This window comes from Lacimonas salitolerans (genome assembly GCF_042677865.1).
Classification (GTDB): domain Bacteria; phylum Pseudomonadota; class Alphaproteobacteria; order Rhodobacterales; family Rhodobacteraceae; genus Lutimaribacter; species Lutimaribacter salitolerans.
The window spans coordinates 1-55,135 of the sequence record NZ_JBHUDD010000008.1 but is presented as its reverse complement, the minus strand read 5'-3'; the positions used below and the strand labels follow the sequence as shown (position 1 = coordinate 55,135).

54 protein-coding genes and 1 tRNA gene (1 of these 55 cut by a window edge) are annotated in these 55,135 nt (G+C 65.9%); 33 read left to right on the top strand and 22 right to left on the bottom strand.

What is annotated here, in order from left to right; genetic code table 11:
* From ACFTOW_RS01675 to ACFTOW_RS01665, 3 genes are all read right to left on the bottom strand, one after another.
* Positions 1-1,208, bottom strand: the 5' portion of a protein-coding gene (locus tag ACFTOW_RS01675) for an alkaline phosphatase (RefSeq protein WP_379912433.1). The gene continues 265 nt to the left of window position 1, outside the view; the window shows 1,208 of its 1,473 coding nt (coding positions 1-1,208); the start codon lies at positions 1,206-1,208; its stop codon lies off the left edge, out of view.
* Positions 1,209-1,337: 129 nt separating this feature from the next.
* On the bottom strand, positions 1,338-1,721 hold the full coding sequence (locus ACFTOW_RS01670) for a major capsid protein (RefSeq protein WP_379912431.1): 384 nt from the start codon (positions 1,719-1,721) through the stop codon (positions 1,338-1,340).
* Positions 1,722-2,042: 321 nt separating this feature from the next.
* Positions 2,043-2,132, bottom strand: a tRNA-Ser gene (locus tag ACFTOW_RS01665).
* A gap of 204 nt (positions 2,133-2,336) precedes the next feature.
* On the opposite strand from ACFTOW_RS01665, the gene ACFTOW_RS01660 reads away from it, so the two are divergent.
* The 9 genes from ACFTOW_RS01660 (at position 2,337) to ACFTOW_RS01620 (ending at position 15,108) form a co-directional block, all read left to right on the top strand.
* Positions 2,337-3,269, top strand: a complete 933-nt coding sequence (locus ACFTOW_RS01660; RefSeq protein ID WP_379912429.1) for an SPOR domain-containing protein — start codon at positions 2,337-2,339, stop codon at positions 3,267-3,269.
* Between the two features lie 37 nt (positions 3,270-3,306).
* Positions 3,307-4,476: a D-alanyl-D-alanine carboxypeptidase family protein gene (locus ACFTOW_RS01655; protein ID WP_379912427.1), complete on the top strand. Its 1,170-nt coding sequence runs from the start codon at positions 3,307-3,309 to the stop codon at positions 4,474-4,476.
* Between the two features lie 71 nt (positions 4,477-4,547).
* On the top strand, positions 4,548-5,105 hold the full coding sequence (tmk, locus tag ACFTOW_RS01650) for a dTMP kinase (RefSeq protein ID WP_379912475.1): 558 nt from the start codon (positions 4,548-4,550) through the stop codon (positions 5,103-5,105).
* On the top strand, positions 5,102-6,250 hold the full coding sequence (locus tag ACFTOW_RS01645; protein ID WP_379912425.1) for a DNA polymerase III subunit delta': 1,149 nt from the start codon (positions 5,102-5,104) through the stop codon (positions 6,248-6,250). The genes tmk and ACFTOW_RS01645 overlap by 4 nt, the downstream gene beginning before the upstream one ends.
* 15 nt (positions 6,251-6,265) lie before the next feature.
* Positions 6,266-7,072 carry a TatD family hydrolase gene (locus tag ACFTOW_RS01640; protein WP_379912423.1) on the top strand — a complete coding sequence of 269 codons (807 nt, stop codon included), beginning with the start codon at positions 6,266-6,268 and terminating at the stop codon, positions 7,070-7,072.
* The gene (locus ACFTOW_RS01635; RefSeq protein ID WP_379912421.1) at positions 7,072-7,869 is read left to right on the top strand and encodes an MBL fold metallo-hydrolase; all 798 of its coding nucleotides are present in this window, start codon (positions 7,072-7,074) and stop codon (positions 7,867-7,869) included. The genes ACFTOW_RS01640 and ACFTOW_RS01635 overlap by 1 nt, the downstream gene beginning before the upstream one ends.
* Positions 7,870-7,956: 87 nt before the next feature.
* Positions 7,957-8,886 (top strand): AEC family transporter, encoded by a 930-nt coding sequence (locus tag ACFTOW_RS01630; RefSeq protein WP_379912419.1) that lies wholly within the window; start codon positions 7,957-7,959, stop codon positions 8,884-8,886.
* Positions 8,887-9,043: 157 nt separating this feature from the next.
* Entirely contained in the window at positions 9,044-10,813 is a 1,770-nt protein-coding gene (locus ACFTOW_RS01625; protein WP_379912417.1) for an autotransporter assembly complex protein TamA, read from the top strand.
* Positions 10,814-10,830: 17 nt separating this feature from the next.
* Positions 10,831-15,108 (top strand): translocation/assembly module TamB domain-containing protein, encoded by a 4,278-nt coding sequence (locus tag ACFTOW_RS01620; RefSeq protein ID WP_379912415.1) that lies wholly within the window; start codon positions 10,831-10,833, stop codon positions 15,106-15,108.
* Positions 15,109-15,135: 27 nt separating this feature from the next.
* On the opposite strand, the gene ACFTOW_RS01615 is transcribed toward ACFTOW_RS01620, so the two are convergent.
* Both ACFTOW_RS01615 and ACFTOW_RS01610 read right to left on the bottom strand, forming a co-directional pair.
* A complete protein-coding gene (locus ACFTOW_RS01615) occupies positions 15,136-16,308 on the bottom strand; it encodes an acetate/propionate family kinase (RefSeq protein ID WP_379912413.1) in 1,173 nt (390 codons plus the stop codon).
* Complete coding sequence (locus ACFTOW_RS01610) at positions 16,308-17,696, bottom strand: bifunctional enoyl-CoA hydratase/phosphate acetyltransferase (protein WP_379912411.1); 1,389 nt, start codon at positions 17,694-17,696, stop codon at positions 16,308-16,310. Before ACFTOW_RS01610 ends, ACFTOW_RS01615 begins: the two co-directional genes overlap by 1 nt.
* Before the next feature lie 124 nt (positions 17,697-17,820).
* On the opposite strand from ACFTOW_RS01610, the gene ACFTOW_RS01605 reads away from it, so the two are divergent.
* Together ACFTOW_RS01605 and dacB are read left to right on the top strand one after the other, a co-directional pair.
* The gene (locus ACFTOW_RS01605) at positions 17,821-18,474 is read left to right on the top strand and encodes a nicotinate-nucleotide adenylyltransferase (RefSeq protein WP_379912409.1); all 654 of its coding nucleotides are present in this window, start codon (positions 17,821-17,823) and stop codon (positions 18,472-18,474) included.
* A gap of 68 nt (positions 18,475-18,542) precedes the next feature.
* Entirely contained in the window at positions 18,543-20,033 is a 1,491-nt protein-coding gene (gene dacB / locus ACFTOW_RS01600) for a D-alanyl-D-alanine carboxypeptidase/D-alanyl-D-alanine endopeptidase (protein ID WP_379912407.1), read from the top strand.
* A 229-nt stretch (positions 20,034-20,262) separates the two neighbouring features.
* On the opposite strand, the gene ACFTOW_RS01595 is transcribed toward dacB, so the two are convergent.
* On the bottom strand, positions 20,263-21,177 hold the full coding sequence (locus tag ACFTOW_RS01595; protein ID WP_379912405.1) for a manganese-dependent inorganic pyrophosphatase: 915 nt from the start codon (positions 21,175-21,177) through the stop codon (positions 20,263-20,265).
* Positions 21,178-21,300: 123 nt separating this feature from the next.
* On the opposite strand from ACFTOW_RS01595, the gene ACFTOW_RS01590 reads away from it, so the two are divergent.
* Entirely contained in the window at positions 21,301-21,972 is a 672-nt protein-coding gene (locus tag ACFTOW_RS01590; protein WP_379912403.1) for a DUF2161 domain-containing phosphodiesterase, read from the top strand.
* A gap of 76 nt (positions 21,973-22,048) precedes the next feature.
* Positions 22,049-22,468 (top strand): PACE efflux transporter, encoded by a 420-nt coding sequence (locus ACFTOW_RS01585; RefSeq protein ID WP_379912401.1) that lies wholly within the window; start codon positions 22,049-22,051, stop codon positions 22,466-22,468.
* Positions 22,469-22,486: 18 nt separating this feature from the next.
* On the opposite strand, the gene ACFTOW_RS01580 is transcribed toward ACFTOW_RS01585, so the two are convergent.
* Positions 22,487-23,467: a TraB/GumN family protein gene (locus tag ACFTOW_RS01580; protein WP_379912399.1), complete on the bottom strand. Its 981-nt coding sequence runs from the start codon at positions 23,465-23,467 to the stop codon at positions 22,487-22,489.
* Positions 23,468-23,680: 213 nt separating this feature from the next.
* On the opposite strand from ACFTOW_RS01580, the gene ACFTOW_RS01575 reads away from it, so the two are divergent.
* From ACFTOW_RS01575 to ACFTOW_RS01565, 3 genes are all read left to right on the top strand, one after another.
* On the top strand, positions 23,681-23,968 hold the full coding sequence (locus ACFTOW_RS01575) for a co-chaperone GroES (protein ID WP_379912397.1): 288 nt from the start codon (positions 23,681-23,683) through the stop codon (positions 23,966-23,968).
* A 68-nt stretch (positions 23,969-24,036) separates the two neighbouring features.
* Positions 24,037-25,683, top strand: a complete 1,647-nt coding sequence (gene groL / locus ACFTOW_RS01570) for a chaperonin GroEL (RefSeq protein ID WP_379912395.1) — start codon at positions 24,037-24,039, stop codon at positions 25,681-25,683.
* 103 nt (positions 25,684-25,786) lie between these two features.
* Complete coding sequence (locus ACFTOW_RS01565; protein WP_379912393.1) at positions 25,787-26,641, top strand: DMT family transporter; 855 nt, start codon at positions 25,787-25,789, stop codon at positions 26,639-26,641.
* Here ACFTOW_RS01565 and ACFTOW_RS01560 read toward each other — a convergent pair.
* Entirely contained in the window at positions 26,611-27,051 is a 441-nt protein-coding gene (locus ACFTOW_RS01560) for an NUDIX domain-containing protein (RefSeq protein WP_379912391.1), read from the bottom strand. The two genes, ACFTOW_RS01565 and ACFTOW_RS01560, sit on opposite strands and share 31 nt — an antisense overlap.
* Before the next feature lie 58 nt (positions 27,052-27,109).
* Between ACFTOW_RS01560 and ACFTOW_RS01555 the strand changes: the two genes are divergently transcribed.
* Positions 27,110-27,850, top strand: coding sequence for an alpha/beta hydrolase (locus tag ACFTOW_RS01555; protein WP_379912389.1), 741 nt, complete (start codon positions 27,110-27,112; stop codon positions 27,848-27,850).
* Positions 27,847-28,989 carry an alpha-D-ribose 1-methylphosphonate 5-triphosphate diphosphatase gene (locus tag ACFTOW_RS01550; RefSeq protein WP_379912387.1) on the top strand — a complete coding sequence of 381 codons (1,143 nt, stop codon included), beginning with the start codon at positions 27,847-27,849 and terminating at the stop codon, positions 28,987-28,989. Before ACFTOW_RS01555 ends, ACFTOW_RS01550 begins: the two co-directional genes overlap by 4 nt.
* A gap of 112 nt (positions 28,990-29,101) precedes the next feature.
* Here ACFTOW_RS01550 and ACFTOW_RS01545 read toward each other — a convergent pair whose 3' ends face one another.
* From ACFTOW_RS01545 to ACFTOW_RS01510, 8 genes are all read right to left on the bottom strand, one after another.
* Positions 29,102-29,779, bottom strand: a complete 678-nt coding sequence (locus ACFTOW_RS01545) for a nitroreductase (protein WP_379912385.1) — start codon at positions 29,777-29,779, stop codon at positions 29,102-29,104.
* Between the two features lie 10 nt (positions 29,780-29,789).
* Positions 29,790-30,911 (bottom strand): TFIIB-type zinc finger domain-containing protein, encoded by a 1,122-nt coding sequence (locus ACFTOW_RS01540; protein WP_379912383.1) that lies wholly within the window; start codon positions 30,909-30,911, stop codon positions 29,790-29,792.
* Between the two features lie 4 nt (positions 30,912-30,915).
* The gene (locus tag ACFTOW_RS01535; RefSeq protein ID WP_379912381.1) at positions 30,916-31,350 is read right to left on the bottom strand and encodes a hypothetical protein; all 435 of its coding nucleotides are present in this window, start codon (positions 31,348-31,350) and stop codon (positions 30,916-30,918) included.
* Positions 31,347-32,465, bottom strand: coding sequence for an SPFH domain-containing protein (locus ACFTOW_RS01530; protein ID WP_379912379.1), 1,119 nt, complete (start codon positions 32,463-32,465; stop codon positions 31,347-31,349). The genes ACFTOW_RS01535 and ACFTOW_RS01530 overlap by 4 nt, the downstream gene beginning before the upstream one ends.
* A 42-nt stretch (positions 32,466-32,507) precedes the next feature.
* Complete coding sequence (locus ACFTOW_RS01525; protein ID WP_379912377.1) at positions 32,508-33,467, bottom strand: DUF2927 domain-containing protein; 960 nt, start codon at positions 33,465-33,467, stop codon at positions 32,508-32,510.
* 6 nt (positions 33,468-33,473) lie between these two features.
* Positions 33,474-34,673 carry a toxic anion resistance protein gene (locus tag ACFTOW_RS01520; protein ID WP_379912375.1) on the bottom strand — a complete coding sequence of 400 codons (1,200 nt, stop codon included), beginning with the start codon at positions 34,671-34,673 and terminating at the stop codon, positions 33,474-33,476.
* A gap of 32 nt (positions 34,674-34,705) precedes the next feature.
* Positions 34,706-35,587 (bottom strand): 5-bromo-4-chloroindolyl phosphate hydrolysis family protein, encoded by an 882-nt coding sequence (locus tag ACFTOW_RS01515; RefSeq protein ID WP_379912373.1) that lies wholly within the window; start codon positions 35,585-35,587, stop codon positions 34,706-34,708.
* A 166-nt stretch (positions 35,588-35,753) separates the two neighbouring features.
* A complete protein-coding gene (locus ACFTOW_RS01510; protein ID WP_379912371.1) occupies positions 35,754-36,794 on the bottom strand; it encodes a pseudouridine synthase in 1,041 nt (346 codons plus the stop codon).
* Between the two features lie 62 nt (positions 36,795-36,856).
* On the opposite strand from ACFTOW_RS01510, the gene ACFTOW_RS01505 reads away from it, so the two are divergent.
* Both ACFTOW_RS01505 and ACFTOW_RS01500 read left to right on the top strand, forming a co-directional pair.
* Positions 36,857-37,306 carry a nucleoside deaminase gene (locus ACFTOW_RS01505; RefSeq protein WP_379912369.1) on the top strand — a complete coding sequence of 150 codons (450 nt, stop codon included), beginning with the start codon at positions 36,857-36,859 and terminating at the stop codon, positions 37,304-37,306.
* A 60-nt stretch (positions 37,307-37,366) separates the two neighbouring features.
* Positions 37,367-37,807, top strand: a complete 441-nt coding sequence (locus tag ACFTOW_RS01500; protein WP_379912367.1) for a DsrE family protein — start codon at positions 37,367-37,369, stop codon at positions 37,805-37,807.
* 60 nt (positions 37,808-37,867) lie between these two features.
* On the opposite strand, the gene ACFTOW_RS01495 is transcribed toward ACFTOW_RS01500, so the two are convergent.
* Positions 37,868-39,037: a MalY/PatB family protein gene (locus ACFTOW_RS01495; RefSeq protein WP_379912365.1), complete on the bottom strand. Its 1,170-nt coding sequence runs from the start codon at positions 39,035-39,037 to the stop codon at positions 37,868-37,870.
* 259 nt (positions 39,038-39,296) lie between these two features.
* On the opposite strand from ACFTOW_RS01495, the gene def (ACFTOW_RS01490) reads away from it, so the two are divergent.
* From def (ACFTOW_RS01490) to ACFTOW_RS01465, 6 genes are all read left to right on the top strand, one after another.
* Complete coding sequence (gene def / locus ACFTOW_RS01490; protein ID WP_379912363.1) at positions 39,297-39,815, top strand: peptide deformylase; 519 nt, start codon at positions 39,297-39,299, stop codon at positions 39,813-39,815.
* Positions 39,812-40,303, top strand: a complete 492-nt coding sequence (gene def / locus ACFTOW_RS01485) for a peptide deformylase (protein WP_379912361.1) — start codon at positions 39,812-39,814, stop codon at positions 40,301-40,303. Before def (ACFTOW_RS01490) ends, def (ACFTOW_RS01485) begins: the two co-directional genes overlap by 4 nt.
* A complete protein-coding gene (def, locus tag ACFTOW_RS01480; protein ID WP_379912359.1) occupies positions 40,300-40,797 on the top strand; it encodes a peptide deformylase in 498 nt (165 codons plus the stop codon). The genes def (ACFTOW_RS01485) and def (ACFTOW_RS01480) overlap by 4 nt, the downstream gene beginning before the upstream one ends.
* Before the next feature lie 88 nt (positions 40,798-40,885).
* Positions 40,886-41,797 carry a methionyl-tRNA formyltransferase gene (gene fmt / locus ACFTOW_RS01475; protein ID WP_379912357.1) on the top strand — a complete coding sequence of 304 codons (912 nt, stop codon included), beginning with the start codon at positions 40,886-40,888 and terminating at the stop codon, positions 41,795-41,797.
* Positions 41,798-41,801: 4 nt separating this feature from the next.
* The gene (locus ACFTOW_RS01470) at positions 41,802-42,038 is read left to right on the top strand and encodes a hypothetical protein (RefSeq protein ID WP_379912355.1); all 237 of its coding nucleotides are present in this window, start codon (positions 41,802-41,804) and stop codon (positions 42,036-42,038) included.
* An 11-nt stretch (positions 42,039-42,049) separates the two neighbouring features.
* Positions 42,050-42,298: a GlsB/YeaQ/YmgE family stress response membrane protein gene (locus ACFTOW_RS01465; RefSeq protein WP_379912353.1), complete on the top strand. Its 249-nt coding sequence runs from the start codon at positions 42,050-42,052 to the stop codon at positions 42,296-42,298.
* Here ACFTOW_RS01465 and ACFTOW_RS01460 read toward each other — a convergent pair whose 3' ends face one another.
* On the bottom strand, positions 42,299-42,664 hold the full coding sequence (locus tag ACFTOW_RS01460; protein ID WP_379912351.1) for a hypothetical protein: 366 nt from the start codon (positions 42,662-42,664) through the stop codon (positions 42,299-42,301).
* Between the two features lie 51 nt (positions 42,665-42,715).
* Positions 42,716-43,435, bottom strand: a complete 720-nt coding sequence (locus tag ACFTOW_RS01455; RefSeq protein ID WP_379912349.1) for a DUF599 domain-containing protein — start codon at positions 43,433-43,435, stop codon at positions 42,716-42,718.
* Positions 43,436-43,579: 144 nt separating this feature from the next.
* Between ACFTOW_RS01455 and ACFTOW_RS01450 the strand changes: the two genes are divergently transcribed.
* The 6 genes from ACFTOW_RS01450 (at position 43,580) to ACFTOW_RS01425 (ending at position 49,868) form a co-directional block, all read left to right on the top strand.
* Entirely contained in the window at positions 43,580-45,013 is a 1,434-nt protein-coding gene (locus ACFTOW_RS01450) for an FAD-linked oxidase C-terminal domain-containing protein (protein ID WP_379912347.1), read from the top strand.
* A gap of 89 nt (positions 45,014-45,102) precedes the next feature.
* On the top strand, positions 45,103-46,227 hold the full coding sequence (locus ACFTOW_RS01445) for an FAD-binding protein (protein ID WP_379912345.1): 1,125 nt from the start codon (positions 45,103-45,105) through the stop codon (positions 46,225-46,227).
* Positions 46,227-47,549: a glycolate oxidase subunit GlcF gene (gene glcF / locus ACFTOW_RS01440; RefSeq protein WP_379912343.1), complete on the top strand. Its 1,323-nt coding sequence runs from the start codon at positions 46,227-46,229 to the stop codon at positions 47,547-47,549. Before ACFTOW_RS01445 ends, glcF begins: the two co-directional genes overlap by 1 nt.
* A gap of 87 nt (positions 47,550-47,636) precedes the next feature.
* Complete coding sequence (locus ACFTOW_RS01435; RefSeq protein WP_379912341.1) at positions 47,637-48,413, top strand: trypsin-like serine peptidase; 777 nt, start codon at positions 47,637-47,639, stop codon at positions 48,411-48,413.
* Positions 48,410-49,246, top strand: a complete 837-nt coding sequence (locus ACFTOW_RS01430; protein WP_379912339.1) for a trypsin-like serine peptidase — start codon at positions 48,410-48,412, stop codon at positions 49,244-49,246. The genes ACFTOW_RS01435 and ACFTOW_RS01430 overlap by 4 nt, the downstream gene beginning before the upstream one ends.
* A 148-nt stretch (positions 49,247-49,394) precedes the next feature.
* Positions 49,395-49,868, top strand: coding sequence for an Hsp20 family protein (locus tag ACFTOW_RS01425; RefSeq protein ID WP_379912337.1), 474 nt, complete (start codon positions 49,395-49,397; stop codon positions 49,866-49,868).
* Positions 49,869-49,932: 64 nt separating this feature from the next.
* On the opposite strand, the gene ACFTOW_RS01420 is transcribed toward ACFTOW_RS01425, so the two are convergent.
* On the bottom strand, positions 49,933-51,162 hold the full coding sequence (locus ACFTOW_RS01420; protein ID WP_379912335.1) for an META domain-containing protein: 1,230 nt from the start codon (positions 51,160-51,162) through the stop codon (positions 49,933-49,935).
* 409 nt (positions 51,163-51,571) lie between these two features.
* Positions 51,572-53,053 carry an NAD-dependent succinate-semialdehyde dehydrogenase gene (locus tag ACFTOW_RS01415; RefSeq protein WP_379912333.1) on the bottom strand — a complete coding sequence of 494 codons (1,482 nt, stop codon included), beginning with the start codon at positions 53,051-53,053 and terminating at the stop codon, positions 51,572-51,574.
* 101 nt (positions 53,054-53,154) lie between these two features.
* Here ACFTOW_RS01415 and ACFTOW_RS01410 point away from each other — a divergent pair, with 101 nt between their 5' ends.
* Complete coding sequence (locus ACFTOW_RS01410; protein ID WP_379912331.1) at positions 53,155-53,946, top strand: alpha/beta hydrolase; 792 nt, start codon at positions 53,155-53,157, stop codon at positions 53,944-53,946.
* Positions 53,947-53,950: 4 nt separating this feature from the next.
* Here ACFTOW_RS01410 and ACFTOW_RS01405 read toward each other — a convergent pair whose 3' ends face one another.
* Entirely contained in the window at positions 53,951-54,946 is a 996-nt protein-coding gene (locus ACFTOW_RS01405) for a P1 family peptidase (RefSeq protein WP_379912329.1), read from the bottom strand.
* Positions 54,947-55,135: the final 189 nt, after the last annotated feature.

Genomic DNA, 55,135 nt, shown 5'->3' with positions numbered 1-55,135 from the left:
GTGTAGGGCTTGCCATCCGAGGCAAGCTCGGGCTCGCCATTGTGGCCAACGCCGGCCCCGTCGATGCCCATGCAGAGGCCCAGGATGTTCGAACCGCGCCCGCAATAGCCGTTGAACGAGATCGCGTGCTCGTGGTCGGCGGTGACGATGATCAGCGTGTCCGCGTCATCGGTCATTTCGTCGGCCATGGCCACGGCGTCGGCGAACGCCTTCTGGTCGCGCACCACGCGGGCCAGGTTGCCGGCATGGTTGGCGTGGTCCACGCGGCCCGCCTCGACCTGCAGGAAGAAGCCGTTGTCGCCCGCCTTGGCCGACAGCGCGGTGATCGCGGCGGCCGTCATCTCGGCGAGGCTCGGCTCGTCCGAACGGTCGGCTTCGTACATCATGTGGCTGTTCTCGAACAGGCCCAGGATCGGCGTGCCGTCCAGCGTCAGCCCGTCGAAGGATGCCTGGCTGTCGGCGAACTGCACGCCTTCGGCTTCGGCCATCTCGATCAGGTTCATGCCGTCCAGACGGCGACCGCCCTCATCGGCATGGAAGTTGCGCTTGCCGCCACCCATCGCCACGTCGATCGTGCCGGCCATCATCGCGTCGAACAGCTGCGTCGCGATGTCCTTCTGCGTGTCGCAGCCCTCGGGCACCGAGGCTTCGAAGTTGCGGTCCGCAGATTTGGCATAGGCCGAGGCCGGCGTTGCATGCGTGATGCGCGCGGTGGACACGATGCCCGTTTCCTTGCCCATCGCGGTCATGATCTCGTTCATCGAGGCCACGGTGTTGCCCGGCAGGGTCGAGCAGTCGCCACGGACCACGTTCTCGTTCACGCCGACGATCCCGGCCTTGGTCTTGACGCCCGACATCATCGCGGTGCCGGTGCCGGCGCTGTCCGGGGTCTGGGCGTTGACATTGTAGGTCTTGACCAGCGCGAGGTTCGGGAACGCCTCGAAGGGCTGGACGTATTCGTCGCCGAAGCCGCCTTCCTGCTGGCCGGCGAACAGGCGCGAGGCGTAGTTGGTGCCGACGCCGTTGCCATCCGAGATCAGCAGGATGATGTTCAGCGCGCGGTTGGTGTTGACCTGCTTGGCCAGTTCGGCCTGCAGGCGTGCCTGACCGGCGACGAACCAGTCGTTGTCGGCCTGCGGGATATCCTGCGCGTGCACGGCGCCTGCTGCGGTCAGGGCCAGCACGGATGCTGCGATTGTCTTTCTCATAGCGTTCCTTCCTCAGCGACGCCCTCATTAGGCGTGCTGATGCGCTACAGCTCGAAGATGACGGTTTAGCTTCAGGTGCGTAACAATCTCACAAAAGTCGTCGCCCGAGACAGGAAAATTTATGTTATATCATCCTGTTATCTGGTTGCCTGGCTTTCGGGAGGAGACTGATCTTGCCGTCCTTCGCCGTTGATTTCCTTTGAGAACCAACCCGGGCTTTCCATCGAGAAAGGTGATGCCGCCGAAGCTCACCTCGTCGGCCACGCGGCCCCGCAGATCGGCCGCGGCGGCGGTGTTGAGATAGGTCTCGCGCACCTCCTTGTGGGCCGCGAGATTGGCGAAGAAGGCCGAGCCGCATTCGGCCCGGATCTGCACCGCGCCGGCCGAGAGCCCGCCCATCGAGTCCTCGACGTTCTCGATCAGCGCCTGCCCGCGGCGAGAAGCGCCGTGTGGACCAAGGCCGACGCCGCGCTCAACCGCATCTGGCGCTGCCTTTTTCGAGCTCCTCGACAACGTGATGCCCGATTGGGAGCGTCGGAAGCAAAGGCTCGAAAGGGCGATGGCCTGAGAACTTCCGAACCCGGTCGCGGCAGACGCAAACGCGACTCCAATCCAAGCAATTTCGGACGCTGGATTTTCTTCATCTATTACAAGGTTTTATAAGAAATTCACCAAACGGGCGCAGTCATCAGGTCCAGAGAATATCGGCCATGAGAGACCGCTTCCGTGCCTCTTGGCCCAAGCGTCGGTGCTCAGCCCTACCCCCATAACCCTCGAAAACAACGAGAAAATCCGGCCGGAGCCGGATCGGGAGAACGCTTTCGCGGGGGCAAGTGGCGGAGGAGGTGGGATTCGAACCCACGGTACGCTTTCACGCACGCCGGTTTTCAAGACCGGTGCAATCGACCACTCTGCCACTCCTCCGCGGGGCCGTGCCCGGGTATGAGTCAGAAAGGCACCAATGTTCAAGGGGATTTTCGCCGATTGGCGGCTGGACTCTTTTCTTGAACGCTGACTGGCGCTATCTTCTGCGAAAGACCCCGGTGTTTCCGGGGGATGTGAGGCATCATAGGACCGGGTAAACCGGCACAGCGCGCGGGACGCCGCGCAAAGGGCAAGGGGCAAGACATGAACATCAGGGCGATGGGCAGACGACCGGCGGCGCGCGCAAGCCGTCTGGCCTTGGGCAGCGTGGTCGTGCTGGCGCTGGCCGGCTGCGACGAGGCGGGTCAGTTCAACCTGTTCGAACAACGGCCCGACACCGGCGCCGAGGTGACGGCGAATGCGCAATCGGTCAGGCTGGTGGAGCGCGATATCGAGGCACCCGAAGTGTTTCAGGTAACCGAGGCCGGTCTCTGGGATGGTCGTCCGTCGCTGGGTGGAGTCTGGGTGGCGCATCCGGATGTGAAAGAGCCCGAGCGCGTGATCATCCGCAGCACCAAGGACGACAAGTTCGTGATCGGGGCGCTGTTTCGCCGCGAGCGCGAAAACCCGGGCCCGGCGGTTCAGGTCTCGTCGGATGCCGCGTCGGCGCTGGGGATGCTGGCAGGCGCGCCGATGGAGCTCAACATCACCGCCCTGCGGCGCGAGGAAGTGCCCGCCGATGGCGACCAGCCGCAGGCCGAGGGCGAAGAGACGCTGGATGCCCCTGCGCAGGTGGCCCAGACCGAACTTGGCCCGGCAGAGGCCGATCCCGATGCCCTGACCGTGGCCAGCGCCGCCATCACTGCCGCAGAAACGGGGCCGCAGGCCCGGCCGGAGGCCTCTGCGCCTGCCGCGCAACCTGCCTCCACGCCTGCGCCTTCCGCGCCGCCCCGCGCGTCGGGCCTTGACAAGCCGTTCATCCAGATCGGCATCTTCAGCGTCGAAACCAATGCCCAGAACACCGCGCAATCCATGCGTACCGCAGGCATGGTGCCGACCGTCAAGGAGCAGACCACGGCTGGCAAGACCTTCTGGCGCGTGATGGTCGGACCAGCCACCAGCGCATCCGAGCGCGCGACACTGCTGAAAAAGATCAAGGACAAGGGCTTTGCGGATGCCTACGCTGTGACCAACTGACGGCCTGATCTGGTCAAGAATAAAGGAAACCGCCGCCATGCTTCGTTTCGCCAAACGCGCCTTTGCCCCGCTTCTGGCGTGCCTGATGCTTGCCCTGCCGGCACAGGCCTTTGACACCCGTGCCAGCGCCGCCTTTGTGGTGGATATCAAGACCGGCACTATTTTGCTGTCCAAGAATGCCGATCAGCCGCTGCCGCCGGCCTCGATGTCCAAGCTGATGACGCTGTATATGGCGTTCGAGGCGGTGCGCGACGGTCGGTTGCGGCTGGACGAGACGCTGCCCGTTTCAAGCCACGCGATGAGCTTTGGCGGATCGACCATGTTCCTGGACACCACCGACCGGGTCAGCGTCGAGGATCTGCTGCGCGGCATCATCGTACTGTCCGGCAATGATGCCTGCGTGGTGATTGCCGAAACCCTCAGCCCCGATGGCACCGAGGCCGGGTTTGCCCGCCTGATGACCCAGCGCGGACAATTGATGGGCCTGACGAACTCGACCTTCAAGAATGCCAGCGGCTGGCCCGCGGACGGCCACGTCATGAGCATGCGTGATCTGGCCCTGCTGTCGCGCAAGATCATCGAGGATTTCCCCGAATTCTACCAGATGTTCGCGGAAACCGAGTTCCTGTTCGATGGGCGCGCGCCCCAGAACGTGCGCAACCGCAACCCGCTGCTGGGTCTGGGTATCGGTGCGGACGGGCTGAAAACCGGCCATACGCAAGAGGCTGGGTATGGCCTTGCCGGTTCGGCGCAACAGGGGGACCGGCGCGTGGTGTTCGTGGTCAACGGGCTTCCCAGCGCGCAGGCCCGCGCCGAGGAAAGCCAGGCGATCGTCAACTGGGCCTTTCGCCAGTTTGCCGAACGCCGCCTTGCCACGCAGGGTCAGGTGATCGCGCAGGCCGATGTCTGGATGGGGGCCGAACCCACCGTCGGGCTGGTGCCGGCCGAGGATCTGACCGTGTTGCTGCCGGTGCTGAGCGGCGATGACGTGCCTGCCGAGGTCGTCCATACCGGTCCGGTGCGCGCGCCCATCGAAAAGGGCCAGCCTCTGGCCGAGTTGATCTTTGCCCCCGAAGGCCTGCCCGAAACCCGGGTGACGCTGGTTGCGGATCGCGCGATCGACAACGGCGGCTTCATCTCGCGCATCACCACCGCCTCGACCGTGCTTTTGCGCAAGCTGAACGAAGGGCCCGAGGGCGCGTTTTGACCCGGCACGCGCCTGCGCGCTTCATCAGTTTCGAGGGCATCGACGGGTCCGGCAAATCCACCCAGGCCCGGATGCTGGCTGACAGCCTGCGTGCAATGGGGCACGATGTTGTCCTGACCCGCGAGCCGGGCGGTAGCCCGGGGGCCGAGGATATCCGGCGGCTTGTGCTTGAAGGCGATCCCGACCGCTGGTCGGCGGAAACCGAGTTGCTGCTGTTCACGGCCGCCCGGCGCGACCACCTGGAACGCACGATCCGGCCCGCGCTGGCGGCAGGCAAGCTGGTGATCTGCGACCGCTTTGCCGACAGCACGCGCATGTATCAGGGTCTGCGCGGCCCGGGCCTGCGCGCGCGGGTCGATGCGCTGCATGATCTGATGATTGGGGTCGAGCCTGACCTGACCGTGCTGATCGACATGGACCCGGCCACCGGATTGTCGCGCGCGCTGGGGCGCAACGGCGGCGAGGAACGGTTCGAGACCTTCGGCGCCGATTTGCAGCAGCGGATGCGCGCAGGGTTCCTTGACCTGGCCGCGCAGCACCCCGACCGCATCGTCATCGTGAACGGCGCGCAGGCGATCGACGCGGTTGCAGCCGAGGTGCGCGCCGTCGTAGAACCGCGCCTGAAATGAGCGAGACAGACACCCCCGAACCAGACCGCATCGCCGGAGCCCCCCATCCGCGCCACACGGCGCGGGTGATCGGTCAGGATATAGCGCAGGCCGGGTTTCTGGACAGCTGGAATTCGGGCCGTCTGCACCACGGCTGGCTGCTGACCGGCCCGCGCGGCGTGGGCAAGGCGACGCTGGCCTGGGCCATCGCGCGCTTTCTGCTGGCGACGCCTGACGCGCAGGAGGATGGCCTGTTCGGCGCACCGCCGCCCCCGGCGTCCTTGCACATCGACCCCGATCACCCGGTGGCGCATCGGCTGCGCGCGCTGTCTGAACCCGGGTTGCACCTGCTGCGGCGCGGCGGCGCAGGCTCGCAGGACTCCGAACGCCGCAAGAACCTGCTGGACGGCAAGTTTTCAAACGACATCCGTGTGGCCGAAGTGCGCGAACTTGGCCGTTTTCTCCACCTGTCCGCCTCGGACGGGGGCCGGCGCGTGGTGATCGTCGATGCCGCTGACGAGATGAACACACAGGCCGCCAACGCCCTGCTCAAGATGCTCGAAGAGCCGCCCGCCCGCACCACCCTTTTGCTGGTCAGCCACCAGCCCTCGCGCCTGCTGCCCACGATCCGCTCGCGCTGCCGCGAATTGCGGCTTTGCACCCTGACGCCTGAAGGCATGAAGCAGGCGCTGGCGCAGGCGGACGTCGACACGCCCGCCGATACCGCCGCTCTGGCCGAGCTTTCCGCCGGATCGGTGGGCGAGGCGGTGCGCCTGATCAATCTGGACGGGCTGAAACTCTATGCTGATCTTGTGGCGCTGTATGCGACACTGCCCCGGCTGGATCGGCCGCGCGCGCTGAAACTGGCCGAACTGGCCGCCGCGCGCGGGGCCGAGGCGCGGCTGGATCTGTTGTTTCACCTGCAGGATCTGCTGCTGGCGCGGTTGGCGCGCACCGGGGCGATGGGCCACCCCCCGCAAGTGCCCGCCGCCCCGGGCGAATCCGATCTGCTGGCACGGCTGGCCCCCACGCCGCGCCATGCCCGCGCCTGGGCCGATCTGGCGCAAACCATCAGCGCACGGGTAGGCCATGCACGGGCAGTCAACCTTGACCCTGCCTCCCTTGTCCTAGATACGGTCTTCAAGATTCAGCAAACCGCCGCGTAAGCCGCGAAGGACGCTATGACCGAAACGCCCGAAATCACCGACAGCCATTGCCATCTGGATTTTCCCGATTTCGCCGATGAACTGCCCGACGTCATCGCCCGTGCGGTTGATGCGGGCGTGACCCGCATGGTCACGATCTGCACCAGGCTGCGCAACGAACCGCAGGTGCGCGCCATCGCCGAAGATCACGCGCCGGTGTTCTATGCCGCCGGCACCCACCCGATGAGCGCGGCTGACGAACCTTTGGCAGCCGTGGATCAACTGGTGGCGCTGGCGCAACATCCGAAATTCGTGGGCATCGGCGAATCCGGGCTTGATTATCACTACACCGCCGACAGTGCCGAGGTGCAGAAGAAATCGCTGCGCATCCATATTCAGGCCGCACAGGAAACCGGTCTGCCGCTGATCATCCATGCGCGTGACGCCGATGACGACATGGCGCGCCTCCTGACCGAAATGCACCGCGACCGGCCCTATACCTGCGTGATGCACTGCTTTTCGTCTGGGCCGGATCTGGCCCGCGCGGCGCTGGAGCTGGGGTTCTACCTGTCGATGTCGGGCATCGCCACCTTTCCAAAATCCTCCGAAGTGCGCGAAATTTTCGCCGCCGCCCCGGTCGAGCGCGTGCTGGTGGAAACCGACGCACCCTATCTTGCCCCCAAGCCCCATCGCGGCAAGCGCAACGAACCCGCCTATACCGCGCACACCGCGCAGGTCGCGGCCGAGGTGTTCGGCATGCCATACCCCGATTTCGCTGCGCAGACGCAGGCCAATTTCGACCGCCTGTTCTGGAAAGCCGCGCAATGGAGGGCCGCCGCCTGATGGCCGAGCTGCGTTTCACCATCCTTGGCTGCGGATCATCCGGCGGCGTTCCGCGTCTTGGCGGGCATTGGGGCGATTGCGACCCGACGAACCCGAAAAACAGCCGCCGTCGCTGCTCGATGATGATCGAGCGTGAAACCGAGGCGGGCCTCACCCGTGTTTTGATCGACACCTCGCCCGATCTGCGCAGCCAGTTGCTGGATGCGGGCGTGGGCGCCTTGGATGGCGTGATCTGGACCCACAGCCACGCCGATCATGTCCATGGCCTCGACGATCTGCGGATGATCGTGTTCAACATGCGCAAGCGCCTGCCGGTCTGGGCCGATGGCGACACGCAGAATGATCTGTATTCCCGGTTCGGCTATGCCTTTGTCCAGCCCGACGACAGCCCCTATCCCCCGATCCTGGACATGCACACGATCAAGGGCGATGTCACCGTGGACGGGGCAGGCGGGCCGATCACCCTGACGCCGTTCAAGGTCAACCACGGGGCCATCGACGCGCTGGGATTCCGGGTGGGTGACCTGGCCTATTTGCCGGATGTGCTCAGAATCTACGATGACGCCTGGCCGGTGTTGCAGGGTCTGGATTGCTGGATCGTCGACGCGCTGCGCCGCACGCCTCACCCGACGCACGCGCATCTGGACCAGACGCTGGACTGGATCACCCAACTGGCCCCGCGCCGGGCGGTGCTGACCAACATGCACATCGATCTGGATTACCAGACCGTCGCGGACGAAACGCCCGAGCATATCACCCCGGCCTATGACGGGATGGTTATTCGTTATACGGTATAACTGTTTGCGCCCGGTCCGAACTTCATCTTGCCGGATAAACTCCCGCCGGAGGCATCCCGCACTCTCAACCCGTGAAAAGGCCCGGTAATGCAGGCGCTGCTTGATGTCATCCTGCCGGTCTTTGCCGTGATCGGGTTCGGCTATGTCGCCGTCTGGCGCGGCTGGTTTTCCGAGGGCGGCGTGGATGGCCTGATGGCTTTCACCCAGAATTTCGCCATTCCGGCGCTGTTGTTCCGCGCCATCTCGACGCTGGATCTGGGGCAGAATTTCGACCTGGCGCTGCTGGTCAGCTTCTATGCCGGGTCGACCACGGGCTTTGCCGTTGGCTTGCTGGGCGGGCGCTATCTGTTCGGCCGCGACTGGGAGGATGCGGTGGCGATCGGCTTTGCCTGCCTGTTCGCCAATTCGCTGATGCTGGGTCTGGCGATGACCGAACGCGCCTATGGCACAGATGCATTGCAGTCCAACTATGCCATTGTCGCCATCCATTCGCCGTTCTGCTATGGTCTGGGCATTACCGCGATGGAGATTGCCCGCGCCCGCGGCACGCCCGCCCGCGCCCTGCCTGCCAAGGTGGCGCGCGCGATGTTCCGCAACGCGCTGGTGATCGGCATCCTGCTGGGCTTTGCCGTCAACCTGAGCGGTGCACCGGTGCCGCAAATCCTCAACGACGCGGTGGACATGCTGGTGCGCGCGGCCATCCCCTGCGCGCTGTTCGGAATGGGCGGCGTCTTGTACCGCTATCGCCCTGACGGGGACTTCCGCATCATCGCCTATGTCTGCGCGGTGTCGCTGATCCTGCATCCCAGCGTCACCTGGATGATGGGCACGCTGTACAAACTGCCGACCGAGGCATTTCGCTCGGCCATCCTGACTGCGGCGATGGCACCGGGGATCAACGCCTATGTCTTTGCCAACATGTATGGCCGCGCCCGCCGCGTCGCCGCATCATCGATCCTGCTCGCCACCGCCCTGTCGATCGGCACGATCTGGGTCTGGCTGTACCTGTTGCCCTGACAAGGCCGCGATCTCGCGATAAAGTCATCAACAGTTTTCCGCCGATTGGCCAAATCCGCATGGCCCTCGCGGCGGTAAGCTTCTATGACTGTTGGATATGTGCTTTCGTATCGGAAAGGGTCGCATCTTGGGCTACCTGCGCCTTTCACCCCTGGCTGTGTCGGCAAGTCTGGCAATCGGGGCGTGGTCGCCCGTCCTGGCGCTCGACAGTCTGGACCTTTCGGTGACCGGCCCAGCCGCCGAGACGCTGGAGCCCGAGTTGAACACCGCCTCGATCCTGCGCAGCGCACAGGCCGAGGGCACGACCGAACCACAGGACCTGTTGTCGGCGGCGCTGTCAGACTACAACCGCCTTGTCGAGACGCTGTATGCCAACGGCTATTACAGCGGCCGGGTCTCGATCCTGATCGACGGGCGCGAGGCCGCGTTGATCCCGCCACTGGACACGCCTGAGCAGATCAGCACCATCGCCGTGTCGGTCGATCCGGGCCGGCCCTTCCGGTTCGGCACCACCCGCATAGCGCCACTTGCCCCCGACCATGCCCTGCCGACCGCGTTCGCCACCGGCCAGCGTGCCCGCGCCACCGTTCTGCGCGATGCCACGCAGGGCGCGGTCGAGGGCTGGCGCGAAGCCGGCCATGCCCGCGCCGAGGTTGCGGGCCAGCAGATCACCGCCGATCACGCCGCGAACCGTCTGGATGCGCAGGTGGACTTGGCCCCCGGCCCGCTGGTGCGCTTTGGCAGTCTGCAGGTGGCCCCCGGCAGTGCCGTCACCCCGCGCCGCGTGCGCAAGATCGCGGGCCTGCCCGAGGGCGAGGTGTTTTCGCCCGAGGCGCTGCGCCTGTCGGCCCAGCGGTTGCGCCGCACCGGGGCGTTCCGCTCGGTTCAGCTGGAGGAAGGCACGATCGTGCCGCCCGACAACCGCATGGATGTCACCGCGCAACTGGTCGACGAGGCCCCCCGCCGCATCGGGGCCGGGGCCGAGATCAGCAGCTTTGAAGGGCTGCGCCTGTCGGGTTTCTGGATGCATCGCAACCTGTTGGGCGGGGCAGAACGGTTGCGCGTCGAAGGCGAGGTGTCAGGCATCGGCGGGCAACGCGGCGGCACCAACTATCGCCTGAGCGTGCGCGGCGAACGCCCTGCCAGCTATGGCCCCGACACCAGTTTCTGGTTTCAGGGCCTGGTCGAGCGTCTGGACGAACCCGAGTTCGAAACCGACCGCGCCAGCATCATTGTCGGCGCGCATCGGATCTTTTCCGACACGCTGGAGGTCGAGGTCGGTCTGGGGCTTGAGACCGAGGATACCACCGACGCCTTCGGCACCCGCGACTTCACGCTGTTCACCTTGCCTGTTTCCCTGACGTGGGACCGCCGCGACGAAATCCTGAACCCCACAAGCGGCAGCTTTCTGCGTGCCGACATCACGCCTTTCATAGGCATCGAGGGCGCCGATTCCGGCGGGCGCCTGATGCTGGACGGTCGCGCCTATCGCGCTCTGGATGATGACGCACGGTTCGTTCTGGCGGGTCGGGCACAGGTTGGATCGCTGCTGGGGGCCGCGCTGGACAGGACGCCACCACGGTTCCTGTTCTATTCGGGCGGCGGCGGCACGGTGCGGGGCCAGCCCTATCAGTCGCTTGGTGTGACCACTGGCGGCCTGAAATCCGGCGGACGCAGCTTTGTCGGTCTGTCGGGTGAACTGCGCGCCAAGGTGCGCGGTGATTTCAGCGCCGTGGGCTTTGTCGATGCCGGCTATGTCGGCTCCGAGGCGTTTTTCGATGGATCGGGCGACTGGCACGCCGGCGCCGGGCTTGGCCTGCGCTATGACACGGTCGTGGGGCCGATCCGGCTGGATGTGGCGGCCCCCGTGTCGGGCAGTACCGGGGACGGCGTGCAAATCTACATCGGCATCGGACAGTCGTTTTGACCTGGGCGCTGGCATATATGCGCGTGGTCGCCGTGATGATGCTGGCAGCCTGGCTTTTGCCCATGCCGGCGCTGGCACAGAACTCCGAGCGCGACCGGGGCATCCTGCAGGCGTTTCTTGAGGACAACCTGTCGGCCACCGGGCGCGATATTCGCATCGTTGGCTTTTCCGGTGCCCTTTCGGGCCGCGCCACGATCGACGAGCTGACCATCGCCGACAGCGAGGGCGTGTGGCTGACCCTGCGCGGGGCCGTTCTGGACTGGAACCGCGGAGCTTTGCTGGCGGGGCGGCTGGAGGTGGCCGAGCTTTCGGCCGAGGCGCTGATCATCCCGCGCGCGCCCATCGCCGACCCCGAGGCCCCGGCACCCGCGGCCAGCGGCAGCGCCTTTTCCCTGCCTGACCTGCCAGTGGCGATCAATATCGGCAACCTGGCGCTGGACCGTGTCGAACTGGGGGCAGACCTTCTGGGTCAGGATGCGGTCATGCGGCTGGCGGGCACCGGCCAGCTGTCCGGCGGCAGCGGCACGGCCGAGCTGAGCCTCGAGCGGATCGATGACAGGCAGGGCGAGATCGCGCTGACCGGCAGCTATGACAATGCCAGCCGCGACCTGGCGCTGGACCTGCGGGTGGAAGAGGGCGAAGATGGCATCGTGGCCAACCTGCTGGACCTGCCGGGCCAGCCCGCGATCCTGTTACAGGTCACCGGCAACGATCCGATCGATGACTTTCAGGCCGATATCCGCCTTGCCACGGATGGCGAGGACCGGCTGGCCGGCACCGTCACCTTGGCAACCGAGACCGATGAGGACGGCACGACGCGCCGCGTCAACGCCGATGTGGGCGGGGATATCGCGCCGGTGTTTGCCCCGCAGTACCGCCCTTTCTTTGGGCCTGACATCGCGCTGAGCCTGCGCGCGGCGACGTTCCCCGATGGCGAACAGGTGCTTGAATCGCTGGATCTGCGCGCCCGCAGCATCACGCTGACTGGCAGCGGGGCGATCGGGGCCGATGGCTGGCCCCGGCTGCTGGACCTGACCGGCCAGATTGTCGACCCTGACGGCGACCCGGTGCGCGTGCCGCTGGGCGAGGGGGGCACCGAACTGGCCAGCGCCGACCTGTCGCTGCAATACGACCGTGCGGCGGATGACGCATGGGAATTCCGCACCGAGGCACGGCAGGTGGTGCAGGCCGACGGCACCGCGCTGGACTCGCTGGCGCTTAACGCGGGCGGCCGGATCATCATTCCGCAGGGCACCGACGACGGCGCGGTGGATGGCCAGTTGCAGGTAAGTGTCGACGGGATCTATCTGCCCGACCCGCGTCTTTCGACCGCCGTGGGCGATGCGCTGTCGGGGCGGATGGCGTTTGACTGGACCGATGGCAGCCCGCTGCGCCTGTCCGAGATCGATCTGAGCGGGGCTGATTACGGGTTGACCGGCGCGGTGACGCTGGACCAGCCAGAGGAAGGCCTGGACCTGCTGGCCGATGTCGACATGACGCTGGCGGCGCAGGATCTGTCGCGCTTTGCCCCCTTGGCCGGGGTGCCGCTGACAGGGGCTGCACGGCTGGCCGTCACCGGCGATCTGGCCCCGGTGTCGGGGCTGGTGGACCTGCGGTTCGACGGCGGCACCACTGATTTGGCGCTGGATCAGCCGCAGGTCGACCCGCTGCTGGCGGGCGAGGGGCAACTGTCGCTGCGCGTGGTGCGCGGGACGACGGGCACCCGCGTCGAAGGGCTGCGCATCGCCACCGATCACGCCACCATCACCGGCGACGCAGAGCTGCGCGAGGAGGATGTCGAATTCGGCCTGGACACGCGCGTGGATGATGTCGCGCTGGTTGCGCCCGAACTGCAGGGGCCGGCCACGCTGACGGCACAGGGCAGCGGCACCTATGCAACGGTTGACCTGATCGCCGAGGCCAGCCTGCCGGGGCAGGCCGCGCTGAACTGGCAGGGACAGCTGAGCGATCTGGACAGCGCCCCGCGACTGGCGGGCGAGGCGCGCGTGCAACTGGGCGCACTGTCGGACTTTTCCTCGCTGGTGGGGCGCGATCTTGGCGGGGCCATCACTGCCCGCGCCGATGTGGCGCTGGCGCTGTCGGACATGACCGGGCGGGTTGATCTGGAGGCGGATACGACCGATCTGGCGCTGGACCAGCCGCAGGTTGATCCTCTGCTGGCGGGGAACGGGCGGCTGGAGGCACGCGTACAGCGCGACGCTTCGGGTGTGCAGGTCGATCGACTGAACATCACCACCGATCACGCCACGATCACGGGAGACGGACGGGTCGGCGACGAGGGTGGCAGCTTTGATCTGAACGCGCGTCTGGCCGAGGTTTCGATGGTCGCGCCGGGCCTTGAAGGGCCGGCCAGCCTGACGGCGCAGGGCAGTGGCACCGATACCGAATGGGACCTGACTGCTGATGCCACCCTGCCGGGGCAGACCGAGGTGAACTGGCAAGGCCGTCTCACCGATCTGGACAGCGCCGCGCAACTGGCCGGGCAGCTTCGCGCGCAGGTGGGCGCGCTGTCGGCCTATTCGACACTGGCGGGCCGGCGGCTGGGCGGGTCCATTGCGGCGGATGCGGATATTTCGCTGGCGATCGAAGAGCTTGCCGGATCTGTCGATCTGACGCTGCGCACGCAAAGCCCGTCGATCAACCTGCCGATTGCCGACAGCATCCTGCGCGGCGAAGGCCAGTTGACCACACGCGTCACGCGCAATGCCGAAGGCCGGGTGACGGTCGAGAACGCGCGCCTGTCCCTGCCCGAACTGAGCGGGCAGGTGGATGGCACAAGCGGCCCGCAGGGTGACAGCCTGACCGCCAGCCTGCGCCTGCGCAACGGTGGGCTGCTGGCCCCCGAACTGTCCGGGCCGGTGACGATCGAAGGCACGGCGCGGCGTGACAACGGCACCTGGCGGGTGGATGTGGACGGCACGGCATCGGGCGGCACGACGCTGGCGACAAGCGGCACGCTGGCCGCCGATTTCAGCCGTGCCGATCTGGCGCTGAACGGGCGCGTGCCGCTGGCGCTGGCCAATGCGCGGCTGAGCCCGCGCGCGGTCAATGGCATCGCGACCTATGACCTGCGGCTGTCGGGGCCGCTGGCGCTGTCGTCACTGTCGGGGCGGATAGAGACGTCGGATGCACGGTTTGCCCTGCCCAATCTGGCGCTGGCGCTGGAAGCGATCAATGCACGTATCGACCTGTCCGGGGGGCAGGCGCGGATTGAGGCCGGCACAAACGTATCCTCGGGCGGGCGCCTGCAGGTGACGGGCACCACCGGGCTGAGCGCGCCCTTCAACGCCGATCTGGCGGTGCAGGCCCAGAATCTGGGCCTGCGTCAGGCGCGGCTGTTCGAGACGACCGCCGATGGCACAATAACTCTGCGCGGGCCGTTGACCGGTGGGGCGCGGATCGCCGGGGTGATCGACCTTGGCCCGGCGGAACTGCGGATTCCGGCCTCGTCCGGGGCCAGCTTTGCCGATCTGCCGGGGCTGCGCCATGTCAACGAACCCGCCGAGGTCCGGCGCGTGCGGCAATGGGCGGGGCTGGTCGAACAACCGGGCGACGGGCGGCGCGCGGCGCGCGGGCCCGCCTTTCCGATCGACCTGACGATCCGCGCGCCCTCGCGCATCTTCGTGCGCGGGCGGGGTCTGGATGCGGAACTGGGCGGGCAGTTGCGGCTGCTGGGCACCACCGCCGATCTGGTGCCGCAGGGCCGGTTCGAACTGGTCCGTGGGCGGTTTGACATCCTGGGTCAACGGCTGGTGCTGGACGAGGGTTTCGTGAACCTGCAAGGCAGTTTCGATCCCTATCTGCGGTTCTCGGCCACCACCCAGACCACGAATGCAAGTGTCACCCTGGGGCTGGAAGGGCTGGCCAGCGCCCCGGAACTTCTGCTGAGTTCGGTGCCCAGCCTGCCCGAGGACGAGATCCTGTCGCTGCTGCTGTTCGGGCGCGACCTTACCGAGATCTCGCCGTTGCAGGCGCTGCGGCTGGCCAACGCGCTGCGCACCCTGTCGGGGCGTGGCGGGGCCGGGCTCACCGGGCAGCTGCGGGAATCGCTGTCGCTGGACGATCTGGATGTCAGCACGGATGCGGATGGCACGGTGCAGGCGCGTGCGGGCAAGTACCTGTCGGAAAACATCTATTCCGACGTGGTGGTGAATGGCACGGGCGAGACCGAGATCAACCTGAACCTCGAGGTCAGTCCAAGCGTGACGGTACGCGGCCGGTTGCGGTCGGACGGCGACACCGGGATCGGGGTGTACTTCGAGCGCGATTACTGAGGTTGCGCCGCGCCTGTATCCGGGCTGTCAAGCAGGGTTGGCAGCCGCGGCGCGGGCGATGATCAGCTCTTCGTTCGTTGGGATGACCATGACGCGAACGCGGCTGTGACCGGTGCTGATCACCGTGGCATTGGCGGCATTGGCGGCCTCGTCCAGGTCGATCCCGATCCAGCGCATGCCGGTGCAGACGGCGTGGCGGATGGGAGCGGCGTTTTCGCCGATTCCGCCGGTAAACACGACCGCATCCAGCCCCTCAAGCGCGGCGGCCATGGCCCCCAGTTCGCGCCGGATGCGAAAGGTGAAATAGTCGATCGCCTGCCCGGCATGCGGATCATCCGAGGCCAGAAGCGTGCGCATGTCGTGGCTGACCCCCGACAGCCCCAGCAGGCCGGATCGCTTGTACAGCAGGTCCGAGATGTCAGACGCGCCCAGCCCCTCCTGCTGCAACATGTACAGCATCACACCGGGGTCAAGCTGCCCCGAGCGGGTGCCCATGGGCAGACCGTCGAGCGCGGAAAACCCCATGGTCGAGGCCAGCGAGCGGCCTGCCAGCATCCCGCACATCGACGCGCCGTTGCCCAGATGCGCCACCACCACCCGACCCGCATGGATCGACGGGGCCATCTGTGCCAGCCTGCCCGAGATGTAGTCATAGCTGAGCCCGTGAAAGCCATATCGGCGCACGCCCTTGTCATAATAGCTGCGCGGCAGGGCGAAGGTATCGTTCACAAACGGGTGGCTGCGGTGAAAGGCGGTGTCGAAGCAGGCCACCTGCCGCGCCTGCGGAAATTCGGCCATCGCCGCCTGCACCCCCGCCAGATTGTGGGGCTGGTGCAGCGGCGCGAAGGGCACCAGCGTGTGCAGTTTGGTCATCACATCCGGGGTCAGCTCGACCGGATCGGCAAAGTGCTGCCCGCCATGGACAATCCGGTGCCCCACCGCCTGCACCTGCGCATCGGCAAAGCGTGCCTCGATCTGCGCCAGCGCGGCCTGCAAGGCGCCGTGGTGGTCGCGCGCCTGATCGGACGGCAGGTCGGCATCGTGCAGCGGCTTGCCCTGTGCATCCTTCAGCACCAGACGCGCCGCGCCGCCGATGCGGTCGACCAGTCCGGTTGCCAGCGGCTCCGGCTCGGCCTGCGCGGTGAACAGCCCGAACTTGAGCGAGGATGAACCCGCGTTCAGAACCAGCACATGCGCCATCACGCGCCCCCGGTCAGCCGCTGGTGATGCAAGGCAGCCACAGCGCAGGACGCCAGCCGCGCCATGTCGTCGTCCGAGCGTGAATTCAGGATGATCGGCACCGATGCGCCCAGCACCAGCCCCGCCGCCTCGGCGTGGCTGATGAAGGCCAGTTGCTTGGCCAGCATGTTGCCCGCATCGATGTTGGGCACCACCAGCACCTCGGCCCGGCCCGCAACTGGCGAGGTCAGCCCCTTGGTGCGGGCAGCGGCGATATCCACCGCGTTATCCATTGCCAGCGGGCCATCGACCAGCCCGCCGGTGATCTGCCCGCGCTCGGCCATCTTGGACAGCAGCGCGGCATCTATCGACGACGGCAGGTCGGGGTTGACGGTTTCGACCGCCGACAGCACGCCGACCTTGGGCTGCTCGATCCCGATGGAGCGGGCGAGGTCGATGGCATTCTGCACGATGTCGACCTTGGTTTTCAGGTCGGGGGCGATGTTGATGGCGGCATCTGTCACCAGCAACGGATGCGCCAGCCCCGGCACATCCATCACGAAGGCATGGGTCAGGCGGCGACCGGTGCGCAGGCCGGCGGACTTGTCGATGATCGCGCGCAGCAATTGATCTGTGTGCAGGTGCCCCTTCATCAGCGCCTGCGCGCGTCCCTGACCCACAAGGGCCACGGCATGGCGCGCGGCGGCGGCGTGATCGGGAATGTCGATGATCTCGACACCGGTCAGATCCGCGCCCATATCCTGCGCGGTCAGGGCGATCTTGCCCGCATCGCCCACAAGGATCGGCGTGATCAGCGTGTGGTCGCGCGCCAGCAGAGCGCCGCCCAGCGAGTTGGGGTCCTCGGGGCAGACGACAGCGGTGATCAGGAGGGCCAGGCCCTCGGCCTGTTTCAGCAGCTTTTCGAAATGGCGGTGGCGCTGCACGATCAGGCCCGGCAGGTCGTGGCTGGAGTAGCTCAGCTTGTGGCGCGGGGCCTCGACCTCGGCCACGCCGGACAGGATCAGCGCGTCGTCGGACACGCGCCGCACCTCGGTCGCCAGTGTCACGGTATGGGTGGATTCGTTCTTGTCGGTGACGGTGACACGGCTGACCAGTTCGTCGTCGGCATGGGCGCGGGCGTGGAACACAAGACTTTGCGCGCGATACAGCGTGCCGGCCCCCGGCAGCAGATTGCCGATCACCGCCGAAACCAGCGCGCCCACGAACATGCCCGGTGCCACCGCCTCGGGCGTGCCGTCGCCGTCGCCGTCGAGGTTGTAGATATGCATGGGGTTGTGGTTGCCCGAGACATTGGCAAAGACCAGCAGATCGTCCTGTGTGCACAGGCGGCGCAATTCGCGGCTGTCGCCGGGCTGCAATTCGTCAAAGGTGCGGTTCTCGATATGCATGGCGTCTCCGGTGGTTTGGCATAGCGGTAGCGGCTGGGCGCGCGGATGTCACGCGTTTCACCGTTTCGGATTTCCATGACGCCGGTGTGACGCCGGGTGTTGGCAGCGGCGGGGTGATCTGCCAATGTCCGCGCCGACCGAAGGGGGGCGTTGCGTGACAGGGCAGACGGGTTTGGCAAGGCATGACCTGCCGCAGGCGCGGGCGGGGCAGGTGGTGGGCCTGCTGGGCGGGTCGTTCGATCCCGCCCACGAAGGCCATGCCCATATCACGCGCGAGGCGCTGCGGCGGTTCGGTCTTGATGCGGTGTGGTGGGTGATCAGCCCCGGCAATCCGTTAAAGGCACAAGGCCCGGCAGACATGGCGCGGCGGATCGCACGGGCGCGGGCGGTGATGGATCATCCGCGCGTGGCGATCACGGATATCGAGGCCCGGATCGGCACGCGCTATACTGCGCAGACGCTGCGCGCGCTGCGGCGGCTTTATCCCGGTGTGCGGTTCGTCTGGCTGATGGGGGCGGACAATTTGGCGCAACTGGATCGCTGGCAGGATTGGCAACAGATCATGCAGAGCGTGCCGGTGGGCGTGCTGGCGCGCCCGGGGCAGCGGATTTCGGCGCGCGCGTCCAAGGCGGCGCGGATCTACCGCGCGGCGAAACTGCCTGCACGGGCGTCAGGGCTGTTGGCCAGCGGGTCTGCGCCGCGCTGGTGTTTCCTGAATGTGCCGATGGTCGATATCTCTTCCAGCGGCATCCGGAAATCCGGGGGATGGACAAGGTAGCGATCTGCGTCAAAAAGTGAAGGCCGCGCGCTTGTGTGCGGGCGCGTGACATGTCTAGGGTTCGGACCATGACGAAAGCTCTTTCCAGACGGCATTTCCTGATCGGTGCGGCGGCCCTTGCGGGTACGCCTGCCTGGGCCGATCCGCCCGCATCCTCGTTGCGACCGGCGTTGCGGCCCGGCAATTTCCGGACCAGCACGGTGCCAGATGCCGAAAGCCTGATCGCGCAGGCGCGGCTGGGCGGTGCGGTGGGCTATGCCGTTGCGGATGCCCGCACCGGCCTGATGCTGGAGGGGCGGTCAGCAGAGACGGCCCTGCCGCCGGCCAGCGTGGCCAAGGCGGTAACCGCGCTCTATGCGCTGGACCGGCTGGGGCCTGCGCATCGGTTCGAAACCCGGGTGATCGCGGTGGGCCCGGTGCAGGACGGCATCCTGGACGGCGATCTGGTGCTGGCGGGCGGGGGCGATCCGACGCTGGACACCAACGCGCTGGCCGATCTGGCGGCGCAGATCAAGGCCACAGGCCTGCGCGAGGTCCGGGGCAGGTTTCTGGTCTGGGGCGGCGCGATGCCGTTTGCGCGCGAGATCGACCCGGGTCAGCCCGCGCACGTGGGCTATAACCCCGCGGTGTCGGGGCTGGCGCTGAACTACAACCGCGTGCATTTCGAGTGGAAGCGCCAGGGCTCGGACTATGGCGTGACGATGGATGCGCGATCCGACCGCTACCGCCCCGAAGTGCAGGTCGCCCGGATGCAGGTGGTGGCGCGCGATGCGCCGGTCTACACATATGCCGACACGGACGGGCGGGATGACTGGACGGTGGCACGCGGGGCACTGGGCAATGGCGGGGCACGCTGGTTGCCGGTGCGACGCCCCGCACTGTATGCAGGCGAGGTGTTTCGCGGCTTTGCCCGGGCGCAGGGCATCGTTCTGACGGCAGAGACCGAGACAGACACCCAGCCAGGCGGCACGGTGCTGGCCCGCCATGACAGCGCCCCGCTGCGCGAGATTCTGCGCGAGGTGCTGCGCTATTCCACCAACCTGACAGCCGAGATGGTCGGTATCGCGGCCAGTCAGGCCGGAGGCGGCAAGGTCGACAGCCTGCGCGCCTCGGCGACCCGGATGAGCGGCTGGGCCGAGGCAAACCTTGGCATGACCGGGGCGGCGCTGGTCGATCATTCGGGTCTGGGGGACGCCTCGCGCGTCAGCCCGCAAGCGATGGTCACCGCGCTGACCAAGGCGGGACAGAACACGGTTCTGCGCCCGATCCTGCGACCGATTGCCCTGCGCGATGCGCAGGGGCGGCCCGACAGCTCTCATCCGATCACCGTGGACGCCAAGACCGGTACGCTGAATTTTGTCAGCGCGCTGGCGGGCTACATGACGACCAAGGATGGCAGCGAACTGGCATTCGCGATTTTCACCGCCGACACCGAAACCCGCGCCGGCATCCCCCGCGCCCAGCGGGAACGCCCCGAGGGCGCGCGTCCGTGGAACAGGCGATCAAAGGAGCTGCAACAGGCGCTGATCGAGCGTTGGGGCGCGCTGTACGGCACATAGGCCGCTGCGCGGCCAGCCAGCGTCCGGTCGGGCAACGGGACTGATCTGGTGGGCTGCAAGGTGCAGTTTGACCTGAGCCCAACGGTTCCCCGTTGATGTACGGACTGCGCTTGCTGCGGTGCCTTTGTTGCGCGCGGGCGAGCCGGTTGCCTGGGTTGGACCCCTGTATGTTCCAAACGAAAAGGGCACCGCGAGCGGTGCCCCTTTGCGCGCATCCAGCCGAACAGGATCACATCGTCAGGACCGGGATGATCTGTTTCTTGCGGCTCATCACGCCCGGCAGCACCACGGTGTCGCCGGTGACGGTGGCGGCAAAGCTTTTCTCGGCCAGTGTCTTGACCAGATCGTTGGGGACCAGCAGCGTGGCCTCTTCGTTCAGGATGTCGACGACGAACAGCAGCACCTGATCGACGCCATCCTGCGCGGCCACATCGACCATCGACGCCATCAGGCTGTCCTTGCGGTCCAGCACCAGCTTGGGCGCGGTGGTTTCCAGCACCGAGACGCGGAATTTCGTGCCGGCGACCTCGTACTCCTTGGAGTCCATGCGCAGCAGCTCGGCGTCGGCAAAGGCCGAGATGTCGGATTTCGCCTCGAACAGCTCGGACGCGTAGGCGGCGATGTCGATGCCCAGATCGGCGGCCAGTTTCTCGGCCACGGCGCGGTCATGCTCGGTGGTGGTGGGGCTGCGGAATTCCAGAGTGTCGGACAGGATGCACGACAGCATCAGCCCCTTGATCTGGTCGGGCAGGGCCGTGTCGCCCATCAGGTCGTGCATGATGGTCGCGGTGCAGGCCAACGGGCGAATTGTGATGTCGATCGGACCCTTGGTTTCCAGCCCGCCGACGAGCTTGTGATGGTCGATGATCGCGGTCACGTCCAGCGCGTTGACGTTTGCGGGCAGCTCGGCCGGATTGTTTGTGTCGACGATCACGGCGGGGGTGCCGTCGGCGATCTCGGTCACGATGCGCGGCTTGGGGCAATCCCAGCGGTTCAGTACAAAGGCGGCCTCGGTGTTGGGTTCGCCCAGCAGGACGGCCTCGGCCTTCTGGCCCTGAACCTCGGTCAGATACCAGGCCCAGATCAGCGGCGAGCCGGTGGAATCGGTGTCGGGGGATTTGTGGCCGAAAACAAGCGTGGTCATGGCGGGTGCCCTTTTCAATGTCGGATTTCGCGGGCCTTATAGGGCCGGGCCGTGCGCTTGTCACCTGCTGCGATGCAGCGAAACGGGCGCGCATGGCGGAAATGCATCAACGGGGGGGTGTGGGTGGCGGAAACCGATCTGTACGCGCCGGTCAAGGCGTGGCTTGAGCGATTGGGCTACGAGGTGAAGGCCGAGGTCGGCGGTGTGGACGTGCTGGCGGTGCGGGATGGCGTGCCGCTGGTGGTCGAGTTGAAGGCGCAGTTCTCGCTGACGCTGCTGCATCAGGCGTGCGAGCGGCTGGCGGTGGCCGAGGCCGTCTATGTCTGTGTGCCCCGCCGGACCGGGCGCGCAAGCCACAAGGCATTGCAGGCCAACATCCGGCTGTGCCGGCGGTTGGGCCTGGGGGTGCTGACGGTGCGGTTGCGCGACGGGGCGGTCGAGGTGCATGCCGATCCCGGGCCCTATGCTCCGCGCAAACGGGCGGACAAGGCGGCGCGGCTGCTGCACGATTTCAAGCGACTGCAAGGGGATCCAAACCTTGGTGGCACGCGCGGGGCGGTGATGACCGCCTATCGGCAGGATGCCGAGCGGGTGGCGTTGCATCTGGCGCAGGGGCCCGCCAAGGGGGCCGAGGTGGCGCGGGCCACGGGCGTGCCCAATGCAACGCGGATCATGGCGGACAATCATTATGGCTGGTTCCGGCGCGTGCGTCCGGGTGTGTATGAGCTGACCGAGGTGGGCGCGACTGTGACGCAAGCGCGCCCGGGCATGGACAAGGCACCGCCCCGGACCTAGGTTGCGCGATGCGAGGACGGCCTCCCCCATCAGGGTATCATTTCGGGACGGCCCGGCGATCCAGAGAGGGATAGCCATGCGCAACAGACAAGACCGCATTCGCCACGCAATCAGCTTTGAAATCATCGGACTTGCACTTGTCGTGCCATTGGGGGCAGCCGGGTTCGGGATGAGCGCCAAGGATATCGGGGTTGTCGCCCTTGTCGCGTCCAGCGCGGCAACGGCATGGAACTATGTCTACAACATCTGGTTCGATCGGGTGATGAAGCGGTTGCGCGGCACCGTGCACAAGACCTATGGCCTGCGGGTTGTGCACGCGGTGCTGTTCGAATGCGGACTGCTGATCGCCACGCTGCCGTTCTTTGCGTGGTATCTGGGAATCGGGCTTTGGCAGGCCTTTGTGATGGACCTGTCCTTTGTCGTTTTTTACTTGATCTACGCCTTTGTCTTCAATCTGGCCTATGACCGGGTGTTTCCGCTGCCCGAAGGTGCCTAGCGGTGCGTGCCGGGCCTGTCAGGGATCAAACGGCAACCGTTCGATTGCGAACCCCTCTTGCTCCAGCAGGTTCAGAACGCCGGTTTCGCCGGGCAGGTGTGCGGCCCCGGCGGCGACGAAGATGTCACCCGGCTGGTCCAGCAGCAGGTCCACCCAGGCGGTGTTGCGTTGGGTCAGCAGCAGGTCTTCGAACAGGGCGAAATCCTCTATTGCGGTCGGGCCGCCCTGTTCCAGCGACAGTTTGCGCGAGTATTCCCAGATCAGCGCGACCTCGCCTGCCAGATAGCGTTGCAGCAGGGTATGCTGCAGATCGTCGGCCTGATCGGCGAAGGCGAAGGACAGGCGCAGCATCTCGATCTGCTGGTCGCTGTCAAAGGCGTCGGTCAGGGTCATCACCGTGCGCCAGTCCTCAAGCGAGCGGTCGGGCACGTCCAGATCGGCGGCGGCCGTGGCCAGCGCCTCGTCGATGCCGGTGGCCTGCATCGCGCCGCTCTGGGCTTGGCAGGGGCCGATTCCCAGCATCATCGTGCCCCAGATCGGTTTCATCTTGGCGGCCATGAAGCCCGGAAAGCCGCGTGCCTCCATCTGGCGCTTGAACAACTGCCATTCATCTTCGGGCAGCAGGTCGGGCAGGGTGGGGCCGTCGGTGATGAACATGAGGTCGGGTTCGCTGGCGAAGGCGGTCTGCGCAAGGGCCTTGTCGGCAAGATTCATTTCGAAGAACGCGACATCTGCGGCGGCCAGATGGGGGCGCAGCGCCTCTAGATGCGCTTCGGTCAGGTCATGGCGGATGTGGTAGGTACCGAAGATGACCATGCGCGTTTCGCCCCGCGTGGCCTGCCACAGCAGCCCTTGGGGATAAGGCGTGCCCGCTACGGCGGCGTCCAGTGCGCTGCGCTCGTCGGCAGGCAGGTCGGCGATGAGGTCGCGGCCTTCGCATTGCGCCAAGGCCGGGCCGGTCAGCCCGATAAACATCAGAAAACCAATCAAAAACCGCATGGGCTGTCCTTTCGCTGCTGCACCTTAGCTAGGGGCGGGGCGGGTCCGGTTCAACTTGGCAGGAAATTTTTGCGCGGGCCTGCGCCGGGGCTGTTGACTTCAAAAACGCAATTGCCTAACTGTGCCTCGTTAGCACTCGGCATGACTGAGTGATAACGACCTCTCGGAGAGCGGGAGGTCATAAAGGAAACTTTGAGCCAAGGAGCCTCAGAGATGGCATTTACACCGCTTCATGACCGCGTGCTGGTTCGCCGCGTTGAAGGCGAAGAAAAAACCGCAGGCGGCCTGATCATTCCCGAGACGGCAAAAGAAAAGCCGGCGGAAGGCATTATCGTGGCCGTTGGCGCAGGCGCCAAGGACGACGACGGCGACCGCATCGCACTGGACGTCAAGGAAGGCGACAAGGTGCTGTTCGGCAAGTGGTCGGGCACCGAAGTCACCATCGACGGTCAGGAAATGCTGATCATGAAGGAAAGCGACATCATGGGAATCATCGCCTGAGCCATCGCGCCACAGGCTGACCCAAGACCCGCTTTTCCCGCAGAAACTCAAGTTCAGGAGAGACAAACATGTCTGCCAAGGACGTAAAATTTAGTACAGATGCCCGCAACCGCATGCTCAAGGGTGTGAACACCCTTGCCGATGCCGTGAAGGTCACGCTGGGCCCCAAGGGCCGCAATGTCGTGCTGGACAAGTCGTTCGGCTCGCCCCGCATCACCAAGGACGGTGTGTCGGTCGCCAAGGAAATCGAACTGGAAGACAAGTTCGAGAACATGGGCGCGCAAATGGTGAAAGAAGTCGCCAGCCGCACCAATGACGAGGCCGGCGACGGCACCACCACCGCGACGGTTCTGGCCCAGGCCATCGTCAAGGAAGGCATGAAGGCGGTTGCCGCCGGCATGAACCCGATGGATCTCAAGCGCGGCATCGATCTGGCCACCTCGAAGGTTGTCGAGCACATCCAGGCCGCCGCCCGCAAGGTCGAGAACTCGGAAGAAGTCGCACAGGTCGGCACGATCTCTGCCAACGGTGAGGCCGAAATCGGCCGTCAGATCGCTGATGCGATGCAGAAGGTCGGCAACGAGGGTGTCATCACCGTCGAAGAAAACAAAGGTCTGGAAACCGAGACCGACGTGGTCGAGGGGATGCAGTTCGACCGTGGCTACCTGTCGCCCTATTTCGTGACCAACCCCGACAAAATGGTCGCCGAGCTGGAAGACTGCCTGATCCTGCTGCACGAGAAGAAGCTGTCGAGCCTTCAGCCGATGGTGCCGCTGCTTGAGCAGGTGATCCAGAGCCAGAAGCCGCTGCTGATCATCGCGGAAGATGTCGAAGGCGAGGCACTGGCGACCCTGGTTGTCAACAAGCTGCGCGGCGGTCTGAAGATCGCAGCGGTCAAGGCCCCCGGCTTTGGCGATCGCCGCAAGGCGATGCTGCAGGATATCGCTATCCTGACCGGCGGTCAGGTGATCAGCGATGACCTGGGCATGAAGCTGGAAAGCGTCACCATGGACATGCTTGGCACTGCCAAGAAGGTCACGATCAACAAGGACGAGACCACCATCGTCGATGGCGCTGGCGAGAAGTCCGAGATCGAGTCCCGCGTGGCCCAGATCCGCACCCAGATCGAAGAGACCACCAGCGACTACGACAAGGAAAAGCTGCAGGAACGCGTGGCCAAGCTGGCCGGCGGTGTTGCCGTGATCCGCGTCGGTGGCATGACCGAAACCGAAGTGAAAGAGCGCAAGGATCGCGTCGATGACGCGCTGAACGCGACCCGCGCTGCGGTTCAGGAAGGCATCGTCGTCGGCGGTGGTGTGGCCCTGGTTCAGGCTGGCAAGAAACTGGCCGGTCTGGAAGGCGCCAACGCCGACCAGAGCCGCGGTATCGCCATCGTGCGCCTGGCGCTCGAAGCACCGCTGCGCCAGATAGCCGAGAACGCCGGTGTCGACGGGTCTGTCGTTGCAGGCAAGATCCGCGAAAGCGAAGACCTCAAGTTCGGCTACAACGCGCAGACCGAAGAATATGGCGACATGTTCAAGTTCGGCGTGATCGATCCGGCCAAGGTCGTGCGTCAGGCACTTCAGGACGCATCTTCGGTTGCGGGCCTGCTGATCACCACCGAGGCGATGATCGCCGACAAGCCGCAGAAAGAAGGCGCTGGCGGCGCCGGTGGCGGCATGCCCGACATGGGCGGCATGGGCGGCATGATGTAATCATCCGCAGCACTTTGCGCGACAATTCGGGCCGTTCCCTTTGGGGGGCGGCCCTTTTCGTTTGTGATTGCCTTTGGCGCAGGGCGACGCCACACAGGCGGGCATGCGACTGTTTTTGCTGATCTGCCTGACGATGCTGGCCTTTGCGGGCAACTCTGTCCTGAACCGTATGGCGGTGGCAGCGGGGGACGCCGGGCCGTCGTTATTCGCCGCTGTGCGGCTGGTGGCGGGGGCGGTGATGCTGCTGGTGCTGCTGTCCCTGCGGGACGGGCGGCGGTTGCGTCCAGTGCTGGCCCCCGGCGGGGCGACGGCGCTGGCGGTTTACGTGGTTGGGTTTTCGCTGGCCTATCGCTGGCTTGATGCCGGGATGGGCGCGCTGATCCTGTTCGGCATGGTGCAGGTCACGATGTTCGCAGGCGCGCTGATGCGGGCCGAGGTCGTGCCGCCCCGCCGTTATGCCGGTGCGGTGCTGGCGCTGGCCGGTCTGGCGGTGCTGGTCTGGCCGCAGGGGGGCAGCGCGCCGGATCTGACGGGTGCTGCGCTGATGCTGCTGGCGGGCGTGGGGTGGGGCGTCTATTCGTTGCGCGGGCGCAGCGTGACCGATCCGCTGGCCGATACGGCGTGGAATTTCGCGCTGGCAGTGCCGGCGGGGCTGCTGCTGTTTGCGCTGCTGCCCGATGGGATGACGACGCGCGGGGCGATTCTGGCCATCGTTTCGGGGGCGGTCACCTCGGGTCTGGGGTATGCGCTGTGGTACAGGGTGCTGCCGCAGATTGCCGCCAGCACTGCGGCGCTGGCGCAACTGACCGTGCCGGTGATCGCGCAGGCAGGCGGCGGCTTGCTGCTGGACGAGCCGTTGACGGCGCGGTTCGCGCTGGCCGCGGCGCTGGTTCTGGGCGGTGTGGCGCTGGGGGTGCTGCGGCGCGGTCAGATCACGATGGGTTCCAAAGGGTCGTAAAGCAGCCCCGCACCCCAGGCCACATCGGGCAGGCTGTCGGGTTTGAAGCGGATGCCCGCCATCTGTTCGCGGGTGAAAAATCGCCGCTGGGTCACGATGCCTTCGGGGTCCTGCCAATCGGGCGTGATGGTGCCGGTGGTGATGGTGCAACGAAAATACACGTCGACCTGGTGAAACGTGCCGCCGGGGTCGTGAAATTCGTTCACAAGGCAAGGTGTGTTCACGGCGACGGTCAGGCCGGTTTCCTCGAACACCTCGCGCGCAAGGTTGTCGGGCAGTGACGCCCCGCGGTCCACCCCGCCGCCCGGCGCGCACCACAGATCGGACCGGCCGCCGCCATAGGCATTGACCATCAGCAGGCGGTTTTCGTGCAGGATGATGGCGCGCACGGCAAGGCGGGGGCTGGTCAAGGGCGGATTCCTTTGATCGGGGCTTTTGCCGGGACCGGTTTAGCAGTATCCCGGCGCCATGAAACGCCTTGTGAAACGTCTGTGCCTTATCCTGTCCCTGCTAGCGCCAGCACCGACGCTGGCCGATTGCGTGGTCCTGCTGCACGGGCTGGCGCGGACGCAGGTGTCGTTCGCCGTGATGCAACAGGCGCTGGAGCGGCAAGGCTATCAGGTGGTCAATCCCGGGTATCCCTCGACCGAAGAGACGATTGCCAACCTTGCGGTCAACACCCTGCCAAAGGCGGTGGCCGCCTGTGGCGACGAGCGGGTGCATATCGTGACCCATTCGATGGGCGGTATCCTGACGCGTTATTGGCTGATGGCCAACCGACCCGAGCATCTGGGCCGGGTCGTGATGCTGGCGCCCCCCAACCATGGCTCGCAGATCGTGGACGAGCTGAGCGAGATGGCGGCCTTTGACCGGTTCGGCGGGCCTGCGGGGCATCAGTTGCGCAGTGATGACCAAGGGATGCCAGCGCAATTGCCGCGGGTGGATTTCGACCTTGGGGTGATTGCGGGGGACCGTTCGCTCAACCCGTTTTTCTCGGCCATGATCGACGGACCCGATGATGGCAAGGTGTCGGTCGACTCGACCATGGTGTCGGGGATGGCCGATCACATCGTGCTGCCGGTCACCCATACCTTCATGATGAACAGCCCGCTGGTGATCGCCGAAGTGCTGCATTTTCTGGAACACGGGGTGTTTGATCCGGAAATGACCATGGGCGAGGCTGTCGAGGCGATAGCCGAGCAGCCATGAGCGCGGGTGAGTTTACCCTGACCGGGGCGCAGGTGCTGCGCGACGGGGCGCTGGACGCCGGGCCGGTGGCTGTGTCCGGGGGCGTGATCGCGGATGCGCTGCTGGGGCGGCAGGTGGCGCTGCCGGGCTGCAAGGTGTTGCCCGGTATCATAGACATGCATGGCGACGGGTTTGAACGGCATCTGGCCCCGCGGCGCGGTGCGATGACCGATCTGGGCTTTGGTCTGGCCGGGGTCGAGGCGGAACTGGCCGCCAATGGCATCACCACTGCGATGCTGGCGCAGTTCTGGAGCTGGGAAGGCGGGCTGCGCGGGCGGGACTTTGCGCTGCGTTTCCTTGCGGCGCTGAAGGCATATCGCGGCACCGGCACCGACATGCGCGCGCAGTTGCGGTTCGAGACGCATCTGCTGGAGGATTACGCCGCTTTCGAGGACACGGTGGCACGGTTCGGCGTGCATCAGGTGGTGTTCAACGACCATCTGCCGCACGAGGCGCTGTCGCAGGACAAGCGCCCGCCGCGCCTGACCGGGCAGGCGCTGAAATCCGGGCGCAACCCCGAGGTCTATCTGGCGCTGATGCAGGGGTTGCATGCGCAGCGCGCGCAGGTGCCGCAGGCGGTGGCGGGTCTGGCCGCGCGGCTGGCGGCGCGGGGCGTGGTGCTGGGCAGCCACGATGACGGCGATGCCGCCACGCGCAACGTCTGGCGCGACCGGGGCGTGCGCCTGTCGGAATTTCCCGAAACGGTCGATGCGGCGCAAGAGGCACGGACGGGTGGCGACGGGATCGTGCTGGGCGCGCCCAACGTGATGCGCGGCGGCAGCCATGCGGGCAACGTGTCAGCCAGCGATCTTGTGGTCGCGGGGCTGTGTGATGCGCTGGCGTCCGATTACGTCTATGCCGCGCCCCTGGTGGCGGCGCAGCGGTTGGCGGGCCGGATCGGTTGGCCTGCCGCATGGGCGCTGGTGTCCGACGGGCCTGCGCGGTTGCTGGGGCTGGCCGACCGAGGGCGGATCGCCCCGGGGCTGCGCGCCGATCTGGTGGTGCTGGACGCGGCGGGCCGGGTGTGTCTGACCGTGGCTGGCGGCCGCGTGACCCATGCCAGCGGGGTCGGGGCGGCTGCGCTTTTGGCGGCGGAGTGAGTGTGCGCGGGCGTTGCGCGGGTGGTGCGTTTCGGGAGCGCGCCGCGCGGGAGTTTTTCCGGCAAGATGAAGGGACCGGGCGCGCGTGAACCTTGACCCGGGGTGAAGGGGGCTACTGCGCGACCCAGTCGATGACCTGATCCGGGGCGGCGCGTTCGGTGCGAAAGGCGTTGGCCGGGTGGTCGGGATCGGCATGGCCAAGGGCGATTGCGCAGAGGATCAGGCGGGTGTCGGGGATGGCCAGTTCGGCGCGCACGGTGGGGGCGTAGGCGGCGATGGCGGCCTGCGGGATCGTGGCCAGCCCCAGCGCCTTGGCGGCAAGGGTGAAGGCGGCGACGAAACCGCCGCTGTCCATCGCGCCATACGCCCCCAGATCGGCCTCGGACGTGATGATGGCGACGTGGGGCGCGCCGAAGAAGCGGTAGTTTTCCAGCATCTGCGCGGTGCGGGCGCCGCGATCGTCGCGCGCGATGCCAAGCGAGTCGTAGAGCTGGAAACCGCAGGTGCGGCGACGCTCCTGATAGACGCCGGTATAGCGCACGGGCCAGTCGAGATCGGGTCTGGGCGTGTCGGTGTCGACCGCGTGCAGCAGGGCGGCGGACAGCCGCGCGGTGGCGGCGGGATCGGTGATGGTCACCTGCCAGGGCTGGGCGTTGCACCAGCTTGGCACGCGCTGCGCGGTGGCCACGACCTGTGCGATGGTCGCATGATCCACCGGATCGGGGCGGAAGGCGCGGCAGGAGTGGCGTTCGGTCAACAGGGCCAGCAGGGTGTCGTGTTGATCGGTCATGTCCGTCCTTTCACAATGCGCCCTCGTTCAGCGCGATGAGGTAGCCCACGCCGCCGGCGACGATCAGGCCCAGCACCACGGCGATGGCGATTTTCCAGGCCGACCACGGGCGTTCGCCCTGCACCTTGCCGGTGCGGCCGTTGACCACAAAGCGATAGGTCTGGCCACGGTATTTGTAGGCGGCCAGCCAGACCGGCAGCAGGATATGCTTGAAGGTCACGTCGCTGACGTCGGTGGCGATGTCATGGATGCGCTGGCGATCGCCGCCAATGTCGAACCGCACGTCGCGTTCGATGATGCGGTTCATGATCTGGCGCGCCTCGGCGAACCCTTCCTGCACATCGACGGTATAGCCCTCGGCCCGGAAACCGGCGAGAAACTGCGGTTGATACGGTTCGAGCGCGGCCAGATCCCAGGGTTCAAGCGCGTCGGTAAAGCTTTTGGGCAGGCTGCGCGATCCCAGCACCAGCACATCGTCAAAAAACCGCGCGACGCGACCCGAAGCAGGCGACCAGCGGATCCGCATCTCGCGCTTGGCCTGCCGTTTGCCGTTCACGGTGACATGGCGGGTGACATAATAAACCGTGCCACGCTCGCCGCGATAGACGCTGCGGGTCTGGGCATCATAGGTCCAGTAGGGAACATAGATGCCATCCATCTTGCGGCCCTTGCGGGCATAGTCCTGCAAGCCATTGGGCGCGAACCACAGACGGCCCAGCCAGTCGGTCATCGCCTGTCGGGCGGCGCGCTCGTCCAGCGCAAAGGGCAGAACGCCGCGCGGCTTGATATGGCGATGGGTGCCGGTGTCGGCCACCACGGGCGTGGCGCAGAACGGGCATTCCCTGGCGTGGGTGGCCCCGGTGAATTCGACCTGTGCTGCGCAACTTGGGCAGGTGGTGACGCGGGTTTCCTCGATCTCCTGTGCGGGCAGCAGGTTGCGGATGGCCGTGTCGAAATCCAGCTCGCGGATGCCACCCTGCCACGGGCCGGGGTCGGCCACGGTTTCGGTATGGCCGCAGTGATCGCAGATCAGCTGCCCGGCGTCGGGGTTGAACCGCAGGTCCGACCCGCATTGATCGCAGGGAAAGCGGTGGTCTTCGAACACGGACGGGGGGGTGGAGGTGTCGGTCATGGGCCTAAAGGTATCGGTGCAGGGCGCGCGGGGTTATGATGCGCAAGGCGTTGTCGCGCAGGGCAGTGTGGCGCCACAGGTGATAGATGGCATGAAGCGAGGCTGCGGAAAAGAGCACCATCTGCGCCAGCGCGCCGGTGACGCCCGGTGTGGCATAGCCCAAAGCGTCCGCTGCAACCACAAGTGCGGTGCCCGCCATCAGCCAGTACATCGCGCGGTGCAGCCACGGGTGCGCCGCCCGGATGATCCCGGTCAGTTTCGGACCGGGCCGCGTCATCAGGCCGAACACCAGCCCGACCGCCGCAAAGCCAAGACAGGCCAGCACGAACCCCCACAAGAGCCATGCGAACCGTGCGCCATCCGACATCATCAGGATCAGCGCCAGCGTGACCAGCCAGTGCAGCAAGATCGTCCCGCGTCGCCGGGTGGCCCGCATCATGCACCCGGCGGGGGCGGCGGCGGCAGGATGGTGAAAAGCTGCGCCAGTTCCTGCACATCCTCGGCCCGCATCCAGCCGTCCTGACCGGGGGTCCACACAAAGGTTTCGCGGGTCATCTCGCCGGTGCTGGCCATTTTGCCCATGTCGGCCTTGGAAAACGGACCCCTGGTTTCGCCGCCGACGGCGATGTGCCAGACGTGTTCGACGGGCGGCGGCGGTGGCGCGGGCTGTGCTGCGGGTCTGGCGGCGGCAGGGGCGGCGCCCCAAGGCCCGGTCTGCGCCATCTGGTTGGCCATCGCCATGCCCATGCCCATGCCAAGCCCCGCGCCCATGCCGGCCCCGGCCTCGCCGCCATTGGCCATGGCTTCGGCTGCGGAATACTGCGTGAACTTGTTCAGATCGCCCACAAGACCCATGCTGGTGCGCTTGTCCAGAGCCTGCTCGACCGAAGGCGGCAGGCTGATGTTCTCGATGTAGAATTCGGGGATGGACAGGCCGTATTCGGCCACCTTGGCGGTGATCTCGGTTGCGACCAGCTTGCCCAGTTCGCGGGTGTTGGCGGCCATGTCCAGAACGGGAATCCCGCTGCCCGCTATTGTGCGTGAAAACTCGTGCACGATGATGTTGCGGATCTGATAGCTGATTTCATCCATGGTGAACTCGCCGTCGGTGCCCACGATCTCGGTCAGGAACCGCGCGGCATCCGTCACCCGTACCGCATAGGTGCCGAAGGCGCGCAACCGCACCGGGCCGAATTCGGGATCGCGGCACATGATCGGATTCTTGGTGCCCCATTTCAGATCGGTGAACCGCGTTGTGTTGACGAAATAGATTTCCGACTTGAACGGTGACTTGAACCCGTGATCCCAGTGCTGAAGGCTGGTCATGACCGGCATGTTGTTGGTTTCAAGCATATAAAGGCCCGGGGTGAACACGTCGGCCAGCTGCCCCTCGTGGATGAACACCGCCGACTGGCCTTCGCGCACGGTCAGCTTGGCACCATACTTGATCTCGTGGCCATGACGCTCGAACCGCCAGACCATGGTGTCGCGGGTGTCGTCGGTCCAGTGGATGACGTCAATGAACTGACCGCTGAGGAAATCGAAAATTGACATTGGTTAATCCTTTCCCTTCGCCCGCACTGTCGGGCTGGTTTTCTACGATGATCCGCCGGCCAGCTCGCGTGCAATCCTGGTAAAGATCGGGCGTGCCTGATCCAGCGTCATGCCGGGCGTCAGGCGCGGGTCATAGAGCATTTGCAGCAGCATTTCGTCATGGGTGGTCAGCAGCGCGAATTCGTCGTCATCGTTGAAGATCGACGGGCGCGCGCGCGGGCTGTCATTGGCCAGCCCCAGCCCCTGGGCCAGTTCCTCGTGCACGCAGGAGCGGCGCAGCAGGGGGGGATGCTCGGCACGCATGATGGCGATGGCCTTGCGATAGACGAAATCGTTCTCGACGTCGGAAAACGCGATCACCAGACAATGGATCGAGCGCGGGATGTCACGGATGATCCGCAGCGTCGCCGGGTTCATGTTGGGCACGATGGACTGTATCCGGGGCAGGGCGGCGACGCGGTCGTCCTCGCCCAGCACCATCACGTAGAAGTTGCCGTCGGCCCCGGTCGAGATCGGGTGGCCGGTGACCCGCGCCAGCCGGTCGGCGTAGCCATTGATCACCGCGCGGTCGGCGGTGCGCTGTTCGGGCGGCACGCTGGCACCGAACTCGATTGTCATGCGCACCGGATCTTCCCAGCGGCGCAGGTTGCCCGACACGTTGCGGGCCGGGGTCAGACCCCGACCGCGTTCGTATTCGTCATAAAACGCCAGCGTCTCGAAGTTGCGGATCAGCGTTTCGGCGTCAAAGGGCGTGTCGACCCTGCCGCCATCGGTGCGCAGCAGGCCCCGTGCCTGCAGATCGGCCTGCGCGCGCGCATAATAGGTGCTGAGCGCGGCGCTGGCGGAGGACGGCTCGGCGCGCGGCGGCACGGGTGCGGTGATCGCGGCGGGCGTCGGGCGCAGTTCGGGGCGCGCCGAGGTTGGCGGCGCCATCGTTGCATCGGTGCAGCCGACAAGGGCCATGGCCCCTGTCAGCGCGAAGATGGAAGCCGTCCGCCGCATGAGGTATCAGGCCTGCGGCACGGCGGTGCCGGCATTGTCGCCCACACCATCCTTGCGCGCCTTTGCGCTGGACAGGGTGTCGCGCAATTCCGCCTCCATCTTTTTCAGCTCTTCCTCGGCCTGGGCGCGGCGGGCCTTGCCCTCGTCGGCGATCTGAAGCGATTCCTGGATTGTGCCGATAAGGTCGGCGTTGGCCTGCTTGACGGCTTCGATGTCGAACACCCCGCGCTCCATCTCCTGACGGATCATGCGGTTGCTGTCGCGCAGGTTCTGGGCATTGGCGGTCAGCAACTCGTTGGTCAGGTCGTTGGCGTCGCGTACCGCCGATGCGGCCTCGGCGCTGCGCTGGATCGTGACGGCCTGTGCAAGCTGGGTCTCCCACAGGGGCACGGTGTTGACCAGCGTGCTGTTGATCTTGGTCACCAGCGACTTGTCGTTCTCCTGCACCAGCCGGATCGAGGGCAGCGACTGCATCGTCACCTGCCGCGTGAGTTTGAGGTCATGCACCCGGCGCTCCAGATCGTCGCGCGCGGCGCGCAGGTCGCGCAGCTCCTGCGCCTTCATCACCTGGTCGTTTTCCGGCGCGGCCTGAACCTCGGCCTCCTTGGCGGGAATGGTGGTGCCGTCCAGTTCGGCCAGCTTGGCCTCGCCGGCCGAGATGTACAGCGCCAGCTCGTCATAGAACGCCAGCGTCTTTTCATACAGCATGTCCAGCGACTTGATGTCTTTCAGCAGCACATGCTCGTGGCGCAGCAACTCGTCGGTGATCCGGTCGATCTGGCCCTGCACCTCTTCGAACTTGGCGGTGAACTTGGCAAAGGGGGCGGCGCGGCCCAGCAGCTTTTCCCACCAGCTGCGCTCGCGGCGCACATCCAGTTCCGAGACGGAAAAACCCCGGATCGTGGTGACGATCCCGCGCAGACTGTCGCCTGCGGGTCCCACATCCTTGTTGCGCACGCCCTGCAGCATGGACTGGCTGATTTCCTGCAGTTCCGCCTGCGCGGCCGAGCCGAAAGAGACGATCGAGTTGGTGTCGGCCATGTCGATCTCGTCCATGCGGCGGCGGATTTCGCTGCCGACCTGCGGATCGGCCTGCTCCAGCGACACGACCTCGTCGGCGCGGCCCGGTTCGGGCAGGACAACTGCGTTCACTTCTTCCACCAGCGGCAGCGCGTCCTGCGCCTTTTTCTGCGTTTCTGTCGACATGGTCGGTTTTCCCCTTACGGTAAAATTCGCGGTTACTCGGTCCGCACGCCTTCGCGCTGCAAACGGTCGCGCAGCACGTCGATTTCAATGGTCAGGTCGCTGTGATCGTCCAGCAGCAGACGCCGCGTCTTGGCGTTGAACTGTTCCTCCAGGTCGGTCAGCAGCATCAGGTAATCGGATTTCGCCTTTGCGCTCTTGTTGCGCACATAGATGTCCGCAAACTTGACCGAGGCATCGCGTGCCCCCATCAGGTAGACGCCCATGAACCTGCGCGCGGCGGTCAGGTCGCGCGGATCATCCTCGACCGTGCGCAGCATCTCGCGCACGACGGCCTGAAACCGGGTCAGCCGGTCCAGCACGCCGCGATCGCCCGCGCGCCGGATGGCGTCGGTCATGGCGGCCAGGTATGCCTCGGCCTCGTCCACGGCGCGGGCCACACGCTCGGTCTGGAACTGGTCGATGCCCTCCATCCCCTTGTCCGCCAGCGGATCAAGCCCGAAGGACAGGCTGTGCAGCACGGTGCCCAGAACGGTGAAGATCGCCGCCTCAAGCGGGCCGAAGCCCGCAAACCCCGCCACGCCCAGGCCAAGCCCGGTCAGGACCGAGCCGAAGATCTTGCGCGGCACACCGGGGCGGCGGGCGACCTTGCGGGCGTCATATGCCTCGTGCGCCAGAACGCCCTCGCGGGTCATCCATGCGGCGAGCATCAGCAGCCCCAGCGCCACCAGATACTGCGCCATCTGCACGGGATCAGAGGTGAAAGCCTGCCAGATCAGCGGCAGCGGGAACACGAACAGCAGATTGACCCGCGCGCCCGCACGGCTGGCCTTGGCCCCGTGATAAGGGCCGGGGGTGGCCGGATCGTTGCCGTTCTCGCCACCGGGGCTGTACTTGCCGCCGTACCGCTGTGCCATGCCTAACCTCCCCCTGCGAGGGCGACATAGAGCATCAATGTGACAAGCAGAACATAGGACAGTTTCTGCAATCCGGTCCCCGACATGCGCCCCCCTTGGAAAAAGCTCATGCAAAAGCTAGGGGATCGACGGCCTGCTTGCTAGGGGGAAGATGGCAGCGGGACCATTACCGGCGGGTTTTGCCGCCCTTGGGGGCTGGGCGGGGGTCTTTGGCGACAGTCCCTGCGCCGCCGCCCGGAGATTTGCCGCGCGGCCCTGTGCCAGGGCGCTTGTCTGCAGGGCCGCCGGTTTTGCCGCGCGGCGGCGCGCCGGCACCGGCATTGCGAGGGCCGGGGGTCTTGCCGCCCGCACCTTTGCCCGCGGGGCCGGGCCCACCGGCCCGCACAGCGCCTTGCGTCGGCTTGGCCGGGCCGCGCGCAGGGCGGCGCACGGTCTTGCCTGCGGGTTTTTCCGCCGGATCATCGCCCATCTCGGCAGAGGTCAGGCCAAGCTGATCGCGCAGGATCTTGCGCCGGACCTCTTCGACCGCGCCGCGCGCCAGGTTGCCCAACTGAAACGGCCCGTATGAGACGCGAATCAGGCGGTTGACGTTCAGCCCGACCTCTTCCATTGCGCGGCGGATTTCGCGGTTCTTGCCCTCGCGGATACCGATGGTCAGCCAGGCGTTTGCGCCTTGCTGGCGGTCCAGCGTGACCTCCATCGGCTGAAACCGCTCGCCATCGGCCACGATGCCCTTTCGCAGTGGCTCCAGCATCGCCTCGTCCACCCGGCCGTTGACGCGGACCCGGTAGCGGCGCAGCCAGCCGGTGCTGGGCAGTTCCAGCTTGCGCTTGACCCCGCCATCGTTGGTCAGCAACAGCAACCCTTCCGAATTCAGGTCAAGCCGCCCCACGCTCATCACCCGTGGCAATTCGGGGGGCAGGGCATCGAAAATGGTCTCGCGCCCCTGTTCGTCGCTGTTGGTGCTGACCAGCCCGGTGGGCTTGTGATACAGCCAGACGCGCGGCGGCTCGGGGGCGGCCAGCGGTTTGCCGTCCACAACGACGCGGTCGCGTGGCGTGACATTCAGCGCCGGGCTGTCGATGGTCTTGCCATTCACGCTGACGCGGCCGACCTCGATCAGGCGCTCGGCCTCGCGGCGGCTGGCGACGCCCGCGCGGGCAATGACCTTGGCGATGCGATCGCCCTGTTTGGGTGTGTCTGTCATGGCCGGTATATGCCGCAATCCGCGGACTTGCGAAAGCGTGGATTGCAGGGCATCTGCACGGGATGGAGTTTGTCAGCCATATGCAGGCGGCGCTGGATCAGGCGCGCGCCGCCGGGGATCGCGGCGAGGTGCCGGTGGGCGCGGTCGTCGTGGCCCCGGATGGCCGCGTGGTGGCACAGGCGGGCAACCGCACACGCGAATTGCACGACCCCACCGCCCATGCCGAGGTTCTGGCGATCCGCGCCGCCTGTGCCGCGCTGGGTCAGGAACGGCTGCCGGGCCATGATCTGTATGTCACGCTGGAGCCTTGCCCGATGTGCGCGGCGGCGATTTCATTTGCCCGGATCGGGCGGCTGTATTTTGGCGCGGGCGATCCCAAATCGGGTGGCGTGACCCATGGCGCGCGGGTGTTTTCGCATCCGCAATGCCATCATGCCCCCGAGGTCTATGACGGCATCTCAGGGGCCGAGGCCGAGGCGCTGCTGAAAGCGTTCTTCGCGCAGAGGCGCTGAACATTCTTGCATTCGCATGCGATGATGGGTTTCATCGCGCGGTCAAGGGAGGATACCAACATGACATTCAAGACCCGCGCCACGGCGCTTGCCGCCGTTCTGAGCCTGTCGGCAACCCTGGCCTTTGCAGAACCATCCGCGAAGGTGGCGATCCATGTGGACGAGGACAACGTCCAGACCATGAACATGGCGCTGAACAACGCCGCAAACATCGCCAAGCACTACGAGGGGTTGGGACAGGAGGTGGTGATCGAGATCGTCACCTATGGTCCCGGCGTGCATATGCTGCGTCAGGACACCTCGCCGGTGAAAGACCGCATTTCGATCATGTCGCTGGAAATGGACAACATCACCTTCTCGGTCTGCCTGAACACGGTGCAGGCGATGCAGCAGAAGATGCAGACCGATGTGCCGCTGGTGTCAGAGGCGGTCGAGGTGCCGTCGGGTGCGGTGCGGCTGATGGAGCTTCAATACGATGGCTACGCGTATCTGCGGCCCTGACCGGGGGCGGGGTGGCCCCGGATCGGTGTCCGGGGCCCCATAAACGAGTGTGTGATCGGGTTATTGCAGATCGGAGAATGCCGCCTGCAACCGTTCCACCGCCTCGACCACCAGCGCGCGGGGCGTTGCGAGGTTGAAGCGCAGGAAATTCTTGCCACCCGAACCGAATGTCGTGCCGTGGTTGACGGCGATGCGCGCCTGTTTCTCGACGCGGGCGGTAAACTCCTCGCGCGACATGCCGGTGCCCGAGAAATCGACCCAGGCCAGATACGTTGCCTCAAGCGGCATGGATGTCAGCCCCGGTATGGCGTTCACGCCCGCATCCCAGAGTTTCCGGTTGCCATCCAGATAGTCCATCAGCGCATCGACCCATGCAGCACCTTCGGGGGAATACGCGGCCTCGGCCATGAACAGCCCGAACGAGTTGGGCGACAGGCCCAGCCCCATCATGCGGTCGGCGAATTTCTGGCGCAGGACCGGATCGGGGATGATAACGTTGCCCGCATGGCTGCCCGCAATGTTGAAGGTCTTGGTGGTGGCGGTCATCATCACCAGCCGGTCGGCGACGCCGTCGATCAGGGCCATCGGCGTATGGCTCTGGCCGGGATAGACCAGATCGTGATGGATCTCGTCTGACACAAGGATCAGGTCGTGACGGCGGCAGAAATCGGCCACGCCCTCCAGTTCCGCCCTGGTCCAGACGCGGCCGCCGGGGTTGTGCGGCGAGCACAGGATGAACATCCGCGCCGAGCCGTCCATCTGCGCATCCCAGGCGTCGAAATCCATCTCATAGAGACCGTCAGTGTTGGTCAGGTCGCATTCGATCACCCGGCGGTTGTTGGCTTTGATGACCTTGGCAAATGCGTGGTAGACTGGTGTGGTAAGCACCACGCCATCGCCGGGCTGCGTGAAGGTGTCCACGCACATCGCCGTGCCGTTGACCAGACCGTGGGTGGTAAAGATCGCCGCCGGATCGACCGTCCAACCGTGGCGCGTGTCCATCCACCAGCAGATCGCCGCGCGATAGGCCGCGTCGTCGCCGTAGTAACCATAGACGCCATGATCGCGCATCTTCTGCACCGCGTTCTGGATGCAATCGGGGGCAGCGAAATCCATGTCGGCCACCCACATGGGGATGCCCTCATCGGCGGGCACGCCATAGATCTGCTCCATCATGTCCCATTTCACCGAATGTGTGCCGATGCGGTCAATTCGCTGGTCGAAATTCATGCCTGTCTCCTGGTACGCGATTGGGGCTAGAGTAGCCACAGGCGCGCTGGACGGGTAGGGCGGCTGCAGCTTCGGGGAATTATTCTGATTAATTTGCAGGAATTGGAGGTATGTTCTGAAGTAATTTTCCAATATAGGAAAATTTTCCGAATTTTCATGAAAATTCGGGAAAGTTTGCTGGGTTCGTGCCGCATGCTGCGGAAAGCCGTGAAACAATGGCCCATTGCACGCCCATGGGTCTTGGCCTAAATCCGCTGCCATGAAAAGGCCGATCCTGATCCACCCCGACCCGCGGTTGAAAAAGCTGTGCGCGCCCGTGACCGACCTGTCGGACGGGCTGCGCGTGCTGGCCGATGACATGCTGGAAACCATGTATGACGCGCCGGGCATCGGCCTCGCCGCGCCACAGGTCGGCGTGACCGAGCGTCTGATCGTGCTGGATTGCGTCAAGGACGAGACCGAGGCCCCCCGCCCGCTGATCATGTTCAACCCCGAAGTGATCGCCAGTTCGGATGACACCAATGTTTACGAAGAAGGCTGCCTGTCGATCCCCGACCAGTATGCCGAGGTGACCCGCCCCGCCGAGGTGACTGTGCGCTGGATCGACCGCAATGGCACCGAACAGCAAGAGGATTTCGCGGGCCTCTGGGCGACCTGCGTACAGCACGAGATCGACCATCTGGATGGCAAGCTGTTCATCGATTACCTCAAGCCGCTGCGACGGCAGATGATCACCCGCAAGATGGTCAAGCTCAAGCGTGAAAAGGCGCGGGCATGAGCCTGCTGGAGATCCTGCGCTGGCCCGATCCGCGGCTGTCGCAGACCTGCGATCCGGTGGCATCGGGTGAAGATGTCGAACAACTGGTCACGGATATGTTCGAGACCATGTATGATGCGCTTGGCCGGGGGCTGGCCGCGCCGCAGGTGGGGGTGATGAAGCGGCTGTTCGTGATGGATTGCGGCTGGAAAGACGGCGACATGACGCCGGTGGTCTGCATCAACCCGCAGATCATCGAAGCGTCGGATCAGGCTTCCACGGGCGACGAGGGGTGCCTGTCGATCCCCGGCGTGCTGGCTGCGGTCTCGCGGCCCGAGTGGATCGTGCTGCGCTGGACCGACCTGACTGGCACGGTGCAGGAGCAGCGGTTCGACGGGTTCGAGGCGCGCTGCGCCCAGCACGAATTCGACCATCTGGACGGGCGCGTGACCTTTGACCGGCTGGATGCGCAGACCCGCGCCGCGCTGGAGGCGGAGTATCTGGCGTGACGGTACGGCCCTGCATCCCCTGGCCGGACAAGCGGCTGCGCACCCCAGTCGCCGAGGTTGCCGGGATCACAGATGAGATACGCGCGATCTGGACCGACATGATCGACACGATGGAGGCGATGCCCGGCGTTGGTCTGGCCGCGCCGCAGATCGGTGTGATGCTGCGGCTGGCGGTTGTGGATGCCAGCGAGGCGCGCGGGCAGGTGGTGCGCATGGCCAACCCCGAGATCCTGCACGCCAGCGTGCAGCTGCGCGACCATGACGAGGCCAGCCCAAACCTGCCGGGTGTGCATGCCCGCATCAGCCGCCCGCGCGCCGTGACGGTGCGGTTTCTGAACGCTGATGGTGCGGTGGAAGAGCGCGATTTCGTGGGCCTGTGGGCGACTTCGGTGCAGCATCAGATCGATCATCTGGACGGCCGGATGTATTTCGACCGGCTGAGCAAGATGAAACGTGACATGCTGCTGCGCAAGGCCCGCAAGGGGGGGCGATGACCGCGCGCGGCGCACCTGTGGCGTCCTGCGGGAGCGAGGGGCCAGCCCCTCGCGCTCCCCGGGATATTTGCGGAGAGAGGAAACACCGATGCGCGTGATCTTCATGGGGACGCCCGCTTTTTCGGTGCCGGTGCTGGATGCGCTGGTGCAGGCGGGGCACGAGGTGGCGGCGGTCTATTGCCAGCCGCCGCGCCCTGCGGGGCGGGGCAAGAAGGACCGGCCCACGCCGGTGCATGCTCGTGCGCTGGAGCTGGGTCTTGAAGTGCGCGATCCCGTCAGCCTGAAAGGGGCGGAGGCGCAGGCGGAGTTTGCCGCATGGGATGCCGAGGTGGCGGTGGTGGTGGCCTATGGCCTGATCCTGCCGCAGGCGGTGCTTGACGCGCCCTCGCGGGGGTGTCTGAATATCCATGCCTCGTTGCTGCCGCGCTGGCGCGGGGCGGCGCCGATCCATCGCGCGATCCTGGCGGGGGATGCGGAAACCGGCATCTGCATCATGCAGATGGAGGCGGGGCTGGACACCGGGCCGGTGCTGCTGCGCGAGGCCACGGCGATCGGGGCCGAGGAGACGACGGGCGCGTTGCATGACCGGTTGAGCGTGATGGGTGCGCGGCTGATCGTTGACGCGCTGGCGCGGCTCGACGGGCTGGTGCCGGAGGCGCAGCCCGAGGAAGGCGTGACCTATGCCGCCAAGATCGACAAGGCCGAGGCGGTGATCGACTGGGGTTTGCCGGCCCATCAGGTTGACCGGCAGATCCGCGGGCTGTCGCCCTTTCCCGGGGCCTGGACGCTGATCGCCGGAGAGCGGGTAAAATGCCTTGCCAGCCGGCTGGTGCCCGGTCAGGGTGACGCGGGCGTGGCGCTGGATGACGCGCTGCGCATCGCCTGCGGGGACGGCGCGGTGCAGATCACGCGGCTGCAGCGGGCGGGCCGGTCGGCGCAGGATGCGGGCGAAGCCCTGCGCGGAATGGCCGTGCCTGAGGGCACCAGACTGGGAGAGTGAGGCGATGTTTCCGACGCTGATGGGCACGGTGGTGATCGCAGGCATCGTGGGGTATCTGGCCGAAAAGACCGGGTTTACACACAACGGTTACCTGCAATCCATCATCATCTGTGTGGGCGGTGCGTTCCTGTTCTATTTCGTGCGGATCATGTTCGGGCTGAAATTCGGCAGTGCAGGTGTGGATGCGATCCTGTCGTCGATCGGGGCGCTGATCATCGTGCCGACCCATTGGCGCAGATAGGGAGTGCGAGCATGAGCGTTGTTTTTCTGGTCATCATCGGCGCGGCGGCGGGATTTCTGGCCACGCGGCTGATGCGGATCGAGGTGGACATCCTGACCACCGTTGCCATCGGCATCGCGGGGGCGCTGGTGGGCGGGATTGTGCTGCAGTTCGCGCTGGCGATCCTTGGCATCTTCGGCGGGCTGATCGGGGCCGTGTTGGGCGCGTTGCTGCTGATCTGGCTTTGGCAGACCTATGTGGCCAGGAACAAGAAGAGGTGATCAGCCCCCGGGGCTGAGCGACAGGGTAACCGTCTGATCCGACCAGCCATCGACCGAACAGCGCGCACGGATCACCACCTTGCGCAGACCATCGGGCACCATCACGCTCGACAGGGACCGGGTGAACGGTTGTTCCGTCTCATGCGGGTGCATCAGCTTGCGGATGCCAAGGCGGGTGCCGTCGGGGGTCAGAACCTCCCACGCGTCGGCATAGTGATCCCAGCCGGTATCAGGGTGGCGCAGGGTGACATCGAACCGCCAGCCCATGCCGCTGCGGCTGGCCTCGGCCTGTTCTATCACGGGGGGATCTGCCTGCGCCGATGGGGCGGCAAGGGCAAGGACCAAGGGTAAAAGGAATCGGATCATGCACCTGCTTACCAAGTCGGGGCCGGAATGCACCATCACGTTAATGCACCATCACGTTGGTGTGTCGGTCGGGAACGTGTCGCGCAGCAGCACCGCGCGCGATTGCGATGCGAACTCGCGCCGCCACAGCACGCCAAGGGTGACCGCCGTGGCCAGCAGCAGCGGCACCGCGCCCAGCATCCAGGCGGTCGAGCCAAGCGCGAAATAGATCGCGCGCAGCCCGCGGTTGAAGCCGCGCACGGCAGTGATGTTGATCTCGGCCGCCTGATCGGCGCGCGGGATCGCCTGCGGATCCTCGGGGTCATTCGGGACCGATGCCATCAGCACGAGGCAGTAGCCGAACAGCCGGTGCGACCAGACGAATTTCAGAAAGGCATTGGCCAGAAAAAAGATCGTCAGCAGCAGCTTGACCTCCCACACGATGCGCGGGTCGGTATCGAGGGTCAGATCCTGCGCCAACCCCTGCAACTGCTCGGCATTGCCGATCAGGGCCAGCGCGCCGCCGGTGGCGATCATCGTGGCCGAGGCAAAGAACGAGGTGCCCTGCCGCAGCGTGCCAAGCGCCTGCGCATCGAAGATGCGCGGCTGGCGGGTGATCATCACATGCATCCAGTCGCGGCGATAGCGCGCCATCAGCCGGGACACCGAGGGGCGGCTTGCAGGCGGATGTTCGATGATCCAGCCGATGGCCAGCCAGCCCGTGATGAGCGCGGCGACCGCGATCATGTCCAGTACGGCGAACAGGCCAAGAAGGTCGAGCATGTCGCTCATCGGTCGCGGTCGCCCCTTTTGATCCGTGGTCACATATGTCCTGCCGATTTGCGGGGGCTGGCGCAAGGTCGCATGCGGGTGGCTTGTGCGAATCCCGCAATTGGTCTAGAAATCTGACCAATTGCCCGGTTGGAGGAGACAGCCATGGAAATGCCAGCCCCGAACGACGCGATACTTGGTCTGAAACCGGCGCTGGTGAAACGCTTGTTGCGCGTCCTGCCCGCCGAGGCGGTGATCCATGAAACCGTCGAAACGCGCGCTTATGAATGCGATGCGCTGACCGCCTATCGCTGCCAGCCGCTGTGCGCGGTTCTGCCATCCAGCACCGACGAGGTCGCCGAGGTGTTGCGCATCTGCCACGAGATGGGCGTGCCCGTGGTGCCGCGCGGGGCGGGCACATCGCTGGCCGGGGGGGCGCTGCCGACTGCCGATTGCGTGATCCTGGGTGTGGCGCGGATGAACGCGGTGCTGGACACCGACTATGCCAATCGCACCATCCGGGTGCAGGCAGGGCGCACCAACCTGAGCGTGACCGGCGCGGTCGAGGCGGACGGGTTCTTTTACGCGCCCGATCCGTCGTCGCAACTGGCCTGTGCGATCGCGGGCAATATCGCGATGAACTCGGGCGGGGCGCATTGCCTGAAGTACGGCGTGACCACCAACAACCTGCTGGGCGTGACCATGGTGATGATGGACGGCACCGTGATCGAACTGGGCGGCGCGCATATGGACGCAGGCGGGTATGACCTGCTGGGACTGGTCTGCGGCTCGGAGGGGCAGTTGGGCGTCGTGACCGAAGCGACGCTGCGCATCCTGCCAAAGCCCGAAGGCGCGCGGCCCGTGCTGATGGGCTATGACAGCAACGAGGTGGCCGGGCAGGTCGTGTCCGACATCATCAAGGCGGGCGTGCTGCCGGTGGCGATCGAATTCATGGACCGCCCCTGCATCCGCGCCACCGAGGCCTTTGCCAAGGCGGGATATCCAGATTGCGAGGCGCTGCTGATCGTCGAGGTCGAAGGCTCTGACGCGGAAATCGACGCGCAACTGGCGCTGATCACCGACATCGCGCGGCGGCACAACCCGGTCGAGCTGCGCGAGGCGGCGGATGAGGATCAGGCCAAGCGCATCTGGCTGGGCCGCAAATCGGCCTTTGGCGCGATGGGGCAGATCAACGATTACATGTGTCTGGACGGGACCATTCCGGTCAGCCAACTGCCCTATGTGCTGCGCCGGATCGGCGAGCTGTCGGCGCAGTATGGATTGGACGTGGGCAATGTGTTCCACGCCGGTGATGGCAACATGCACCCGTTGATCCTGTACAACGCCAATACTCCGGGTGAGCTGGAGAAATGCGAGGCGATGGGCGCGGACATCCTGCGCCTGTGCGTCGAGGTCGGCGGCTGCCTGACCGGCGAGCACGGAGTGGGCATCGAGAAACGCGACCTGATGGTGGATCAGTTCGCGCCCGACGATCTGGATATCCAGATGGCGGTGAAGGATGTGTTCGATCCGGGCTGGCTGCTGAACCCGGCCAAGGTGTTTCCGCTGGCGGCGTCAGAAGGGCGGCGTGCGGCGTGACCCGTGCGCAAGAAAGGGGGGCTGTCTGCCCCCCTCTTGGCCTTGCGGCCAATTCACCCCCCGAGAGTTTACCTGGCAAGATGAAGATGATGACACCCAAGACAGAGGCCGACCTGGCCGCGATCGTGGCCGGGGCGACCGGGCCGTTGCGGATCATCGGCGGCGGCACGCGGCCCGTCGGCAACCCGGGGGCGGGCGAGCGGCTGTCGCTGGCGGGGCTGGCGGGGATCGTGGCCTATGAGCCCGGCGCGTTGACACTGGTGGCGCAGGCCGGCACGCCGATGGCCGAGATCGAGGCGGCGCTGACCGCCGAGGGGCAGCGGCTGGCGTTCGAGCCGATGGATCACCGCACGCTGCTGGGCACCGAAGGGGTGCCCACGATTGGCGGCGTTGTGGCGGGCAATGTCAGCGGGCCGCGCCGTGTGAGCCATGTGGGTGCCTGCCGCGATGCACTGCTGGGCGTGCGGTTTGTCGATGGCACGGGGCGGGTTCTGAAGAACGGTGGCCGGGTGATGAAGAACGTCACCGGCTATGATCTGGTCAAGCTGATGGCGGGGTCTTGGGGCACGCTGGGCGTCCTGAGCGAGGTGAGCTTCAAGGTGCTGCCGGTGCCCGAGACGCAGGCGACGCTGGTCCTGTGCGATCTGGATGCGGGCGGCACTGTGGCGGCGATGGGGGCGGCGCTGGGGTCGCCGTTCGAAGTGTCGGGGGCGGCGCATCTGGAGGGGCGGACTGTGCTGCGGATCGAAGGGATGGCGGCCTCGGTTGCCTATCGGGCCGAGCGGTTGCAGGGCGTGCTTTCGCGTTTTGGCGAGGCCGAGGTTATGGGCGACGCGGCCTCGGGCGATCTGTGGCGGGACATACGCGATGTGGTCGCGTTGCGCGATTGCGCTGCGGTCTGGCGCGTGTCGCTGAAGGCCAGCGAAGCACCGGGGTTTCTGGAGGGGCTGGAGGGGCTGACGGTGCAGATGGACTGGGGCGGCGGGCTGCTGTGGATCGGGCAGGCGGCGGGCGAGGCGCAGGCCACCCATGACGCGCTGCGCGCCAAGGTGGCGCGGACCGGCGGGCATGTGACGCTGATCAAGGGCGATGCCGGGTTGCGCGACGCGGTGTCGGTGTTCCAGCCCGAACCGGCCCCTGTGGCGGCGCTGTCGGCAGGGTTGCGGGCAAGGTTCGATCCGCGCGGTATTCTGAATCCGGGGATGATGGGCTGATGCAGACGCATTTCACCGAAGAGCAGTTGCGCGATCCGGGCACTGCACGCTCCAACGAGATCCTGCGCGCCTGCGTGCATTGCGGCTTTTGCACCGCGACCTGCCCGACCTATCAGGTGCTGGGCGACGAGCTGGACAGCCCGCGCGGGCGCATCTACCTGATCAAGGACATGCTGGAGAACCGGCGCAAGCCCGATGAAAAGACGGTGCAGCATATCGACCGCTGCCTGTCCTGCCTGGCCTGCATGACGACCTGCCCCAGCGGCGTGCATTACATGCATCTGGTCGATCACGCGCGCGAGTATATCGAGCAGCATTATGACCGCCCCTGGCATGACCGCACGCTGCGATGGGTGCTGGCGCGTATCCTGCCCTATCCGATGCGGTTTCGCGTGGCGCTGCTGCTGGCCAAGATCGGCAAGCCGTTTGCCCCGCTGATCCCCGATGCGCGGCTGCGCGCGATGCTGTCGATGGCGCCGAAACAGATCCCGCCGGTTTCACGCAACGACGACCCGCAGACCTTTGCTCCGGCAGCGGAGCGGAAGATGCGCGTGGCGCTGATGACGGGCTGCGCGCAAAAGGCGCTGAACACCGATATCAACGACGCCACCATCCGCCTGCTGACCCGTCTGGGGTGTGAGGTGGTGGTGGCCGATGGCGCGGGGTGCTGCGGGGCGCTGACCCATCACATGGGCAAGACCGATGAAAGCCACGCCACGGCGGCGAAAAACATCCGTGCATGGGTGGCCGAGATGGACGGGCAGGGGCTGGACGCCATCGTGATCAACACCAGCGGATGCGGCACCACGGTCAAGGATTACGGGCATATGTTCCGGCAAGGGGCGCTGGCCGGGGAGGCCGCGCGGGTCAGCGCGATCGCCATGGATGTCAGCGAGGTGCTGATGCGGCTGGACCTGCCCGAGGGAACGGCCAGCCCGATGACCGTGGCCTATCACGCCGCATGCAGCCTGCAACACGGCCAGCAGATCAAGACCTTTCCCAAGGATCTGCTGAAACGCGCAGGGTTCACCGTGGTCGAACCCGCCGATAGCCACCTGTGCTGTGGCAGTGCAGGCACCTACAACCTGATGCAGCCAAAGATTTCAGCGCAACTTAAAGACCGCAAGGTGAAAACGCTGGAGGCCAGGAACCCCGATGTGATCGCGGCGGGCAACATCGGCTGCATGATGCAGATCGGCGGTGGCACGGATGTGCCCATCGTGCATACGGTCGAATTGCTGGACTGGGCGACTGGCGGGCCGGTGCCACCGGCCATGCTGACCCGGGGCAAGCGCGCCCCGGAAATCCCCAAGCTACGGTGACGCGCCAAATTTTCGCCCCAATTGCGACCTACCCATAAGGCGATCCCAACAGATAGGCGTACCATGCTCCGGCAATACCTGTTTTGCATGTTGATTTTCGGGCTGGCGACGCAGGCGGGCGCAGGTGACTCGGCGCTGTTGCGTCTCGACACCGGCGATCAGGGCAAGGGGTGGGAGGCGGTGGGCCGTCTGGACATCGAAGGCCACGGGTTCTGCACCGGCGCGCTGATCGCCGAGGATTTGGTGCTGACGGCGGCGCATTGCCTGTACGACAAGGAGAGTGGCGCCCGTGTGCCGCCCGAGGGCATCGGGTTTCGCGCCGGCTGGCGCCATGGCCGCGCCGAGGCCTATCGTCGTGTGAAGCGCGCGGTGGTGCATCCCGCCTATGTCTATGGCGGGCGTCTGGCCACAGACCGGGTGCGCAATGATCTGGCGCTGGTGCAACTGGATCAGCCGATCCGCACCACATCGGTGAAACCCTTTGCAACCTTGAGCGGACGCAGCCCGACGGGCGACGTGGGCATCGTCTCCTACGCCCATGACCGGGCTGATGCGCCTTCGCTGCAGGAAATCTGCAGCGTGATCGGCACGGACAGCGGGGTGCTTGTGACCTCGTGCGACGTTGATTTCGGATCCAGCGGCGCGCCGATCTTCAGTTTTCAGGACGGCACCGTACGGATCGTATCGGTGGTGTCGGCCAAGGCGGTCATGCGCGGCAAGCCCGTGGCGCTGGGCACCGACCTGACGTTGCCGTTGGCCGAGTTGCGCGCGGTGATGGCGACGGGCAACGGGGTGTTCCTGCGCGCCGATGATGGCGCGCCGTCGCGAGCCTCGCCCGGCGGTGCCAAATTCGTGCGGCCATGATCCGGCGGCTGGGCCATATCCTGTGCGCCATCCTGGTGCTGACCGGGGTTGCGGCGCAGGCGCAGACTGCCGCGTCGGGTCTGGACCGGCTGTCGCGCCGGGGCGATCTGCTGGGATGGGAGGCCGTGGGGCGCATCGATCTGGGCACTGCCATGTGCACCGGCGTGCTGATCGCGCCCGATCTGGTGCTGACGGCGGCGCATTGCGTCTATGACAGGGCGACGGGCAAGATGCGGGACGCGCGCGGCATCACCTTTCGCGCAGGCTACCGCGACGGCCAGTCGGTGGCGGACGCAGGCGTGCTGCGCGCGGTGGCGCATGATCGCTACGATCCGCGCACAGGTACCAATGTCGACAACATCCGGCACGATGCGGCGCTGCTGCAATTGTCGCGCACGATCCCGGCGATGACGGCAGCGCCCTTTGCGATCTTCACCGGCAGCGCACGGCAAGGGCAGGTCAGTGTCGTGTCCTACGGTCAGGGCCGGTCCGAGGCCCCGTCGTGGCAGCGCGCCTGTGGCCTGCTGGACCGTCGCGACGGGCTGATGGCCTTTGACTGCGATGTGACATACGGCTCTTCGGGGGCGCCTGTGTTCATGAAAGACGGCAACCGCGCGCGCATCCTGTCGCTGGTGTCTGCCGGAATGACCGAAGGACGCGAGAAACGCTCCTACGGGATGGAACTGGCGCAGGTGGTTGATGATCTCAAACGCCAGTTGCGTGCGCTGCCCAGCCGCAGCCTGACCGGCACAGCCAACGGAGGCGCGCGCAGCATCAAGGTGGGTGACGGCTTCAACGGAACAGGTGCGAAATTCGTGCGCCCCGGCGGGTGATCATTTCGGCTCTTTGCAGGTCTTGAAACGCCTCGAAACCTTGCCCATCTTTCCCACTGTCGGATCGCCGAAAACGGGGTCCGGCGTCACACGGCCTGTCCCGATGGGAAGGCCAACACACTGGTATCGCTTTACGGAGGATAACCCGATGCGCAACTTTGATCTTGCACCGCTCTATCGTGCGACGGTCGGTTTCGACCAGATCGCCGACCTGATGGACCGCGCCTTTGCCAATGACGTGGGCCAGCAGACCTATCCGCCCTACAACATCGAAAAGATCGGCGACAACGCCTATCAGATCTCGATTGCCGTGGCCGGCTTTGCCGCCGACGACCTGGCGGTCGAGGTGCGTGAGAACGCGCTGATCGTCACCGCCCGCAAGGCGGACGAGGATGACAGTCGCACCTACCTGCATCGCGGCATCGCCACCCGCGCTTTTGAGCGCCGGTTCCATCTGGCCGACCACGTGCGCGTGACCGGGGCCAGCCATGCCGACGGGATGCTGCATATCGCGCTGGAACGCGTGATCCCCGAGGCTCTGAAGCCCCGCCGGATCGCCATTTCCAGCGACAGCACGCCCGCGCGCGACACCGAAGTCGTGGATGCCAAGGCAGTGAACTGATCCCGCAGGCCTGATCCTGCACGTCACGATGCGCCCCGGCACGACCGCCGGGGCGTTTTGCGTATCAGCGCCGCGCGGTCAGCAGCGGGCCATCCTCTGCCCCGCCGATCAGCAGCAATGCCCCGCTGTCATCCAGATCAAAGCGCCAGACCTGCGCAAGGGCGTCCAGCATCTGGCCTTCCTGCGCCATCAACGCCTCGGGGCAGGCCATCATGGTAACGCCTGCGGGTTGCAGACTCAGCCCTTCGCCGGTCAGGGTATAGCCGCCGGTAAAGCTGTTGCAGCCGGTGGTTCCCGCGATCCGCCCGTCAGGCGAAAACGCGATGGTGATCTGCGCGCTGTCGACGATGCCGTTGCCCGCGATATCCTCGATCTGCCAATCCGCGCCGGTCAGCAGGCTGGCCGGGTCGCCGCCGCATCCCGACATTTCAGCTCCGTCCAGGATCAGTCGCGCGCTGTGTGGATGGGGCATGCCGGTCGCATCATCATGGCACAGTGTCTCGGCTATGCGGAATTCCGCCCCGACTTGCGGCATGTCGAACAGATAAGCACCGTTCGAAACAGTCGGCTTTGGCCGCTCGACGCTGTGGGTGATCGCCCCGTAATCGGCGGTGATCTCGGCGGTCTGCGGGGTCAGCACGACCGACCAGCCCGGTTCGTTGCCGCCCGCGCGATAGGGGGCCAGTCCCGGCACCTGACGGTGGCATTCGGGCAGCTCGACTCCTTCGACCATGACCAGCGCGCTGTCACCGCGCGACCAGAACTCGGTGCCGCTGTCATCGGTCGCGGCGTATCGCGCCCCCGAGGCGGCAGGCACCTGTTCCAGCACGACATCGCGCCCGTCGGTGCGCAGGATCACCATATCCTCTGCCAGGCCGGCCTCGACCAGGGTGCCACCACAGTCGTACCTTATGGCAAAGGCCAGCGGCGTGAACGGCTCCAGCCCGATCTCGCCCAGATCGACTGGCGTCTTGCCCGCACCAAACGCGATCCCCTGCGCAATCCACCAGGGCCGCTCATCTGCCCGGATCACCACGGTGATCCGGCCCGACACGCCCGAGGGAACGTTCATGTCAAACGTGATCGGCACCTGCCGACCCTTGGTCTTGAACTGGGCGGTGCCAAGGGTCGTGTCAAACAGCCCGGTCGCCGTAACCTCGACCTTGGCACCGGCGGGCAGGGCGACCCGCTGGGCATAGGTCAACTGCCCTCCAACGGCGCGCATGTCATCACCGGCCAGTCCCGGTGCCGCCCCAAGCAACAGGGTCGCGATCCATGAGAGGGTAAAGCGCATGTCGCACCTCCGTTTCCGCCGCAAGGATGACAGGGGACAAGGCGGTATGACAACCTGATTTTGTCGGCTTCACGCATTATGTCAGACACATCAGCCTGATCATCCGGCTGGTCATCGGGTCTGGCACAAGGGCCCGCCATGCCCCTGTCCGATCTGTCGGCAAGCCACGCCGGGCGCAGGAAAAGCGGCGTGCACGATGCATGCAGTCGGAATGTCTGTTGTGGGCACACCCGTTCGACAGGGTCTGTCGGTCCTGCTTCATCTTGCCCCTAAACTCCCGCCGGAGGCCGCCCGAGGCAAAGGCCGAAGGCCGGAGCCGAGACAAAATGCGCGCCGAAGGCGCTCAATCTGAAAACCGCTGGTCGCAGGACAGCAGGGGCGGGGGTCTGCGCCCCGCCCCTGAATCCGGTCAGACCGACATGCAGATGTACTTCATCTCAAGGTAATCCTCGATCCCGTGGTGGCTGCCCTCGCGGCCAAGGCCCGATTGCTTGACCCCGCCAAAGGGCGCGACCTCGGTCGAGATGATGCCGGTGTTCACGCCGACGATGCCGTATTCCAGCGCCTCGGCCACCTTGTAGACCCGGCTCAGGTCCTTGGCATAGAAATAGCTGGCCAGACCGAAAATCGTGTCATTGGCCATCTCGATCACATCCTCGACATCGTCGAACCTGAACAGCGGCGCCAGCGGGCCAAAGGTTTCATCTGTGGCGAACAGCATCTCCTGCGTCGCGCCGGTGACGATGGTGGGGGGCAGGAAATTGCCCGGCCCCTGCTGCGGCTCGCCGCCGCCAAGGATCACCTTGGCCCCCTTGGACACGGCATCGGCCACGTGTTCCTGCACCTTGGTGATCGCGTCGGTGTTGATCAGCGGGCCCAGTTCGCTGCCGGGTTCCAGCCCGTCGCCCATCTTCAACTGGGTCACGCGGGCGGCCAGCTTTTCGGCAAAGGCATCGTAAACGCCCGCCTGCACATAGATCCGGTTGGCACATACGCAGGTCTGGCCGTTGTTACGGAACTTGCACAGGATCGCGCCTTCGACGGCGGCATCCAGATCGGCATCGTCGAACACGATGAAGGGCGCGTTGCCGCCCAGCTCCATGCTGCATTTCATCACCTGGTCGGCGGCCTGTTTCAGCAGGATGCGCCCGACCTCGGTGCTGCCGGTAAAGGTCAGCTTGCGCACCTTGGGGTTCTCGCAGAACTCCTTGCCGATCTCGCTGCTGCGCGACGAGGTGACGATGTTGAACACGCCCGCCGGGATGCCCGCGCGTTCGGCCAGCACGCCCATCGCCGTGGCCGACAGGGGCGTTTCCGCCGCCGGACGCCCGACAAAGGCGCAGCCCGCCGCCAGCGCCGGCCCGGCCTTGCGGGTGATCATCGCGTTGGGGAAATTCCACGGCGTGATGCTGGCAGCCACACCGATGGGCTGCTTGATCACGGTGATGCGCTTGTCACGTTGGTGGCCGGGGATTGTCTCGCCATAAACGCGCTTGGCCTCTTCGCCGAAAAACTCGATGAAGGACGCGCCATAGGCGATTTCGCCCTTGGCCTCGGCATGGGGCTTGCCCTGTTCGGCGGTCAGGATCGTGGCCAGATCGTCGGCATTCTCCATCATCAGGTCGAACCACTTGCGCATCACGGCGGCGCGCTCCTTGCCGGTCCAGGCGGCCCAGTCCTTTTGTGCTTTGTATGCGGCGTCGATCACATCGGCCACCTGCGCGCGGCTCAGGTCCGCCACCTGCGCGATCACGTCGCCGCGTGCGGGGTTGGACACGTCGAACGTTGCGCCGCCGTCACCATCCATCCATGTGCCGTTGCCATAGGCTTTTGGCGCCAGAAGGCTGGGGTCTTTGAGCAGCGATTTCAGATCTGTTTTGGTGTTGGCCATGTGGTCCCCTCCGTAGAATTTCGGTATGGGACAGGCAAAGCACTCTGCGCTAGGCTTGTCCAGACACAGCCGTGACGAAGTGCCAGGTCAAGGAGCGCAGGATGGAACTGGACGATGCCTATGCCAATGCGGCGTATATCCCGGGGGCGGATACCTTTCCCGAAGCCTGGGAGCGCCGCGCCGCCGGGTTTCGCGAGGGCATGATCGAGCAGGGGCTGGCCGAGCTGGGCATCCCCTATGGTGACAGCGCGCGGCAGCGGTTCGACCTGTTCGTCCCGCGCGAGACGCCCAAGGGGCTGTTTGCCTTTGTGCATGGCGGCTACTGGCTGCGGTTCGACAAATCGGTCTGGTCGCATCTGGCGGGCGGGATGCTGCACCACGGCTGGGCCGTTGCGATGCCGTCCTATGATCTGGCCCCGGATGTGACGATCGCGCAGATCACCGGGCAGATCGCGCGGTTCTGCGCGGTGGCGGCGCAGATGGTGGCGGGGCCTGTGCGGCTGGCCGGGCATTCGGCGGGCGGGCATCTGGTGGCGCGCATGGCCGTGCCCGGGGTGCTGCCCGATGCGGTGGCGGGGCGGTTGGCGCATGTCATGCCGATCTCGCCCGTGGCGGATCTGCGGCCGCTTTTGCAAACCTCGATGAACGCGCAATTCGGCATGGACATGGCGGCGGCCGAGGCGGAAAGCCCGGTGTTGCAACGCCCGATCGCGGGGTTGCCGGTGACAGCCTGGGTGGGCGGTGACGAACGTCCCGCGTTTCTGGATCAGGCGCGCTGGCTGGCCGATGCCTGGGGCTGCGCGCATGTTGTGGACGCTGGAAAGCACCACTTCGATGTGATCGACGGGCTGGCCGATGGCGATAGCGAGATGGTGAAAACCCTTCTGTCGTAAAGCCTTAGCCAAAGCGCCCGGCCCAAGTGGGCAGCGTGTCATCCGGGGCGGCGCTGGCGGCAAACACCGCGCGGGCGATGGCGCGGGCCATGCAGGTGGCTGCCGCGTGGCCCAGCGTAAGCGTGTCGGCGATGGGATGGCCCAGCGGCTTGTCGGCGGTGGATAGCGCAAAGATCAGATCGCCGTCCATCGGCGTATGGGACGGCACCAGCGCGCGGGCGTAACCATCCTGCGCGGCGGTGGCCAGACGGGTGCACTGGCCCTTGTCCAGCGTGGCATCGGTGGCCACGATCCCGATCGTGGTGTTCATGTGGGCGGCCAGTTTGGTCTTGGGCACATGGGTTTCGGGATAGTCCGACGCCACGCCCAACCCCCCGAATTCATTGCCGATTTCAAAGGGTGCTGCCCAGAAATGCGAACCATCCCCGACCGTGGCGGACCCCAGCGCGTTGACCACAACCAATGCGCCCACCGTATGACTAGAAGGTAGCGTGATGGAGGCTGATCCCAGCCCGCCTTTCAGGGTGGCTGTGGTCGCTCCGGTGCCTGCGCCGATTGTGCCCAGATCGAAGGTCTGCGCGGCGGCGGCAAGGGCCTGTGCGCCCATGGCGGCAAAGGGGTTTTCGGGCCAGTCCTTATTGCCGCCATTGCCCATGTCAAAGATGATGGCGCCCGGAATTATCGTGATATTCCAAACACCTACGCGAAATCCGCGACCCTGTGCGCGCATCGCGTTTGCCACGCCCGAGCATGCGTCCAGCCCCAGCGCGGACCCGCCCGAGAGCACCAGCGCATCGACCTGCGCCACGGTCTTGTCGGGGGCCAGCAATTCGGTTTCGCGCGACCCCGGGGCGCCACCCATCACGTTGATTCCACACACAAAAGGGTGGTCTGCGGTCAGCACCGTCACGCCGGATTTCACCCTCGCATCCTGCGCATTGCCGACCAACAGGCCGGGCACATCGGTGATCAGGTTGCGGGCTCCGGTCGTGGCGGTCATGCGGTGTCCTTTCGCTGTTTTGGTGCCGAGATCGGCACGCACAAACCATGCACATCCTATGCACCAGTCATGCACAGGCCGAAAGGGGGGCGGGCGGGGGGGGGTCCAGGGCAATCGCTTTTGGCATTAAGCCATTGCTATGTTTGTGAGAATCGAGCGCAGGAAGGTGTCATCCCAGCCTGCGCGCTT

What these genes read in the sequence shown, in the direction of transcription:
- ACFTOW_RS01660 (WP_379912429.1), top strand. Translation starts at nt 2,337, where the DNA reads ATGAACATCAGGGCGATGGGCAGACGACCGGCGGCGCGCGCAAGCCGT.
- ACFTOW_RS01655 (WP_379912427.1), top strand. Translation starts at nt 3,307, where the DNA reads ATGCTTCGTTTCGCCAAACGCGCCTTTGCCCCGCTTCTGGCGTGCCTG.
- tmk (WP_379912475.1), top strand. Translation starts at nt 4,548, where the DNA reads ATGCTGGCTGACAGCCTGCGTGCAATGGGGCACGATGTTGTCCTGACC.
- ACFTOW_RS01645 (WP_379912425.1), top strand. Translation starts at nt 5,102, where the DNA reads ATGAGCGAGACAGACACCCCCGAACCAGACCGCATCGCCGGAGCCCCC.
- ACFTOW_RS01640 (WP_379912423.1), top strand. Translation starts at nt 6,266, where the DNA reads ATGACCGAAACGCCCGAAATCACCGACAGCCATTGCCATCTGGATTTT.
- ACFTOW_RS01635 (WP_379912421.1), top strand. Translation starts at nt 7,072, where the DNA reads ATGGCCGAGCTGCGTTTCACCATCCTTGGCTGCGGATCATCCGGCGGC.
- ACFTOW_RS01630 (WP_379912419.1), top strand. Translation starts at nt 7,957, where the DNA reads ATGCAGGCGCTGCTTGATGTCATCCTGCCGGTCTTTGCCGTGATCGGG.
- ACFTOW_RS01620 (WP_379912415.1), top strand. Translation starts at nt 10,831, where the DNA reads ATGCGCGTGGTCGCCGTGATGATGCTGGCAGCCTGGCTTTTGCCCATG.
- ACFTOW_RS01615 (WP_379912413.1), bottom strand. Translation starts at nt 16,308, where the DNA reads ATGGCGCATGTGCTGGTTCTGAACGCGGGTTCATCCTCGCTCAAGTTC.
- ACFTOW_RS01610 (WP_379912411.1), bottom strand. Translation starts at nt 17,696, where the DNA reads ATGCATATCGAGAACCGCACCTTTGACGAATTGCAGCCCGGCGACAGC.
- ACFTOW_RS01605 (WP_379912409.1), top strand. Translation starts at nt 17,821, where the DNA reads ATGTCCGCGCCGACCGAAGGGGGGCGTTGCGTGACAGGGCAGACGGGT.
- dacB (WP_379912407.1), top strand. Translation starts at nt 18,543, where the DNA reads ATGACGAAAGCTCTTTCCAGACGGCATTTCCTGATCGGTGCGGCGGCC.
- ACFTOW_RS01595 (WP_379912405.1), bottom strand. Translation starts at nt 21,177, where the DNA reads ATGACCACGCTTGTTTTCGGCCACAAATCCCCCGACACCGATTCCACC.
- ACFTOW_RS01585 (WP_379912401.1), top strand. Translation starts at nt 22,049, where the DNA reads ATGCGCAACAGACAAGACCGCATTCGCCACGCAATCAGCTTTGAAATC.
- ACFTOW_RS01580 (WP_379912399.1), bottom strand. Translation starts at nt 23,467, where the DNA reads ATGCGGTTTTTGATTGGTTTTCTGATGTTTATCGGGCTGACCGGCCCG.
- ACFTOW_RS01575 (WP_379912397.1), top strand. Translation starts at nt 23,681, where the DNA reads ATGGCATTTACACCGCTTCATGACCGCGTGCTGGTTCGCCGCGTTGAA.
- groL (WP_379912395.1), top strand. Translation starts at nt 24,037, where the DNA reads ATGTCTGCCAAGGACGTAAAATTTAGTACAGATGCCCGCAACCGCATG.
- ACFTOW_RS01565 (WP_379912393.1), top strand. Translation starts at nt 25,787, where the DNA reads ATGCGACTGTTTTTGCTGATCTGCCTGACGATGCTGGCCTTTGCGGGC.
- ACFTOW_RS01555 (WP_379912389.1), top strand. Translation starts at nt 27,110, where the DNA reads ATGAAACGCCTTGTGAAACGTCTGTGCCTTATCCTGTCCCTGCTAGCG.
- ACFTOW_RS01550 (WP_379912387.1), top strand. Translation starts at nt 27,847, where the DNA reads ATGAGCGCGGGTGAGTTTACCCTGACCGGGGCGCAGGTGCTGCGCGAC.
- ACFTOW_RS01545 (WP_379912385.1), bottom strand. Translation starts at nt 29,779, where the DNA reads ATGACCGATCAACACGACACCCTGCTGGCCCTGTTGACCGAACGCCAC.
- ACFTOW_RS01540 (WP_379912383.1), bottom strand. Translation starts at nt 30,911, where the DNA reads ATGACCGACACCTCCACCCCCCCGTCCGTGTTCGAAGACCACCGCTTT.
- ACFTOW_RS01535 (WP_379912381.1), bottom strand. Translation starts at nt 31,350, where the DNA reads ATGATGCGGGCCACCCGGCGACGCGGGACGATCTTGCTGCACTGGCTG.
- ACFTOW_RS01530 (WP_379912379.1), bottom strand. Translation starts at nt 32,465, where the DNA reads ATGTCAATTTTCGATTTCCTCAGCGGTCAGTTCATTGACGTCATCCAC.
- ACFTOW_RS01525 (WP_379912377.1), bottom strand. Translation starts at nt 33,467, where the DNA reads ATGCGGCGGACGGCTTCCATCTTCGCGCTGACAGGGGCCATGGCCCTT.
- ACFTOW_RS01520 (WP_379912375.1), bottom strand. Translation starts at nt 34,673, where the DNA reads ATGTCGACAGAAACGCAGAAAAAGGCGCAGGACGCGCTGCCGCTGGTG.
- ACFTOW_RS01515 (WP_379912373.1), bottom strand. Translation starts at nt 35,587, where the DNA reads ATGGCACAGCGGTACGGCGGCAAGTACAGCCCCGGTGGCGAGAACGGC.
- ACFTOW_RS01510 (WP_379912371.1), bottom strand. Translation starts at nt 36,794, where the DNA reads ATGACAGACACACCCAAACAGGGCGATCGCATCGCCAAGGTCATTGCC.
- ACFTOW_RS01505 (WP_379912369.1), top strand. Translation starts at nt 36,857, where the DNA reads ATGGAGTTTGTCAGCCATATGCAGGCGGCGCTGGATCAGGCGCGCGCC.
- ACFTOW_RS01500 (WP_379912367.1), top strand. Translation starts at nt 37,367, where the DNA reads ATGACATTCAAGACCCGCGCCACGGCGCTTGCCGCCGTTCTGAGCCTG.
- ACFTOW_RS01495 (WP_379912365.1), bottom strand. Translation starts at nt 39,037, where the DNA reads ATGAATTTCGACCAGCGAATTGACCGCATCGGCACACATTCGGTGAAA.
- def (WP_379912363.1), top strand. Translation starts at nt 39,297, where the DNA reads ATGAAAAGGCCGATCCTGATCCACCCCGACCCGCGGTTGAAAAAGCTG.
- def (WP_379912361.1), top strand. Translation starts at nt 39,812, where the DNA reads ATGAGCCTGCTGGAGATCCTGCGCTGGCCCGATCCGCGGCTGTCGCAG.
- fmt (WP_379912357.1), top strand. Translation starts at nt 40,886, where the DNA reads ATGCGCGTGATCTTCATGGGGACGCCCGCTTTTTCGGTGCCGGTGCTG.
- ACFTOW_RS01470 (WP_379912355.1), top strand. Translation starts at nt 41,802, where the DNA reads ATGTTTCCGACGCTGATGGGCACGGTGGTGATCGCAGGCATCGTGGGG.
- ACFTOW_RS01465 (WP_379912353.1), top strand. Translation starts at nt 42,050, where the DNA reads ATGAGCGTTGTTTTTCTGGTCATCATCGGCGCGGCGGCGGGATTTCTG.
- ACFTOW_RS01460 (WP_379912351.1), bottom strand. Translation starts at nt 42,664, where the DNA reads ATGATCCGATTCCTTTTACCCTTGGTCCTTGCCCTTGCCGCCCCATCG.
- ACFTOW_RS01455 (WP_379912349.1), bottom strand. Translation starts at nt 43,435, where the DNA reads ATGAGCGACATGCTCGACCTTCTTGGCCTGTTCGCCGTACTGGACATG.
- ACFTOW_RS01450 (WP_379912347.1), top strand. Translation starts at nt 43,580, where the DNA reads ATGGAAATGCCAGCCCCGAACGACGCGATACTTGGTCTGAAACCGGCG.
- ACFTOW_RS01445 (WP_379912345.1), top strand. Translation starts at nt 45,103, where the DNA reads ATGACACCCAAGACAGAGGCCGACCTGGCCGCGATCGTGGCCGGGGCG.
- glcF (WP_379912343.1), top strand. Translation starts at nt 46,227, where the DNA reads ATGCAGACGCATTTCACCGAAGAGCAGTTGCGCGATCCGGGCACTGCA.
- ACFTOW_RS01435 (WP_379912341.1), top strand. Translation starts at nt 47,637, where the DNA reads ATGTTGATTTTCGGGCTGGCGACGCAGGCGGGCGCAGGTGACTCGGCG.
- ACFTOW_RS01430 (WP_379912339.1), top strand. Translation starts at nt 48,410, where the DNA reads ATGATCCGGCGGCTGGGCCATATCCTGTGCGCCATCCTGGTGCTGACC.
- ACFTOW_RS01425 (WP_379912337.1), top strand. Translation starts at nt 49,395, where the DNA reads ATGCGCAACTTTGATCTTGCACCGCTCTATCGTGCGACGGTCGGTTTC.
- ACFTOW_RS01420 (WP_379912335.1), bottom strand. Translation starts at nt 51,162, where the DNA reads ATGCGCTTTACCCTCTCATGGATCGCGACCCTGTTGCTTGGGGCGGCA.
- ACFTOW_RS01415 (WP_379912333.1), bottom strand. Translation starts at nt 53,053, where the DNA reads ATGGCCAACACCAAAACAGATCTGAAATCGCTGCTCAAAGACCCCAGC.
- ACFTOW_RS01410 (WP_379912331.1), top strand. Translation starts at nt 53,155, where the DNA reads ATGGAACTGGACGATGCCTATGCCAATGCGGCGTATATCCCGGGGGCG.
- ACFTOW_RS01405 (WP_379912329.1), bottom strand. Translation starts at nt 54,946, where the DNA reads ATGACCGCCACGACCGGAGCCCGCAACCTGATCACCGATGTGCCCGGC.